48 protein-coding genes, 1 tRNA gene, 3 rRNA genes and 2 pseudogenes (1 of these 54 running past the window's edge) are annotated in these 53,297 nt (G+C 56.9%); 31 read left to right on the top strand and 23 right to left on the bottom strand.

Annotated elements, in window-relative coordinates; all coding sequences use genetic code 11:
* From PFH44_RS01190 to rrf (PFH44_RS01175), 4 genes are all read left to right on the top strand, one after another.
* Nucleotides 1-130 (top strand): 23S ribosomal RNA (locus PFH44_RS01190); the annotation flags it as partial.
* A gap of 97 nt (nt 131-227) precedes the next feature.
* A 5S ribosomal RNA gene (gene rrf, locus PFH44_RS01185) occupies nt 228-343 on the top strand.
* 130 nt (nt 344-473) lie between these two features.
* Nucleotides 474-549: transfer RNA gene (locus tag PFH44_RS01180), tRNA-Thr, on the top strand.
* A gap of 35 nt (nt 550-584) precedes the next feature.
* Nucleotides 585-700: ribosomal RNA gene (gene rrf / locus PFH44_RS01175) — 5S ribosomal RNA — on the top strand.
* 246 nt (nt 701-946) lie between these two features.
* Here the strand turns inward: rrf (PFH44_RS01175) and PFH44_RS01170 are convergent.
* Complete coding sequence (locus tag PFH44_RS01170) at nt 947-1,168, bottom strand: lipoprotein (protein ID WP_041147475.1); 222 nt, start codon at nt 1,166-1,168, stop codon at nt 947-949.
* Between the two features lie 110 nt (nt 1,169-1,278).
* Here PFH44_RS01170 and PFH44_RS01165 point away from each other — a divergent pair, with 110 nt between their 5' ends.
* Complete coding sequence (locus tag PFH44_RS01165; RefSeq protein ID WP_264673784.1) at nt 1,279-1,410, top strand: hypothetical protein; 132 nt, start codon at nt 1,279-1,281, stop codon at nt 1,408-1,410.
* Nucleotides 1,411-1,470: 60 nt separating this feature from the next.
* On the opposite strand, the pseudogene PFH44_RS01160 reads toward PFH44_RS01165, so the two are convergent.
* The 13 genes and pseudogenes from PFH44_RS01160 to acuI all read right to left on the bottom strand — a co-directional run.
* Nucleotides 1,471-2,301 (bottom strand): annotated as a pseudogene (locus PFH44_RS01160) (efflux RND transporter permease subunit); the annotation flags it as partial.
* Between the two features lie 55 nt (nt 2,302-2,356).
* A pseudogene (locus tag PFH44_RS01155) lies at nt 2,357-2,737 on the bottom strand (efflux transporter periplasmic adaptor subunit); the annotation flags it as partial.
* Nucleotides 2,738-2,851: 114 nt separating this feature from the next.
* The gene (gene fis, locus PFH44_RS01150) at nt 2,852-3,148 is read right to left on the bottom strand and encodes a DNA-binding transcriptional regulator Fis (protein ID WP_003855228.1); all 297 of its coding nucleotides are present in this window, start codon (nt 3,146-3,148) and stop codon (nt 2,852-2,854) included.
* Between the two features lie 25 nt (nt 3,149-3,173).
* Nucleotides 3,174-4,139: a tRNA dihydrouridine synthase DusB gene (gene dusB, locus PFH44_RS01145; protein WP_041147471.1), complete on the bottom strand. Its 966-nt coding sequence runs from the start codon at nt 4,137-4,139 to the stop codon at nt 3,174-3,176.
* A 358-nt stretch (nt 4,140-4,497) separates the two neighbouring features.
* Nucleotides 4,498-5,379 carry a 50S ribosomal protein L11 methyltransferase gene (gene prmA / locus PFH44_RS01140; RefSeq protein WP_041147470.1) on the bottom strand — a complete coding sequence of 294 codons (882 nt, stop codon included), beginning with the start codon at nt 5,377-5,379 and terminating at the stop codon, nt 4,498-4,500.
* Nucleotides 5,380-5,390: 11 nt separating this feature from the next.
* Complete coding sequence (gene panF, locus PFH44_RS01135; protein ID WP_045856501.1) at nt 5,391-6,842, bottom strand: sodium/pantothenate symporter; 1,452 nt, start codon at nt 6,840-6,842, stop codon at nt 5,391-5,393.
* Complete coding sequence (locus PFH44_RS01130) at nt 6,832-7,074, bottom strand: YhdT family protein (RefSeq protein ID WP_041147468.1); 243 nt, start codon at nt 7,072-7,074, stop codon at nt 6,832-6,834. The genes panF and PFH44_RS01130 overlap by 11 nt, the downstream gene beginning before the upstream one ends.
* A 110-nt stretch (nt 7,075-7,184) precedes the next feature.
* The gene (accC, locus tag PFH44_RS01125) at nt 7,185-8,534 is read right to left on the bottom strand and encodes an acetyl-CoA carboxylase biotin carboxylase subunit (RefSeq protein ID WP_041147467.1); all 1,350 of its coding nucleotides are present in this window, start codon (nt 8,532-8,534) and stop codon (nt 7,185-7,187) included.
* A gap of 10 nt (nt 8,535-8,544) precedes the next feature.
* Nucleotides 8,545-9,009 carry an acetyl-CoA carboxylase biotin carboxyl carrier protein gene (accB, locus tag PFH44_RS01120; RefSeq protein ID WP_041147466.1) on the bottom strand — a complete coding sequence of 155 codons (465 nt, stop codon included), beginning with the start codon at nt 9,007-9,009 and terminating at the stop codon, nt 8,545-8,547.
* 22 nt (nt 9,010-9,031) lie between these two features.
* Complete coding sequence (gene aroQ, locus PFH44_RS01115) at nt 9,032-9,484, bottom strand: type II 3-dehydroquinate dehydratase (protein WP_041147465.1); 453 nt, start codon at nt 9,482-9,484, stop codon at nt 9,032-9,034.
* Between the two features lie 233 nt (nt 9,485-9,717).
* Entirely contained in the window at nt 9,718-10,317 is a 600-nt protein-coding gene (msrQ, locus tag PFH44_RS01110) for a protein-methionine-sulfoxide reductase heme-binding subunit MsrQ (protein WP_045856504.1), read from the bottom strand.
* Nucleotides 10,317-11,318, bottom strand: a complete 1,002-nt coding sequence (msrP, locus tag PFH44_RS01105; protein ID WP_283824095.1) for a protein-methionine-sulfoxide reductase catalytic subunit MsrP — start codon at nt 11,316-11,318, stop codon at nt 10,317-10,319. Before msrP ends, msrQ begins: the two co-directional genes overlap by 1 nt.
* Nucleotides 11,319-11,395: 77 nt before the next feature.
* Entirely contained in the window at nt 11,396-12,370 is a 975-nt protein-coding gene (acuI, locus tag PFH44_RS01100; protein ID WP_045856507.1) for an acrylyl-CoA reductase (NADPH), read from the bottom strand.
* 219 nt (nt 12,371-12,589) lie between these two features.
* Between acuI and csrD the strand changes: the two genes are divergently transcribed.
* The 8 genes from csrD to tldD all read left to right on the top strand — a co-directional run bounded on the left by csrD (nt 12,590) and on the right by tldD (nt 25,059).
* Complete coding sequence (gene csrD / locus PFH44_RS01095) at nt 12,590-14,530, top strand: RNase E specificity factor CsrD (protein ID WP_283824094.1); 1,941 nt, start codon at nt 12,590-12,592, stop codon at nt 14,528-14,530.
* 304 nt (nt 14,531-14,834) lie between these two features.
* Complete coding sequence (mreB, locus tag PFH44_RS01090; protein WP_002918653.1) at nt 14,835-15,878, top strand: rod shape-determining protein MreB; 1,044 nt, start codon at nt 14,835-14,837, stop codon at nt 15,876-15,878.
* A gap of 69 nt (nt 15,879-15,947) precedes the next feature.
* A complete protein-coding gene (gene mreC / locus PFH44_RS01085) occupies nt 15,948-16,940 on the top strand; it encodes a rod shape-determining protein MreC (protein WP_041147460.1) in 993 nt (330 codons plus the stop codon).
* Nucleotides 16,940-17,428, top strand: a complete 489-nt coding sequence (gene mreD, locus PFH44_RS01080) for a rod shape-determining protein MreD (RefSeq protein WP_041147459.1) — start codon at nt 16,940-16,942, stop codon at nt 17,426-17,428. The genes mreC and mreD overlap by 1 nt, the downstream gene beginning before the upstream one ends.
* 7 nt (nt 17,429-17,435) lie before the next feature.
* Nucleotides 17,436-18,017 carry a Maf family protein gene (locus tag PFH44_RS01075; RefSeq protein WP_283824093.1) on the top strand — a complete coding sequence of 194 codons (582 nt, stop codon included), beginning with the start codon at nt 17,436-17,438 and terminating at the stop codon, nt 18,015-18,017.
* Between the two features lie 2 nt (nt 18,018-18,019).
* Nucleotides 18,020-19,489: a ribonuclease G gene (rng, locus tag PFH44_RS01070; RefSeq protein WP_041147457.1), complete on the top strand. Its 1,470-nt coding sequence runs from the start codon at nt 18,020-18,022 to the stop codon at nt 19,487-19,489.
* 123 nt (nt 19,490-19,612) lie between these two features.
* Nucleotides 19,613-23,413 carry an AsmA2 domain-containing protein YhdP gene (yhdP, locus tag PFH44_RS01065; protein ID WP_283824092.1) on the top strand — a complete coding sequence of 1,267 codons (3,801 nt, stop codon included), beginning with the start codon at nt 19,613-19,615 and terminating at the stop codon, nt 23,411-23,413.
* A 200-nt stretch (nt 23,414-23,613) separates the two neighbouring features.
* Nucleotides 23,614-25,059 (top strand): metalloprotease TldD, encoded by a 1,446-nt coding sequence (tldD, locus tag PFH44_RS01060; RefSeq protein ID WP_045856518.1) that lies wholly within the window; start codon nt 23,614-23,616, stop codon nt 25,057-25,059.
* 78 nt (nt 25,060-25,137) lie between these two features.
* On the opposite strand, the gene aaeR is transcribed toward tldD, so the two are convergent.
* Nucleotides 25,138-26,067: an HTH-type transcriptional activator AaeR gene (gene aaeR, locus PFH44_RS01055; RefSeq protein WP_045856520.1), complete on the bottom strand. Its 930-nt coding sequence runs from the start codon at nt 26,065-26,067 to the stop codon at nt 25,138-25,140.
* Nucleotides 26,068-26,198: 131 nt separating this feature from the next.
* On the opposite strand from aaeR, the gene aaeX reads away from it, so the two are divergent.
* From aaeX to PFH44_RS01035, 4 genes are all read left to right on the top strand, one after another.
* Nucleotides 26,199-26,402, top strand: a complete 204-nt coding sequence (gene aaeX, locus PFH44_RS01050) for a p-hydroxybenzoic acid efflux pump operon protein AaeX (RefSeq protein WP_004868260.1) — start codon at nt 26,199-26,201, stop codon at nt 26,400-26,402.
* A gap of 7 nt (nt 26,403-26,409) precedes the next feature.
* Nucleotides 26,410-27,342, top strand: a complete 933-nt coding sequence (aaeA, locus tag PFH44_RS01045; protein ID WP_045856523.1) for a p-hydroxybenzoic acid efflux pump subunit AaeA — start codon at nt 26,410-26,412, stop codon at nt 27,340-27,342.
* A 5-nt stretch (nt 27,343-27,347) separates the two neighbouring features.
* Nucleotides 27,348-29,315, top strand: a complete 1,968-nt coding sequence (gene aaeB, locus PFH44_RS01040; protein WP_045856525.1) for a p-hydroxybenzoic acid efflux pump subunit AaeB — start codon at nt 27,348-27,350, stop codon at nt 29,313-29,315.
* 157 nt (nt 29,316-29,472) lie between these two features.
* Nucleotides 29,473-29,748, top strand: coding sequence for a barstar family protein (locus PFH44_RS01035; protein WP_045856526.1), 276 nt, complete (start codon nt 29,473-29,475; stop codon nt 29,746-29,748).
* A 49-nt stretch (nt 29,749-29,797) separates the two neighbouring features.
* Here PFH44_RS01035 and yhcN-B read toward each other — a convergent pair whose 3' ends face one another.
* The 3 genes from yhcN-B to argR form a co-directional block, all read right to left on the bottom strand.
* Nucleotides 29,798-30,064, bottom strand: coding sequence for a DUF1471 family stress response protein YhcN-B (gene yhcN-B, locus PFH44_RS01030; RefSeq protein ID WP_045857851.1), 267 nt, complete (start codon nt 30,062-30,064; stop codon nt 29,798-29,800).
* A 104-nt stretch (nt 30,065-30,168) separates the two neighbouring features.
* Nucleotides 30,169-30,432, bottom strand: coding sequence for a peroxide/acid stress response protein YhcN (gene yhcN, locus PFH44_RS01025; protein WP_045856528.1), 264 nt, complete (start codon nt 30,430-30,432; stop codon nt 30,169-30,171).
* A 358-nt stretch (nt 30,433-30,790) separates the two neighbouring features.
* A complete protein-coding gene (argR, locus tag PFH44_RS01020) occupies nt 30,791-31,261 on the bottom strand; it encodes a transcriptional regulator ArgR (protein WP_041147448.1) in 471 nt (156 codons plus the stop codon).
* Between the two features lie 415 nt (nt 31,262-31,676).
* Here argR and mdh point away from each other — a divergent pair, with 415 nt between their 5' ends.
* Nucleotides 31,677-32,615, top strand: a complete 939-nt coding sequence (gene mdh, locus PFH44_RS01015; protein WP_041147447.1) for a malate dehydrogenase — start codon at nt 31,677-31,679, stop codon at nt 32,613-32,615.
* Between the two features lie 56 nt (nt 32,616-32,671).
* Here the strand turns inward: mdh and degS are convergent, their stop codons facing one another.
* The 3 genes from degS to zapG form a co-directional block, all read right to left on the bottom strand.
* Nucleotides 32,672-33,730, bottom strand: coding sequence for an outer membrane-stress sensor serine endopeptidase DegS (gene degS, locus PFH44_RS01010; RefSeq protein WP_041147441.1), 1,059 nt, complete (start codon nt 33,728-33,730; stop codon nt 32,672-32,674).
* A 114-nt stretch (nt 33,731-33,844) separates the two neighbouring features.
* A complete protein-coding gene (gene degQ / locus PFH44_RS01005) occupies nt 33,845-35,212 on the bottom strand; it encodes a serine endoprotease DegQ (protein ID WP_045856540.1) in 1,368 nt (455 codons plus the stop codon).
* A gap of 175 nt (nt 35,213-35,387) precedes the next feature.
* Nucleotides 35,388-35,786, bottom strand: coding sequence for a Z-ring associated protein ZapG (gene zapG / locus PFH44_RS01000; RefSeq protein ID WP_041147439.1), 399 nt, complete (start codon nt 35,784-35,786; stop codon nt 35,388-35,390).
* Nucleotides 35,787-35,976: 190 nt separating this feature from the next.
* On the opposite strand from zapG, the gene zapE reads away from it, so the two are divergent.
* The 11 genes from zapE to nanQ all read left to right on the top strand — a co-directional run bounded on the left by zapE (nt 35,977) and on the right by nanQ (nt 45,392).
* Nucleotides 35,977-37,104 carry a cell division protein ZapE gene (gene zapE, locus PFH44_RS00995; protein WP_283824091.1) on the top strand — a complete coding sequence of 376 codons (1,128 nt, stop codon included), beginning with the start codon at nt 35,977-35,979 and terminating at the stop codon, nt 37,102-37,104.
* A gap of 289 nt (nt 37,105-37,393) precedes the next feature.
* Complete coding sequence (gene rplM / locus PFH44_RS00990; RefSeq protein WP_004106200.1) at nt 37,394-37,822, top strand: 50S ribosomal protein L13; 429 nt, start codon at nt 37,394-37,396, stop codon at nt 37,820-37,822.
* Nucleotides 37,823-37,837: 15 nt separating this feature from the next.
* Nucleotides 37,838-38,230 (top strand): 30S ribosomal protein S9, encoded by a 393-nt coding sequence (gene rpsI, locus PFH44_RS00985; protein ID WP_000829815.1) that lies wholly within the window; start codon nt 37,838-37,840, stop codon nt 38,228-38,230.
* A gap of 311 nt (nt 38,231-38,541) precedes the next feature.
* A complete protein-coding gene (gene sspA / locus PFH44_RS00980) occupies nt 38,542-39,180 on the top strand; it encodes a stringent starvation protein SspA (RefSeq protein ID WP_041147437.1) in 639 nt (212 codons plus the stop codon).
* A gap of 3 nt (nt 39,181-39,183) precedes the next feature.
* A complete protein-coding gene (sspB, locus tag PFH44_RS00975) occupies nt 39,184-39,678 on the top strand; it encodes a ClpXP protease specificity-enhancing factor (protein WP_045856546.1) in 495 nt (164 codons plus the stop codon).
* 170 nt (nt 39,679-39,848) lie between these two features.
* Nucleotides 39,849-40,646: a transcriptional regulator NanR gene (gene nanR, locus PFH44_RS00970; protein ID WP_283824090.1), complete on the top strand. Its 798-nt coding sequence runs from the start codon at nt 39,849-39,851 to the stop codon at nt 40,644-40,646.
* Between the two features lie 131 nt (nt 40,647-40,777).
* On the top strand, nt 40,778-41,680 hold the full coding sequence (gene nanA / locus PFH44_RS00965; protein ID WP_283824089.1) for an N-acetylneuraminate lyase: 903 nt from the start codon (nt 40,778-40,780) through the stop codon (nt 41,678-41,680).
* 150 nt (nt 41,681-41,830) lie between these two features.
* Nucleotides 41,831-43,318, top strand: a complete 1,488-nt coding sequence (locus tag PFH44_RS00960) for an MFS transporter (protein ID WP_283824088.1) — start codon at nt 41,831-41,833, stop codon at nt 43,316-43,318.
* Between the two features lie 48 nt (nt 43,319-43,366).
* Nucleotides 43,367-44,056, top strand: a complete 690-nt coding sequence (locus PFH44_RS00955) for an N-acetylmannosamine-6-phosphate 2-epimerase (protein ID WP_283824087.1) — start codon at nt 43,367-43,369, stop codon at nt 44,054-44,056.
* Entirely contained in the window at nt 44,053-44,928 is an 876-nt protein-coding gene (gene nanK, locus PFH44_RS00950; RefSeq protein WP_283824086.1) for an N-acetylmannosamine kinase, read from the top strand. Before PFH44_RS00955 ends, nanK begins: the two co-directional genes overlap by 4 nt.
* Nucleotides 44,925-45,392, top strand: a complete 468-nt coding sequence (gene nanQ, locus PFH44_RS00945) for an N-acetylneuraminate anomerase (RefSeq protein ID WP_045856558.1) — start codon at nt 44,925-44,927, stop codon at nt 45,390-45,392. Before nanK ends, nanQ begins: the two co-directional genes overlap by 4 nt.
* A 72-nt stretch (nt 45,393-45,464) precedes the next feature.
* On the opposite strand, the gene PFH44_RS00940 is transcribed toward nanQ, so the two are convergent.
* Nucleotides 45,465-46,883 carry a glutamate synthase small subunit gene (locus PFH44_RS00940; RefSeq protein WP_045856560.1) on the bottom strand — a complete coding sequence of 473 codons (1,419 nt, stop codon included), beginning with the start codon at nt 46,881-46,883 and terminating at the stop codon, nt 45,465-45,467.
* Between the two features lie 9 nt (nt 46,884-46,892).
* Nucleotides 46,893-51,353, bottom strand: a complete 4,461-nt coding sequence (gltB, locus tag PFH44_RS00935) for a glutamate synthase large subunit (protein ID WP_072051834.1) — start codon at nt 51,351-51,353, stop codon at nt 46,893-46,895.
* Nucleotides 51,354-52,024: 671 nt separating this feature from the next.
* Here gltB and mnmL point away from each other — a divergent pair.
* Nucleotides 52,025-52,954, top strand: coding sequence for a tRNA modification radical SAM protein MnmL/YtqA (gene mnmL, locus PFH44_RS00930; RefSeq protein WP_152644013.1), 930 nt, complete (start codon nt 52,025-52,027; stop codon nt 52,952-52,954).
* Nucleotides 52,955-53,105: 151 nt separating this feature from the next.
* A protein-coding gene (gene arcB / locus PFH44_RS00925; RefSeq protein WP_283824084.1) for an aerobic respiration two-component sensor histidine kinase ArcB crosses the window boundary here: on the top strand, nt 53,106-53,297 show its 5' end (the start). Its footprint extends 2,148 nt past the window's final position; 192 of the gene's 2,340 nt are visible here — the first part of the coding sequence; it begins with the start codon at nt 53,106-53,108; its stop codon lies off the right edge, out of view.

The raw sequence follows: 53,297 nt of genomic DNA, 5'->3' as shown, positions 1-53,297 counted from the left end.
CTGAAGAGTTCTCCCTGACTCCTTGAGAGTCCTGAAGGAACGTTGAAGACGACGACGTTGATAGGTCGGGTGTGTAAGCGTAGCGATACGTTGAGCTAACCGATACTAATGAACCGTGAGGCTTAACCTTACAACGCCAAAGCTGTTTGGTGTGATGAATTTGAGAGATTTTCAGCTGATACAGATTAACTGACAGGCCGTAATGGCGTGTTGGTAAACAGAATTTGCCTGGCGGCAACAGCGCGGTGGTCCCACCTGACCCCATGCCGAACTCAGAAGTGAAACGCCGTAGCGCCGATGGTAGTGTGGGGTCTCCCCATGTGAGAGTAGGGAACTGCCAGGCATCAAATTAGCAGTATGGCACTGAATTTCGAGGCAATTTGCTATTCGACAGAGTAGCAGAACAAAAGCAAATGCTTTTGAACGTTGCGAAGCAACGGTCCGAAAATCATGTCCGGTACCAAATTAAGCGTGCTGATATGGCTCAGTTGGTAGAGCGCACCCTTGGTAAGGGTGAGGTCCCCAGTTCGACTCTGGGTATCAGCACCACTTTTTAAGTTAGAAACAGTATTTTAAAGAATTTGCCTGGCGACAACAGCGCGGTGGTCCCACCTGACCCCATGCCGAACTCAGAAGTGAAACGCCGTAGCGCCGATGGTAGTGTGGGGTCTCCCCATGTGAGAGTAGGGAATTGCCAGGCATCAAATAAAGCAGAAGGCCCAGTCGAAAGACTGGGCCTTTTTGCTTGTCTGCTATTTAATGACGCAGCTTAGCGATAAACGGCGGCCTAAGCTGCTGTAGAACGGTCTGGAATACCGGCGGGCGGATCGTAGCGCGGTTTTTATATCCTGCCATCCACGAAGAAGGGCCCGGTCTCGCGACCAGGCCCTTTTTTATATCCGTTCCTTCACTGGAGAGTGAACCCAACCCAGTGGAACGGTAATGGTTAACGGGTCAGCGCTACAATTCCCAGCGTTAATCCAGCCACTGCCGCCGCGCCGCCGGCAATTGCCCCAGCCGTTTCCCAGTTATCCTGAGTCGTGCCTTTCATGCAGGTGTTGGTATGAACTAGCCTGCCTTCAGAATCATAGACCGGCACGCAGGGAGAGTCATGCGCGCAGCCGGCGAGTAAAGTTGCCAGCAGCGTCACTAAAATAAATTTCTTCATGATATTACCTCTGAATAGTCCGTTTTACTGCATCGGGTGAGATACACGACGGAATAGCCTATTTTACCATCGCTGAAACAGAGGCCTGATAGAGGAAATCATCTCAATTTATGAGCTACGTAAATATCATGGAGATAAGCGGGGAATTGCGTAGAAAAGATGTAGAACAAAATAATGAAATAAAGGCAGGGGCTGCCGATCTTATCATTATGGAATATAGTGAATTTAATATAACCAATTGATTAATATTGATAATTATAATTAAGAAGGCGCCAGCGTGGCGCCTTTGAGGAGAAGATGAGCTACTTCCCGCGTCGGGTAAAGCGGCCCCTTACCACCACGAAGAATACCGGTACGAAGAAGATTGCCAGCAGCGTAGCGGTTAACATCCCGCCCATCACGCCGGTGCCCACCGCATTTTGCGCCCCGCTTCCGGCACCATGGCTAATAACTAAAGGCAGCACCCCGAGAATAAAGGCTAATGATGTCATGAGGATCGGACGCAGGCGCATACGCGATGCCTCAAGCGTTGCCTCGATAATTCCTTTACCTTCTATATCCATAAGATCTTTAGCAAACTCGACGAGCAGAATGGCATTTTTTGCCGATAGGCCAATCGTGGTTAATAAGCCGATCTGGAAATAGACATCATTATTGAGCCCGCGAAGCGATGCCGCCAGCAACGCGCCAATAACCCCTAAGGGCACGACCAGCATCATCGAGAAGGGAATTGACCAGCTCTCATAGAGCGCGGCGAGGCACAGGAAGACAACAATCAGGGAGATGGCGTAGAGCGCAGGCGCCGGGTTGCCGGAGAGACGTTCCTGATAGGGCATTCCCGTCCAGTCGTAGCCGATACCGGTTGGCAGCCTGCTGGCCAGCTGGTCAGGATGCTGCCTGACCATGCCCAGCAGCTGATTACGCGCCTGGGTTAGTGCGCTATGGCCGAGGTTGCCCTGATCGACAAGCTCAAAGTCAAAACCCATTGCGGTACCGAGTTAGATAATGGCCGGCAGATTGAACAGGAAGACCATGGCGTCTTTAATCTGGCTGAAGGCGACGGTGGTTCGTTTGATAATCGCCTCCACGCCGTTCTCTGCCCCGCTGCATTGTTCCCGCGGCTTAAGGCGGACCATTTCCTGTGACCAGATGGAAGTTCTGCGTATCCCTGCCAGGCTGCAGGCTCTAGTCGCTGCTGGATTCAGTGACGTCGACGTAAATGGGGTTGAGCTGCTGGACCGTGGCCAGCGCCTGATCGTACTCCTGACGGCTGATGTACTGCGTGCCGAGCAGAGGAAGGTAGCGCTTAACCGTGACGTGTGCGATGGCGGCTGCCGCCACGGCTTTAGCCTCGTCCCCTTTCGCGCTGCTGTAGGCTGCCTGATAGGTCGCCGGAGCAATTTCATAGAACGACTGGCCCGCCTTTATGGCGCTCCCCTCAGTAAAGCTGCGTTGCAGAACGATCCCGCTGATCTGAGGACGAACCTTCGCGACGCGAAATGCCGACATGCGGCCCGGCGGCTCCGTGGCGACGGATAGCGGTGCGCTGCTGACCACATGGACGGCGAGCTAGCTCAGAGGGGGCTGCGGTTTGCTGCGGGAAGGGGGGTAAACGCGAGGCAGTAAAAAGGCGCTTCCCCATGCCGAAGAGCGCCTTTTATTCAAGCAATTAACTGACTAGTATCAGTTCATGCCGTATTTCTTCAATTTTTTACGCAGCGTACCGCGGTTGATGCCCATCATCAGGGCAGCACGGGTCTGGTTACCGCGGGTGTATTGCATCACCATGTCCAACAGGGGCTGTTCTACTTCAGCCAGTACCAGCTCATACAGGTCACTAACGTCCTGACCGTTCAGTTGAGCAAAATAGTTCTTCAGTGCCTGTTTAACCGAGTCACGCAGGGGCTTTTGAGTTACCTGATCCTGAGAGTTAACGGTAGAAACGGTCAGTACGTCAGAATTTACGCGTTGTTCGAACATAGTTCTGTCAGCTCTTTATTTCTGTTTACGCAAAATTTTCGAAGTATGCCTCCAACGCCTCCAGCTGATCGCTGGCATCCTCTATGGCGTTGAATGTGCGCCGAAACTGGTCATTTGGAGCGTGCTCCTGGAGATACCAGGAAACGTGTTTACGCGCAATTCGGTACCCTTTTGCCTGACCGTAAAAGTCATGCAATTCCCGAACGTGAGCGCAAAGCAAGCGCTTAACCTCTGCCAACGGCAGGGGGGGCAGCAGCTCTCCAGTGTCCAGATAATGCTGGATTTCCCGAAAGATCCAGGGTCTTCCCTGAGCTGCGCGGCCTATCATAAGGGCATCAGCCCCCGTATAGTCGAGCACAGCTCTGGCTTTAAGCGGGTCAGTAATGTCACCATTCGCGATAATCGGAATGGAAACTTTCTGCTTAACTGCCCGAATACTGTCGTATTCAGCGTCTCCGTTAAACAAACAGGCGCGCGTGCGTCCGTGAATAGTCAGAGCCTGAATGCCACACTCTTCAGCCAGTTGGGCAATTTCTACACAGTTACGGTGTTCCGGCTCCCAACCGGTGCGAATCTTGAGCGTCACGGGAACGTCCACTGCCTTGACGACCGCCGTCAGGATTAACTTCACCTGCTCGGGATGCTGCAAGAGGGCTGAACCTGCGAGCTTGCGATTCACCTTTTTCGCCGGGCACCCCATATTAATATCAATAATTTGGGCACCGCTTTCCACGTTAATACGGGCGGCTGCGGCCATCTCTTCCGGTACGCTACCGGCGATTTGCACGGTACGAATACCGGGCTCATCAACGTGCACCATCCGTAAACGGGACTTGTCGCTCTCCCAAACCTGAGGGTTGGAGGACATCATCTCGGAAACGGTTAAACCTGCTCCCATCTCATAGCACAGCGTCCTGAATGGTCTGTCAGTAATGCCAGCCATAGGTGCTGCGATCAGGCGATTTCTAAGCTGGTAGTGTCCGATGCGCATGAGTTAAGAAATGACCATACTGTGACTGCAAGGCGGCGTATATTACGCATTTTTTGCACGAGATGAAAGGCCAAACTTTGAGCAATCCCCTGTCACAGATCAATGAATCCAGGGGTAACGAAAATGCCATGGATAAATTATCATATTAATCATAGAGTTAATGAGTTGTGGGTAATTTGTGCTCAATTATAAAATCGTAAAACTTATCTATTTTTCTTAGAAAAATGGGGCCATTGGCGGCATAAAACGCTGTTTTTGTAGCCAAAAAAGCGCTTCGTAATGCGATCTGGCTCCCATTTCTTGACGTCATTTGGCTGCTACTGGAAACAAAAATGCGGCCCGCAGGCCGCATTTGCGCTTACTTGCGCTGGCCGGTAATCCGGCACCACTCTTCTTTTTCAACCACCGGGTCGAGATTAAAGCGATCGGCGTAGGCTTCACAGACGCCGTCAGCCTGGCTGGCAAGGATCCCGGAGAGGCCCAGCAGACCGCCTGCAACGGGCAGGACGCTGATTAACGGAGCCAGCTCGCGTAACGGGCCGGCCAGAATGTTGGCGACCACAACGTCGGCGCTGAGAGCCTCTGGTTGATCCTGGGGTAAATAGAGCTCCAGACGATCCGAGACGCCGTTACGCTCGGCGTTATCGCGGCTGGCCTGAATCGCCTGCGGATCGATATCGATACCGATGGCCTTCGCCGCGCCGAGCTTCAGGGCTGCAATCGCCAGGATGCCGGAACCGCAGCCGAAATCTATAATTGTTTTACCCGCCAGATCCAGCCCATCGAGCCACTGCAGGCACAGGGAGGTCGTCGGGTGGGTACCGGTACCGAAGGCGAGGCCCGGATCGAGCATCACGTTCACCGCGTTGGCATCCGGCACTTCGCGCCAGCTTGGGCAAATCCACAGCCGCTCGCCGAAGCGCATCGGATGGAAGTTATCCATCCATTCGCGCTCCCAGTCTTTGTCTTCCAGCTGCTCGATTTTGTGCGCGAAGCCGGCGCCCAGAAGAGGATGCTGTTCAAGAATGGCAACGACTTCGTTCATGTCGCTCTCTGCGTCGAACAGGCCGGTCACGTCGGTGTCGCCCCACAGGCGGGTTTCCCCCGGCAGCGGTTCGAATACCGGCGTATCGTGGGTATCCTGGAAGGTGATAGAGACGGCACCGGCCTCCATCAGCGCATCGCTTAAATCTTCAGCGTGTGCGCCGGTAGTATTTAGTTTCAGTTGGATCCATGGCATGGCAAAACTCTTTATTTATCAGTAGTCATAATAGGGGCTGGTGGGACGGGCTGACCGAAACGGTTGCCAATCACAAAAGCCAGCAAGCTTAACAGCAGCGAGGGCACAATCGGATGAAAGCCCAGGTACTGAATATTAAATGTCGCCAGCACGGCGTACAGCACGCCGCCAACGATCATCGCGCTGAGGGCGCCGGTAGCGTTAGCGCGCTCCCAGTACAGGCCCATCACCAGCGGCCATAAGAACACCGCTTCCAGGCCGCCGAAGGCCAGCAGGTTGAGCCAGATGATCATCTCGGGCGGCCGCCAGGCTGCCAGCATCATCAGGATCCCTATGACCAGGGTGGTGGCGGTGGAGATCCTCTTCAGCTTTTGCTCATTATGCCTTTTAGCAGGCTGAGCGCTGAGCCAAAGATCCTTAATGATCGTAGCCGATGCCTGCAATAAGTGGGCGTTAACGTTCGACATGATCGCCGCCATTGGCGCCGCCAGGAACAGGCCCGCGGCCCACGGTGGCAGCACCTGGACCATCAGCGTTGGGATCACCTGATCGGGAACGGTGAGGTGCGGCAGAACCGCGCGGCCCAGCGCGCCCGCGAGGTGCATGCCAAACATCAGCAGCGCGACGACCACGGTACCGATGATGATCCCCCGGTGAACGGCTTTGCTGTCTTTATAAGAAATGCAGCGTACGGCGGTATGCGGCAGGCCGATAACGCCGAAGCAGACCAGCACCCAAAACGAGGTCATAAAGGTCGGGGTTAGAATGCCGTCTACGCCGTGGGGCGATACCAGCTGCGGATCTATCTTCTGTAAGGTATCAACGGCGTGATGCAGACCGCCCGCAGCGTGGACAACCCCGACCAGCAGCACGATAGTGCCGATCAGCATGACCATACCCTGCATGGTGTCATTGAGCACGCTGGCGCGAAAACCGCCGAACGCGGTGTACAGGGCAATAGTGATCCCGAAGATCAGCAGGCCGTTTTCATATTTGATTCCCGCCGCGGTCTCCAGCAGGCGCGCGCCGCCGATAAACTGCACGGCGATCGCCCCGACGAAGGCAACCAGCAGGCTGATGCTGGCGATCCAGACGACGGCGCGGCTTTGATAGCGGGCCTGCAGCATGTCGTTGAGGGTGATGGCGTTATAGCGTCGCGCCAGAATGGCGAATTTCTTTCCGAGGATCCCCAGCGAAAGCCAGATCGTCGGCACCTGGATCATCGCCAGCAGCACCCAGCCGAGGCCGTACTTATAGGCAGCCCCGGGACCGCCGATAAACGAACTGGCGCTGATGTAGGTGGCGGTGAGCGTCATGGCCAGCACGAAGCCGCCCATGGAACGGCTGCCGAGGAAATACTCGCTGAGAAAACTGCCGCTGCTGCGTTTGCGCATGGCGTAAAGCGACAGGCCGAAGACCACGAACAGATAGGCAACCAGGATGACGATGATTTCAAGCTGCATCGCTATCCTCCAGCGGAATGTCGCGGAATACGAAACGCACCATCGCCCAGCACAGCAGGATAAATATCAGAGGCACCAGCAGGCAGGCCATTTCGAACCAGTGCGGCAGCCCGGTTATGCCGATTGCGCTGTCCGGGAGATAGGCCGCAGCCAGCCAGGCGGCAAGATAGAGAAGGGTCAGCCACAGCGCCCAGCGCGCTTCTTTGTGGGCCTGAACAAACCGATTGTCCATTTTTTAGTCCCAGGAGGATGAAGAAAGCGGGGATTGTACCGCATGGAAAAGATGAGGGGAGAGAAAAAGAAAAAAGGCCGGATTATCCGGCCTTTTGCAGCAATGCAGGGTTATTTTTCCTGCATTCCGAGCTTTTTCTCCAGATAGTGGATATTGGTTCCACCATGCTGGAAGTGCTCGTCGTTCATGATGCGAATCTGCAGATCGACGTTAGTTTTGATGCCGTCGATGATCAGCTCCTGCAGCGCATTTTTCATGCGTGAAATGGCCACATCACGGTTTTCGCCGTAGCAGATAAGCTTGCCGATCATTGAGTCATAGTACGGCGGCACGGTGTAGCCGGCGTAGATATGAGACTCCCAGCGAACGCCAAAACCGCCCGGCGCGTGGAAGCGGGTAATTTTACCCGGGCTCGGCAGGAAGGTATTCGGGTCTTCGGCGTTAATACGGCATTCAACCGCATGGCCACGAACCTGAACTTCTTCTTGCTTGATGGACAGCGGCTGGCCTGCGGCAATCCGCAGCTGCTCTTTAATCAGGTCAACGCCGGTGATCATTTCTGTTACCGGGTGTTCAACCTGAATACGGGTGTTCATTTCAATGAAATAGAACTCGCCGTTTTCGAACAGGAACTCAAAGGTACCCGCCCCGCGATAGCCGATATCAACGCAGGCCTTGGAGCAGCGCTCGCCGATGTAGCGACGCAGTTCCGGAGTAATACCCGGCGCCGGCGCTTCTTCGACCACTTTCTGGTGACGACGCTGCATGGAGCAGTCGCGCTCGGCCAGATAGATAGCGTTGCCCTGGCCGTCAGCCAGGACCTGGATCTCGATATGACGAGGATTTTCCAGGTATTTCTCCATATACACCATGTCGTTGCTGAAAGCGGCTTTCGCTTCAGCTTTGGTCATGGAGATGGACTGCGCCAGCTCGGCATCGCTGCGCACGACGCGCATGCCGCGACCGCCGCCGCCGCCGGAGGCTTTGATGATTACCGGGTAGCCGATGCGTTTCGCATGGGCGCGGTTAGCGTCCATGTCGTCGCCCAGCGGGCCATCGGAGCCAGGAACGGTCGGTACGCCGGCTTTCTTCATGGCGGTAATCGCCGACACTTTGTCGCCCATCAGACGAATAGTGTCAGCCTTCGGGCCGATAAAGATAAAGCCGGAACGTTCAACCTGCTCAGCAAAGTTGGCGTTTTCCGAGAGGAAGCCATAGCCCGGGTGAATCGCCACCGCGCCGGTGATTTCAGCCGCGCTGATGATCGCCGGAATATTCAGGTAGCTCTTAATGGACGGAGCCGGGCCAATACAGACCGTCTCATCCGCTAACAATACGTGTTTTAAATCGCGATCCGCAGTGGAGTGCACAGCAACGGTCTTGATGCCCAGTTCTTTACAGGCACGCAGGATACGCAGTGCAATCTCGCCACGGTTGGCGATAACAATTTTATCCAGCATGTTCGCCTCGTTACTCGATGACTACCAGCGGCTCGTCAAATTCTACCGGTTGGCCGCTTTCGATCAGAATGGCTTTCACCACGCCGGCTTTGTCGGCTTCGATCTGGTTCATCATTTTCATTGCTTCGACGATGCACAGAGTGTCGCCCACGTTGACTTTCTGGCCGATTTCCACAAACGCTTTAGCGTCCGGGCTCGGGGTGCGGTAGAAAGTACCGACCATCGGGGAACGTACGATGTGACCACTGATTTCCGCTTTCGCCGGGGCTTCTGCCTGCGCGGCTGCCGGTGCTGCGGCAACAGGTGCCTGTGCCTGCATCATCGGAGCGGCATAAGCCTGCTGCATCACTGGATAACCGGTGTTCGGAGCTGAGCGGCTGATGCGCACAGACTCTTCACCTTCAGAAATTTCCAGTTCGTTGATGCCAGACTCTTCGACCAGCTCGATCAGTTTTTTAATCTTACGAATATCCATGAGTGGGTTCCGTACTCTTTGTTTAGTGTGATTGTGACAGGCGTTTTACCGCCGTCTGTAAAGCGTATGAATAACCGTCCGCCCCCAATCCACAGATAACGCCTGCGGCGATATCCGACAGATAAGAGTGATGACGGAATGGTTCGCGGGCATGCACGTTGCTCAGGTGGATCTCGATAAACGGGATACTCACCGCAAGTAGCGCGTCGCGGATTGCCACGCTGGTGTGCGTAAACGCGGCCGGATTAATCAGGATATAGTCGACAGCGTCTTTAGCCTGATGAATTCGGTCGATTAACGCGTATTCCGCGTTTGATTGCAGGTGATCCAGCGCCACGTTCAGAGCCGCAGCTTCTGATTCCAGACGGTTAACAATCTCAGAAAGCTTGAGGGTGCCGTACTTCTCAGGCTCGCGTGTACCAAGCATGTTAAGGTTGGGTCCATTCAAAAGCAAAATGCGAAACTTGTCAGCCATTGTGCGGCTATCTCCTGCCATTCTCGGGTAAAAAACAAAATATACCTTCGAAACGCGCTTGTCACCTTTTCAGGGCGTAAAAACCCCTCCAGGAAAACCAAAGTCGCACATTATAACGATTTCGTAGCATTTGGCAGCTAAATACTGGTCTTATCAGGGAAGATTATCAACCGCTATCGTTAAATGAGTCGCGGTTGATAAAAGATCTGCGGGAAACTGCACATATTCGGGGATTAGCGCCACCACTGACGGAACTTCTTGTAACGCCACGCCAAAAGCACAACCGCCAGCCCGGCATATATCAACGGCTGTGGGGATAATATCTTCACGGACCATAGATAGTGGATGGGCGCAAGGATCGCCACCAGATAGACGAAGTTATGCAACGTTTGCCAGCGACGGCCTAATTTTCGCTGCAGCGCCTGCGTCGAGGTGACCGCCAGCGCCAGCAGGGTAAGCCAGCTGATAAACCCCAGCGTCAGATAGGGCCGGCTCACCAGCTCAGAACCCAGCAGCGCCAGATTGTTAATCCCGAGTTCCAGCAGCGTGTAGCTGGTCAGGTGCAGCGTCGCCCAGGCAAAGCACCACAGTCCCAGCAGGCGCCTGGTACGAATCAACAGCGGTTGTTTAGCGTAGCGCGCCAGCGGCGATACAAGCAAGGTTGCCAGCAGAAATTTAAGAGCCATCCTACCGGTAAAGTGTTGAATATCTTTTGCCGGGTCGGCGCTGAAATACCCCTGCTGCGCGGCCCAGAATAGCCAGAGAAAGGGAAGAAACCCGGCCAGATGGAGCATAACCTTAAGCCAGGTAATCTGTTTTACGTTCAGGCGCACTAGTAGTTCTCCCGCAAATTCAGGCCCCGGTAGAGCGAAGCCACTTCGTCAGCATAGCCGTTGAACAGCAGCGTCGGCTGGCGCTTGACGTCCAGCACGCCTCCGGAACCGATAAAGCGTTCCGTTGCCTGCGACCAGCGGGGATGATCGACGTGTGGATTGACGTTGGCGTAAAAGCCGTATTCATCCGGTCCCGCCAGATTCCAGGTGGTCGGCGGCCGGTCGCGGGTGAGTTCGATACTGACAATCGATTTAATCCCTTTAAAACCATATTTCCACGGCACCGTCAGCCGTATCGGCGCGCCGTTTTGCGGCGGCAGCGCCTTGCCGTAGACGCCCACGCTCAGCAGGGTCAGGGGATGCATCGCCTCATCCAGGCGCAGGCCTTCGACATAAGGATAGGCCAGGCCGCCGCCGATGAAGCGATCCTTCTGCCCCGGCATCTGGTCGGGGGCATAGATGGTTTTAAACGCCACGTAGCGGGCGCTGCTGGTGGGCTCAACCAGCGCCAGCAGCTTATGCAGCGGGAAGCCAACCCACGGCACCACCATCGACCAGGCTTCGACGCAGCGCATCCGGTAAATACGCTCTTCGAGCGGAAAGCGGGTGGTCAGATCGTGATGATCGAGCGTCAGCGGTTTAGCGACCTCTCCGCCGATGGTCAGCGTCCACGGATCGGTGCGCAGGCTGCCGGCGTTGGCCGCGGGATCGGCTTTATCCAGACCGAACTCATAGAAGTTGTTGTAGCCGGATACCTTATCCTCCGGCGTGAGCGGCAGCGCGTTTTGCCATTCGGCGGGTTTGTCGAAAGTCAGCGCTTTGCCGGCCGGCGCGGGAGGGCGGTCGTGGCCTTTGAACCAGTCGAGAAGATCGGCTTTTGCCGTGGGGGAAAGGGAAAGTGCCGTTGCGGTAATCCCCAGCGTTTTCAAAACCTGGCGACGCTGCAGCATAAAAACGGATTCTGCCGTGACGTCGGCTTCCGTTAGCTTTTTGTGTTTCATGACATCCTCCGGCATGCTTTTTCCTAAGCATGACGGAGGCGGAGAGTTATCGCGAATATGTCACGAAAAATTGCATATTAGGCGATTTTCACCAGCGTCCGGCCCTGGATTTGGTTAGCCATAATCTTATCGGCAAAGGCCGGCGCTTCGGCGAGCGTAATTTCCGTGGCGCTTTGCGCGTAGAACGACTCAGGCAGATCGCCAACCAGCCGCTGCCAGGCTTGAGCCCGGCGCGCGGGTGGAGTCATTACCGAATCAACGCCCTGCAGGCGGACGTTACGCAAAATAAACGGCATCACCGTCGTCGGCAGAGCAAAGCCGCCGGCCAGGCCGCAGGCGGCTACGCAGCCGCCGTAGTTCATCTGTGCCAGCACCTTCGCCAGCACCTTATCGCCGACGGTATCGACCGCACCGGCCCACAGCTGTTTCTCCAGCGGACGGGTTTCGGCAAACTCCTCGCGCCCAACGATCCGCTGCGCACCCAGCGCTTTCAGATAATCATGGGTGCTTTCGCGACCAGAAACGGCGACTACCTGGTAACCCAGGCGATGCAGCAGGGCGACCGCGGTGCTACCGACGCCGCCGCTGGCGCCGGTGACGACAACCTCGCCGTCCTGGGGACGAATGCCGGCATCTTCCAGCGCCATCACGCACAGCATGGCGGTGAAGCCGGCGGTACCGATGGCCATCGCTTTACGGCCGTCCAATCCTTCAGGCATCGCAACCAGCCAGTCGCCCTTCACGCGCGCCTGCTCGGCCAGGCCGCCCCAGTGATTTTCGCCAACACCCCATCCGGTGAGAAGCACCTGCTGGCCTGCATGGAAACGCGGATCTTCGCTGGTATGGACGATACCGGCAAAATCGATGCCAGGAATCATCGGAAAGTTGCGGATGATTTTTCCGCTGCCGGTGATCGCCAGCGCGTCTTTATAGTTGAGGCTGGACCACTGAATATCGACGGTCACATCGCCCTGCGGTAGCCGGCTGGCGTCGATGGTTTGCACCGAAGAGATTGTTTTGCCATCCTGCTGTTCTAATATTAAAGCCTGCATATGCGGGTCCTTATTGGTACAAAGATTGGAAAAATTTTTCTGCAGACTATACTCGCTATCGGCATTATTACGCCGATACAGCGCAATAAATTGCCAGATACGTCAGCTTTGATAGTATGCCTCGCACTTTAAAAAGTTAGTGCTTACTTTGGGGAAAGCGCCAGTACCGGAGTCCGAATATTCATCGGGCAGTCATTCACACGCGGAGTTAACACAGGGATGCGATTAACGACGAAATTCTCAGCATTTGTCACGCTGCTTACCAGCCTGACTATCTTTGTCACGCTTATGGGCGCGTCGCTGAGTTTTTATAACGGTATTCAGCAAAAAGTGGAGAATCGCGTCCAGGCCGTAGCGACGGTGCTGGATAACCGCCTGATCTCTTCATCCTTTGCCCGGCTTGAACCGCAGATGGATGAGCTGATGACGCCGGTCGACGTTGTGCAGGTTGATTTTCTCCTTCACGGCAAATCGGTGTACAGCCACTCGCGTAGCGACAGCTACCGCCCGCTGGGGAGTAATAACCAGTTTCGGGAGGTCACGGTCCCGTCGCTAAAGCACCCTGGCATGACCCTGCATCTGGTCTATATGGACCCGATGGTTAACTACTTCCGCTCGCTGCATATGACCGCACCGCTTTCCATCGCCATTGGCTTTATGGTGCTGATGGTCTTTTTTTCCGTTCGCTGGATCCGTCGTCAGCTGTCCGGGCAGGAGCTGCTGGAGCTGCGGGCGACGAGGATCCTTCACGGCGAGCGCGGGCCTCAGGTGCGCGGCTCGGTGCACGAGTGGCCGGTGAGCACCAGCAGCGCGCTGGATATGCTGCTGTCCGAGCTGCAGTTTGCCAGCGATCAGCGAAGCCGTATGGATACGCTTATTCGCTCCTATGCCGCTCAGGACACCAAAACCGGCCTCAATAACCGCCTGTTCTTCGATAACCAGCTCGCCACGCTGCTGGAAGATCAGGAAAAGGTCGGCTCGTACGGCATTGTGATGATGATCCGCCTGCCGGAGTTCGATTTGCTGCGCGATAACTGGGGGCGCGCCGCAGCGGAGGAGCATTACTTCACGCTCATCAACCTGCTTTCTACTTTTATTATGCGCTATCCCGGCGCGCTGCTGGCGCGTTATCACCGCAGCGATTTTGCCGTCCTGCTGCCGCACCGCACCCTGAAGGAGGCGGACAGCATCGCCGGGCTGCTGCTGAAGGCGATGGACGCGCTGCCGCCCACGCGCATTCTTGACCGCGATGACATGATGCATATCGGTATTTGCGCCTTCCGCAGTGGACAGACCACGGCTCAGGTGATGGAGCGCGCGGAAGCGGCAACGCGCAACGCGGTTCTGCAGGGGAGCAATAGCTGGGCGGTTTATGACGATTCGCTGCCGGAGAAAGGACGCGGCAACGTGCGCTGGCGTACCCTGATTGAACAGATGCTAAGCCGCGGCGGACCGCGGCTCTATCAGAAGCCCGCGGTGAATCGCGACGGTCGCGTCCATCACCGTGAGCTGATGTCCCGCCTCTATGACGGTACGGAAGAGGTGATTGCGGCGGAATATATGCCGATGGTGCAGCAGTTTGGTCTGGCGGAAGAGTATGACCGCCTGCAGATCACGCGGCTGCTGCCATTTTTAGGCTTCTGGCCGGACGAAAACCTCGCTTTACAGGTGACGGTAGAGTCGCTGATCCGTCCTCGATTCCAGCGCTGGCTGCGCGATACTTTGATGCAGTGTGAAAAATCGCAACGTCAGCGCATTATTTTTGAACTTGCAGAGGCAGATGTTTGTCAATATATCGGCCGCCTGCAGCCGGTTATGCGGCTGATTAACGCTTTAGGTATTCGAGTCGCCGTGGTTCAGGCCGGATTAACGCTGGTTGGAACCAGCTGGATCAAGCAGTTGGACGTTGAAGTCATCAAGCTACACCAGGGACTGTCGCGTAATATTGAAAAACGCAGTGAGAACCAACTGCTGGTTCAGAGCCTGGTGGAGGCCTGCAAGGGTATGCCGGTCCGGGTTTTTGCAACCGGAGTACGCAGTCGTAGCGAGTGGCAGGTCCTGTCTCAATGCGGTGTTACCGGTGGCCAGGGGGAATTTTTTGCCGCCTCACAGCCACTTGACACAAATGTGAAAAAATATTCGCAAAGATACTCGGTTTGATCTGCCGTTTAGCGTGATTTCACGTAGAATAACGCGCGCCATAGTGAAGGGGGTGTGCTTGTCTACCTGCCGGATTATCGCAATGTAAATGCCAGTAAATGACCTTTGACAGGTTGCAAATTGAAGCGTGGAGCGCTGCTGAAGTTTTCAGCACTGAACGGAGCCGGAAAATTTGTAACGAAGGAAATGAACTGCACTAATTTTCACCGTAGCAGATGATTTTTGCGCCTTGTCGCTGCTGCGTGTGGTTGGTAAAGTAAGCGGATTTTGTTTTCCGCCCCAGCTTTCAGGATTATCCCTTAGTATGTTAAAAAAATTTCGTGGCATGTTTTCCAATGACCTGTCCATTGACCTGGGTACCGCGAATACCCTTATCTATGTAAAAGGACAAGGCATCGTATTGAATGAGCCTTCCGTTGTGGCCATTCGTCAGGATCGTGCCGGATCGCCGAAAAGCGTCGCCGCTGTCGGTCATGAAGCGAAGCAGATGCTCGGGCGTACACCGGGCAACATCGCGGCGATTCGCCCGATGAAAGACGGCGTTATCGCCGACTTCTTTGTTACCGAAAAAATGCTGCAACACTTCATCAAACAGGTGCATAGCAACAGCTTCATGCGTCCGAGCCCGCGCGTTCTGGTGTGTGTACCGGTTGGTGCAACCCAGGTTGAACGTCGTGCCATCCGTGAATCCGCTCAGGGCGCTGGCGCCCGTGAAGTCTTCCTGATCGAAGAGCCGATGGCGGCTGCGATCGGTGCTGGCCTGCCGGTTTCTGAAGCAACCGGTTCGATGGTTGTGGATATCGGCGGCGGTACCACGGAAGTGGCGGTTATCTCCCTGAACGGCGTGGTTTACTCCTCTTCCGTGCGTATCGGCGGTGACCGTTTCGATGAAGCCGTGATTAATTACGTGCGTCGTAACTACGGCTCCCTGATCGGTGAAGCGACGGCAGAACGTATCAAGCATGAAATCGGCTCCGCTTATCCGGGCGATGAAGTGCGTGAAATCGAAGTGCGCGGTCGTAACCTGGCTGAAGGCGTTCCACGCGGCTTCACCCTGAACTCGAACGAAATTCTCGAAGCGCTGCAGGAGCCGCTGACCGGCATCGTTAGCGCGGTGATGGTTGCTCTCGAGCAGTGCCCGCCAGAGCTGGCTTCTGATATCTCCGAGCGCGGTATGGTCCTGACCGGCGGCGGCGCGCTGCTGCGTAACCTCGACCGCCTGCTGATGGAAGAGACAGGTATTCCTGTCGTAGTTGCAGAAGATCCACTGACTTGCGTCGCGCGTGGCGGCGGTAAAGCGCTGGAAATGATCGATATGCACGGCGGCGACTTGTTTAGCGAAGAGTAGTCAGCCGAAGGTCTGGGGTGGCTCAAGGGTTGCCCCTGGTCTTAACTGACACGAGAATACGCATAGCCTATGAAGCCAATTTTTAGCCGTGGCCCGTCGCTACAGATTCGCCTTATTCTGGCGGTTCTGGTGGCGCTTGGCGTGATTATCGCCGACAGCCGCCTGGGTACGTTCAGCCAGATTCGAACGTACATGGATACAGCCGTCAGTCCTTTCTACTTTATTTCTAACGGTCCTCGGGAATTGCTGGATAGCGTATCGCAAACGCTGGCCACCCGCGATCAGCTCGAACTGGAAAACCGCGCGCTGCGTCAGGAACTGCTGCTGAAAAACAGCGACCTGCTGATGCTGGGCCAGTACAAGCAGGAGAACGCGCGTCTGCGTGAACTGCTGGGCTCCCCGCTGCGGCAGGATGAGCAAAAAATGGTGACTCAGGTCATCTCAACGGTTAACGATCCCTACAGCGATCAGGTGGTTATCGATAAAGGCAGCGTCAGCGGCGTTTACGAAGGCCAGCCGGTTATCAGCGATAAGGGCGTTGTCGGTCAGGTTGTTGCCGTCGCGAAGATGACCAGCCGCGTGCTGCTTATCTGCGACGCCACCCATGCGCTGCCGATTCAGGTACTGCGCAACGATATCCGCGTCATTGCCGCCGGTAATGGCTGCACTGACGATCTGCAGCTGGAGCATCTGCCGGCGAATACCGATATTCGCGTCGGCGACGTGCTGGTGACTTCAGGTCTTGGCGGCCGTTTCCCGGAAGGGTATCCGGTGGGCGTGGTCTCTTCGGTCAAGCTGGATACCCAGCGCGCGTATACCGTTATTCAGGCTCGCCCGACCGCGGGCCTGCAGCGTTTGCGCTATCTGCTGCTGCTGTGGGGGGCCGATCGTAACGGCTCCAACCCGATGACCCCGGAAGAGGTTCATCGCGTCGCAAATGAACGTCTGATGCAGATGATGCCGCAGGTTCTGCCCGCGCCGGATTCCGTCGGGCCACAAATGCCGGCTCCCGCAACCGGCCTGACGCCACCCGCGAAACCTCTGCCTGCAGGGGGGCAATAGTGGCAAGCTACCGTAGCCAGGGACGCTGGGTTATCTGGCTCTCGTTTCTTATTGCACTCTTGCTACAGATCATGCCCTGGCCGGCTGACATCAGCGTCTTCCGGCCAAACTGGGTACTGCTTATCCTGCTGTACTGGATCCTCGCGTTACCGCATCGGGTGAACGTCGGCACCGGCTTCGTGATGGGTGCCGTTCTCGATCTCATCAGCGGCTCGACGCTGGGCGTTCGCGCGCTATCGTTAAGCATCATCGCTTATCTGGTCGCTCTGAAATATCAGCTGTTCCGCAATCTGGCGCTCTGGCAGCAGGCGCTGGTGGTGATGATGCTCTCACTTGCGGTGGACATCGTTGTTTTCTGGGCAGAGTTTTTAGTGATCAACGTCTCTTTCCGTCCGGAAGTGTTCTGGAGTAGTGTAGTAAACGGCGTGCTCTGGCCATGGCTATTCCTGCTGATGCGTAAAGTGCGTCAGCAATTTGCGGTGCAATAAGGTTGATATGACAACTCTGTATCTTGCTTCAGGTTCTCCACGTCGACAGGAGCTGTTGACTCAGATGGGGCTCTCCTTCGAGCGCGTGGTTCCCGGTATTGAGGAACGACGCCAGCCGCAGGAGAGCGCTCAGCATTACGTCACTCGCCTGGCGCGTGAAAAAGCGCAGGCCGGCGTTGCGCTGGCATCGCGCGATCTGCCGGTGCTGGGGGCGGATACCATTGTCATCCTTAACGGCGAGGTGCTGGAAAAGCCGCGCGATGCCGCGCATGCCGCAGAGATGCTGCGCATGCTTTCCGGGAAAACGCATCAGGTGATGACCGCGGTTGCCCTGGCGGATAAGCAGCAGGCGCTGGACTGTCTGGTGGTAACGGAGGTGACCTTCCGCCTGCTGAGCGAGAAGGATATCGCCGGCTACGTCGCCAGCGGCGAACCTTTAGATAAAGCAGGTGCATACGGTATTCAAGGGCTGGGTGGCTGTTTTGTCAGGAAGATTAATGGCAGCTATCACGCCGTAGTCGGCTTACCGCTGGTAGAAACGTATGAGTTGCTGAGTAACTTTAACTCACTGCGTGAAGAAAAGGGATAAAGATGACGGCTGAATTATTAGTGAACGTAACGCCATCGGAAACGCGCGTCGCGTATATCGATGGCGGTATTCTGCAGGAAATTCACATTGAGCGCGAAGCGCGGCGCGGGATCGTAGGCAATATCTACAAAGGTCGTGTTAGTCGAGTGCTGCCGGGGATGCAGGCGGCTTTTGTAGATATTGGCCTGGATAAGGCCGCGTTTCTGCACGCTTCAGACATCATGCCGCACACCGAGTGCGTCGCCGGGGAAGAGCAAAAGCAGTTCACCGTGCGCGATATCTCCGAGCTGGTCCGCCAGGGCCAGGACCTGATGGTGCAGGTGGTGAAAGATCCCCTCGGCACCAAGGGCGCCCGCCTGACCACCGATATCACCATTCCTTCCCGCTATCTGGTGTTTATGCCGGGAGCCTCGCACGTTGGGGTTTCCCAGCGTATTGAGAGCGAAGCGGAGCGCGAGCGGCTGAAGAAGGTTGTCGCCGACTACTGCGATGAGCAGGGCGGATTTATCATCCGTACGGCGGCGGAGGGCGTACACGAGCAGGAAATGGCCGCCGATGCTGCCTACCTCAAGCGCGTCTGGACGAAGGTCATGGAGCGTAAGAAGCGCCAGCAGACCCGCTATCAGATGTACGGCGAGCTGGCGCTGGCACAGCGCGTGCTGCGCGATTTTGCCGACGCCCATCTTGACCGCATTCGCGTCGACTCCCGCCTGACCTACGAATCGCTGCTGGAGTTCACCGCCGAATATATGCCGGAGATGACCAGCAAGCTTGAGCACTACAGCGGCCGCCAGCCGATCTTCGATCTCTTTGACGTGGAGAACGAAATTCAGCGCGCGCTGGAGCGTAAAGTGGAGCTGAAGTCCGGCGGCTATCTGGTTATCGATCAGACCGAAGCGATGACCACCGTCGACATCAACACCGGGGCCTTCGTCGGCCACCGCAATCTTGACGATACCATCTTCAATACCAACATTGAGGCGACCCAGGCGATTGCCCGCCAGCTGCGGCTGCGCAACCTCGGCGGGATTATTATCATTGATTTCATTGATATGAATAATGAAGATCACCGCCGCCGGGTGCTGCATTCGCTGGAGCAGGCGCTGAATAAGGATCGGGTCAAAACCAGCATCAACGGCTTCTCCCAGCTTGGGCTGGTGGAGATGACCCGTAAGCGCACCCGCGAAAGCGTGGAGCACGTGCTGTGTAAGGACTGCCCGACCTGCCACGGTCGCGGCACGGTAAAATCGGTTGAAACGGTGTGTTATGAAATCATGCGCGAGATCGTCCGCGTACATCATGCCTACGACTCCGACCGTTTCCTGGTCTATGCTTCTCCTGCCGTCGCGGAAACCCTGAAAGGGGAAGAGTCCCACGCGCTGGCGGAAGTCGAAATCTTTGTCGGTAAACAGGTCAAAGTGCAAATTGAACCGCTCTATAATCAAGAGCAGTTTGATGTGGTAATGATGTAATCATCTGGTTTGCCCTCGTTCGGCCTGTCGACCGCGGTGATGCGCCGGCCGGGCGGAACCCGTGAACGCAGCGCTGAGGGGCGGATGAAGGATGAGGTGTAATAGTTTGACAAGGAGAGATGCGTGAGGCGACTGCCCGGGATATTACTGCTCACCGTGGCAACACTGATTGTTGTCATCGCACTGCTGGTGAGCGGTCTGCGTCTCGTGCTGCCGCAGCTGGACGCATGGCGCCCCCAGCTGCTGGAGAAAATCTCCGCGATCTCCGGCTCTCCGGTCGAGGCTTCCCGGCTGAGCGCCAGCTGGGAGAATTTTGGCCCCACGCTGGACGTCCGCGATGTGAAAGCCGGCCTCAAAGACGGCGGCGAGCTGTCGGTTAAACGCGTCACCCTCGCGCTGGACGTCTGGCAAAGCCTGCTCCACATGCGCTGGCAGTTTCGCGATCTCACCTTCTGGCAGCTCAAAATCCACACCAACACCCCGATCCAGACCAACGACGGCGGCGAGAGCCTGAAAACCGACCACATCGGCGATCTGTTCCTGCGTCAGTTCGATCACTTTATTCTCCGCGACAGCCACCTGAGCTTCGTGACCCTCTCCGGCCAGCGCGCCGAGCTGGCCGTTCCGCAGCTCACCTGGCTGAACGGTAAAAATCGCCATCGCGCGGAAGGCGAGCTGAGCCTTTCCAGCCTCAACGGCCAGCACGGGGTGATGAAGGTGCGGATGGATCTGCGCGATGAAAACGGTCTGCTGAACAAGGGCCGCGTCTGGCTGCAGGCGGATGATATTGACGTTAAGCCGTGGCTGGGCCGCTGGATGCAGGACAATATCGCCCTGCAGAGCGCGCGTTTTAGCCTTGAAGGCTGGATGACTATCGACAAAGGCGATATCGCCAGCGGCGACGTATGGTTGAAAAAAGGCGGCGCCAGCTGGCAGGGCGATAATCAGCCCCATCGGCTGGCGGTGGACAACCTGACGGCGCACATCTCCCGCGATAAGCAGAGCTGGGGCTTCCGTATCCCCGATACGCGGATCTCTATTGACGGCAAGGCGTGGCCTCGCGGCGCGCTGGCGATGGCGTGGATCCCGGCACAGGACGTTGGTGGGGACGGCCATTCGCGCAGCGACGAGCTGCGCATCCGCGCCAGCAACCTCGAGCTGAACGGCCTGACCGGGCTGCAGCCTTTTGCCGATAAGCTGGCGCCCGCGCTCGGCGAAATCTGGCGCACCACCCGGCCAAACGGCAAAATCAATCTTCTGGCGCTGGATATCCCGCTGCAGGCGGCGGAAAAATCGCGCTTCCAGGCCAGCTGGAGCGATTTTTCGTGGAAGCAGTGGAAGCTGCTGCCCGGCGCGGAGCACTTCTCCGGCAGCGTCGCCGGAAGCGTAGAGAACGGCTCCCTGCACGCCAGCATGACGCAGGCGAAAATGCCCTATGAAACGGTATTTCGCGCGCCGCTGGAAATCGCGCAGGGCGACGCGACCCTTAGCTGGGTAAAGAATGAAAAGGGCTTTATGCTCGACGGGCGCAATATTGACGTACAGGCGACAGGCGTGCGCGCCCGGGGCGGCTTCCGCTATTTACAGCCGCAGGGCGATGAACCCTGGCTGGGCATTCTGGCAGGGATCAGCACCAATGACGGCGGCCAGGCGTGGCGCTATTTCCCGGAAAACCTGATGGGCAAAGAGCTGGTGGATTACCTCAGCGGCGCGATTCAAGGCGGCCAGTCCACCGATGCGACGCTGGTTTACGGCGGCAACCCGCACCTGTTCCCCTATCTGCACAACGAAGGCCAGTTCGAGGTTTCCGTACCGCTGACCAACGCCACCTTCGCTTTCCAGCCGGACTGGCCGGCGCTGACCGGTCTGGACATCAACCTCGACTTTATCAACAACGGGCTGTGGATGAAGGCCGATAAGGTCATGCTGGGCAAGGTGACCGCCAGCAACCTTGATGCGGCGATCCCTGACTATTCGCGGGAAAAGCTGCTGATCGACGCCGATATCAACGGTGCGGGCAAAGAGGTGGGCCCTTACTTCAAAGAGACGCCGCTCAAAGAGACGCTGGGCGCCGCGCTGGACGAGCTGCAGCTGGATGGTGGTGTGAGCGCTCGCTTACATCTCGACATTCCGCTGGACGGTGAGCTGACGACCGCCAAAGGCGACGTGAACCTCAACAATAACAGCCTGTTTATCAAGCCTATCGACGCGACGCTGAACAACCTGAGCGGTAAATTCAGCTTTGTTAACGGCAATCTGCAAAGCGAAGACATGAGCGCCAGCTGGTTTAATCAGCCGCTGAATCTTAATTTCTCCACCACCGAGGGGCAGAAAGCCTTCCTGGTCGATGTGGGCATGAACGCCAGCTGGCAGCCTTCGCGGACCGGCCTGCTGCCGAAAGCTATCGATGAGGCGGTAAGCGGCAGCGTGCCGTGGGACGGTAAGGTGGCGATTGAGCTGCCGTATCGCGGCAGCGCAAGCTATAAGGTCGATATTAACGGCGACCTGAAAAATGTGAGCAGTCGCTTACCTGCACCCGTAGACAAGCCGGCCGGCGAAGCGCTGCCGGTGAAAATTAACGTCGCAGGCGGGCTCAGCAGCTTTGATTTGACCGGCTCCATCGGCGCGAAAAACCATATCAACAGCCGCTGGCTGCTGAACCGCAAGCTGACGCTGGATCGGGCGATTTTAACCTCCGACAGCAAGGCCGTTTCTCAGCTCCCGGAGCAGGCTGGCGTAGAGCTCAACATGCCGCCGATGGACGGTGCGCAGTGGCTGGCCCTGTTCCAGGGCGGTGCGGCCAATGAAGTCAGCAGCAATATCATCTTCCCCGAGCGGGTGACCCTGCGGACGCCGTCGCTGACCTTTGCCGGGCAAAGCTGGAATAACGTCAGCCTTGTCTCCCGTCCGGAGGCCGGTGGTTCGAAGGTTGAAGCGCAGGGCCGGGAAATTAACGCTTCCCTGACCATGCGCCAAAACGCCCCGTGGCTGGCGGCCATTCGCTACCTCTATTACAACCCGACCGCCGCGCAGAAGAGCGATGCGGCGCCGGGCGGCAGCAATCCTTTTGCCGATAGCCGAATCGATTTCCGCGGCTGGCCGGATCTCCAGCTGCGCTGCGCGGAGTGCTGGCTGTGGGGGCAAAAATACGGGCGTATCGACGGTGACTTCGCGATTAGCGGCGATACGCTAACTCTCGCCAACGGGCTGGTGGACACCGGTTTCGGCCGTCTGACCTCCGATGGCGTGTGGGTCAATGCGGCAAGCGGCGTACGCACCTCCTTGAAAGGTAAGCTTCACGGCAGTAAAACCGACGCTTTCTTCGGCTTCTTCGGCGTCTCAACGCCGGTGAAAGGCTCGTCGTTTGACATCGACTACGATCTGCACTGGCGCGCGCCGCCGTGGAAGCCGGACGTGGCTTCGCTCAACGGGGTGCTGAAAAGTCGTCTTGGCAAGGGCGAGTTTACCGACCTGAGCACCGGCCACGCCGGCCAGCTCCTGCGTCTGCTGAGCGTGGATGCGCTGCTGCGCAAGCTGCGTTTCGACTTCAGCGATACCTTCAGCGAAGGGTTCTGGTTTGATTCGATTCGCAGCACGGCATGGATTAAAGATGGCGTGCTCAATACCGATGATACGCTGGTTGACGGCCTTGAGGCGGATATCGCGATGACGGGCTCGGTGGACCTCGTGCGCCGCCAGCTGGACCTGCAGGCGGTGGTGGCGCCGGAGATCTCGGCGACCGTCGGCGTGGCAACGGCGTTCGTGATTAACCCGATCGTTGGCGCCGCAGTGTTTGCCGCCAGCAAGGTGCTGGGGCCGCTGTGGAATAAGGTGTCTATTTTGCGCTATCGCATCACCGGTCCAATCGATCAGCCGCAAATCAATGAAGTGCTGCGCCAGGCGCGCAGCGACAAAAAGCAATGATTTGACGATTGCGGGGAATTATCGCACTCTCAATATATAGCGTTCTATACCCGTTATATTTCAAACAGCAGATGCGTTGGCTACGCCTGTTCACCCCGGAGCTAAGCTGCCGGGGTTGGTCAGCTGTCGTCTTTCTGCAACCTGAACGATTATGGGTACCAATTTCCGCCTGACGGGCGGCAACAAACGAGTAGCAAACGATGAGTCTGAACCTGGTAAGTGAACAATTACTGTCGGCAAACGGCCTGAGCCATCAGGACCTTTTTGCCATTCTTGGCCAGCTGGCCGAGCGCCGTCTTGATTACGGCGATCTCTATTTTCAGTCGAGCTATCACGAATCCTGGGTTCTGGAAGACAGCATCATCAAAGATGGTTCGTATAATATCGACCAGGGCGTCGGCGTTCGCGCGGTAAGCGGCGAAAAGACCGGCTTCGCCTATGCTGACCAGATCAGCCTGCTGGCGCTGGAGCAAAGCGCGCAGGCGGCGCGTACCATCGTGCGCGACAGCGGCGACGGTAAGGTTCGCACTCTTGGCGCGGTGGAATATAGCCCGCTGTATGCCAGCATCGATCCGCTGCAAAGCATGAGCCGTGAAGAGAAGCTGGACATTCTGCGTCGCGTAGACAAAACGGCGCGGGCCGCCGATAAGCGCGTGCAGGAGGTTTCTGCCAGCCTCAGCGGCGTGTATGAACTGATTCTGGTTGCGGCGACCGACGGTACGCTGGCGGCGGACGTCCGACCGCTGGTCCGCCTTTCCGTCAGCGTGCTGGTGGAAGATGATGGCAAACGCGAGCGCGGCTCCAGCGGCGGCGGCGGACGTTTCGGCTACGACTATTTTCTCGCCAGCGAAGAGGGCGAAGTTCGTGCTGACGCCTGGGCAAGAGAGGCCGTGCGCATGGCGCTGGTTAATCTCTCCGCGGTGGCGGCCCCGGCCGGCATGCTGCCGGTGGTATTAGGCGCGGGCTGGCCTGGAGTACTGCTGCATGAAGCGGTAGGCCACGGCCTGGAAGGCGACTTTAACCGTCGCGGGACGTCGGTGTTCAGCGGCCATATGGGCGAGCTGGTGGCGTCAGAACTCTGTACCGTGGTCGATGACGGCACCATTGCCGATCGCCGTGGTTCGCTGGCTGTCGATGACGAGGGCACGCCGGGTCAATATAACGTGTTGATCGAGAACGGTATCCTCAAAGGCTATATGCAGGACAAGCTCAACGCCCGCCTGATGGGCGTCGCGCCTACCGGCAACGGCCGTCGCGAATCCTACGCGCATCTGCCGATGCCGCGTATGACCAACACCTACATGCTGGCGGGTAAATCGACGCCGCAGGAGATTATCGAATCGGTTGATTACGGTATCTTTGCGCCAAACTTCGGCGGCGGTCAGGTGGATATCACCTCCGGCAAGTTTGTCTTCTCCACCTCTGAAGCCTATCTGATTGAAAAAGGTAAGGTGACTAAGGCGGTGAAAGGGGCGACGCTTATCGGCTCCGGGATCGAAGCCATGCAGCAGATTTCCATGGTGGGGAACGATCTGAAGCTTGATAGCGGCGTTGGCGTTTGCGGTAAAGAGGGCCAGAGCGTGCCGGTTGGCGTCGGCCAGCCGACGCTGAAGGTCGATAAGCTCACCGTCGGCGGCACAGCCTGATTCTTCTCAAGACGCCTTCGCATTGGTCGAAGGCGTAACCCTTCCTGTACTTATCCCGCCGCGCGTTATCGCCAGCGGCTAGTGGTCGAGCCCGCGGCCGTGCATCCCCTGATAAATTTTCGCCACCTCGACAAAATATTCGGTCAGGTAGTTAATGCACACCTGGACCTTCAGCGGCAGCTTGTCCTTTTCTGTATACAGCGCGTACACCGGGCGGGGATCCGACTGATAGCTTGGCAGCAGGATCTCGAGCTCCCCGCGGTTGATCTCTTCGATCGCCCACATCAGCGGAACGTAAGCGACGCCGACGCCGGCGGTCAGCCAGCGCACCAGGGTCATCGGATCGTTGGTGACGAAGCGCCCCTGCGGGATCAGCTTCGTCGAGATCCCTTCCGGCGCGATGATTTCGAATTCGTTATCCGGACGCACGCTGTATTCAAGCCAGGAGTGGCTGGCGAGATCCGCCGGCTTTTCCGGAGTTCCCGCCTGCTGCAGGTAGCTCTTTGCCGCGCAGAGCAGCATCGGCATCGACCCCAGACGACGCGAAAAGAGGCTGGAATCCTGCAGCGCGCCGACGCGAATAACCACGTCCAGGCCGTCGGCGATCAGGTCCGGTGCCGGGATCCCGGTGACCAGATTGACCGACAGCCCGGGGTACTCTTTGAGCATGCCTGCGGTAATGTGGGCAAGGACATTCTGTGCCATAGTTGAAGAGCAGCCGACGCGCAGGGTGCCGATTGGCGTGTTGTTAAACGCGTAAAGCTGCTCATGGACGTCCTGGACTTCATGCAGCATTCGGCGGCAGCCCTGATAATAAATCTTTCCGGCTTCGGTTAAGGCAAGGCTGCGGGTGCTGCGGTTAAGCAGCTTTACCTGCAGCTCATCTTCCAGCCTGGATACGGTTTGGCTGATTGAAGAAACGCTCATCTGGAGCTGGCGGGCCGCGGCGGTAAATGAACCCAGTTCAACCACTTTGGCAAAAACGGACATGCGTTTTAGTCGTTCCATTGTTCACTCTGACTTAAAAGTGATTTAGATCACATAATATAGATCATGCTGCAATTGTTACGTTACTATATTGTTAGCTACATAATAAATGCTTCACGCTTACCACCTGCACGCTTCTTATCAAGGTCATCATGAGTCTGTTTCCTGTCATCGTGATTTTCGGCTTGTCGTTTCCGCCGATCTTCTTTGAGCTGTTAATATCGCTGGCCATTTTCTGGCTGGTGCACCGACTGCTGGTTCCCACCGGCATCTATGACTTCGTCTGGCACCCTGCACTGTTTAATACCGCGTTATATTGCTGCCTTTTTTATCTGATATCGCGTTTGTTCGTTTGAGGTTGATGTGAAAACACTAACAAGAAATATCTTCCGTACCGCAATCACTGTGATACTGGTTATCCTGGCATTTGTCGCAATTTTTCGCGCGTGGGTCTACTACACCGCATCGCCGTGGACCCGCGATGCGCGCTTTAGCGCCGACATCGTGGCCATTGCACCCGACGTCTCGGGGCTGATTTCGCAGGTTAATATCAAGGATAACCAGCTGGTTAAGCAAGGCCAGGTATTATTCGTGATTGACCAACCGCGTTACGAGAAGGCGCTGGCAGAGGCCGAGGCCGACGTCTCCTATTACCAAACTCTGGCGCAGGAAAAGCGCGTTGAAGCCGGCCGTCGTAACCGGCTCGGCGTTCAGGCAATGTCCCGGGAGGAGATAGACCAGGCCAATAACGTCCTGCAGACGGTGGAACACCAGCTGGCGAAATCGGTGGCCAGCCGCGATCTGGCAAAGCTCGACCTTCAGCGGACGGTTATTCGCGCGCCGGCCGACGGCTGGGTGACCAACCTCAACGTCTACGGCGGGGAATTTATTACCCGCGGCTCTACGGCGGTGGCGCTGGTGAAGCAGAATACCTTCTACGTAATAGCCTATCTCGAAGAGACCAAGCTGGAAGGCGTACGTCCGGGCTTCCGGGCGGAGATCACCCCGCTGGGCAGCAGCCGCACGATCAAAGGGACGGTTGACAGTATTGCCGCCGGGGTGACGAACGCCAGCAGCAGCAGCGATGCAAAAGGCATGGCCTCCGTGGACTCGAACCTTGAGTGGGTGCGCCTGGCGCAGCGCGTGCCGGTGCGTATTCGTCTCGATAAGCAGCAGGGCAATATTTGGCCGGCGGGAACCACCGCAACGGTGGTGATCACCGGGAAAGAGGACCGCGACGTCCGCCAGGCGAATTTCTTCCAGAAACTGGCCCTGCGCCTGCGTGAGTTCGGTTAATAGTCATGGGGATCTTCACTATTGCCCCCCGGCACCTCCGCTTTGCCATTAAGCTGGCGTGCGCGGTGGTGCTGGCACTCTTTGTTGGCTTCCACTTTCAGCTGGAAACGCCCCGCTGGGCGGTGCTGACGGCGGCAATCGTAGCCGCGGGCCCGGCGTTTGCGGCCGGGGGAGAGCCCTATTCTGGCGCCATTCGCTATCGCGGGATGCTGCGTATCGTCGGCACCTTTATCGGCTGTATTGCGGCGCTGGCGATTATCATCCTGATGATCCGCGCCCCGCTGCTGATGATGCTGGTGTGCTGCCTGTGGGCCGGATTCTGCACCTGGATCTCTTCCCTGGTACGGGTTGAAAACTCCTACGCCTGGGGACTCGCGGGCTATACCGCGCTGATCATTGTTATCACCATTCATACCGATCCGATGCTGGCGCCGCAGTTTGCCGTCGAGCGCTGCAGCGAGATCGTGGTCGGTATCGTCAGCGCCATCGTGGCGGACCTGCTGTTTTCGCCGCGGTCGATCAAAAAAGAGATCGATCTCGAGCTGGATAACCTGCTGGTCGAACACTATCGCCTGATGCAGCTCTGCGTGGCGCATGGCGACAGCGAAGTGGTGGATAAAGCCTGGGGAGCGCTGGTTCGCCGGACCAGCGCGCTGGAAGGCATGCGTGGAAACCTGATTATGGAATCCTCGCGCTGGGCCAAGGTCAACCAGCGGCTGAAGGCGATTAATACTCTCTCCCTGACGCTGATCACCCAGGCCTGCGAGACCTACTTAATCCAGAATTCACGCCCGGAAATGGTGACGGATGATTACCGCGAGCTGTTCGCCGAGCCGGTTGAGAGCGTGCAGGACGTCCATCGCCAGCTGAAGAGAATGCGCCGCTTTCTGACCTGGAAAGGGGAGCATAATACGCCGGTCACGATCTATAGCTGGGTCGGCGCCGCGACGCGCTATCTGCTGTTAAAAAGGGGCGTGGTCGGCAATACCAAAATTAGCCGCATTGAAGATGAGGTGCTGCGGGGCGAAGTGGTCATCAAGGCCGAGTCGGCCGAGCGCCACCATGCGATGGTGAACTTCTGGCGCACCTCCATTTCCTGCATTCTCGGCACCTTGTTCTGGCTGTGGACCGGCTGGACCTCCGGCAGCGGGGCGATGGTGATGATCGCGGTGGTTACGGCGCTGGCGATGCGCCTGCCGAACCCGCGGATGGTGGCGCTGGACTTCCTCTACGGGATGCTGGCGGCGCTACCGCTGGGGGCGTTTTTCTTCCTCGTGATTATGCCCGCCACGCAGCAGAGCATGCTGCTGCTGTGCATTAGCCTGGCGGTGATGGCATTCTTCATCGGGATTGAAGTGCAGAAGCGGCGGCTGGGTTCAATGGGGGCGCTGGCCGGTACCATCAATATCCTGGTGCTGGATAACCCGATGCAGTTCCAGTTCAGCCAGTTTCTTGACAGCGCGTTAGGCCAGATAGTCGGCTGTTTCCTCGCGCTGATGGTTATCCTGCTAGTGCGGGATAATTCGCGGGCGCGCACCGGGCGCGTGCTGCTCAATCAGTTTGTCTCGGCGGCGGTGTCATCACTCACCACCAATACCGCCAGGCGCAAAGAGAACCATCTCCCGGCCCTCTATCAGCAGCTCTTCTTATTGCTGAACAAGTTCCCGGACGATATTGCCCGTTTCCGCCTCGCGCTGACGCTGATTATTGCTCACCAGCGCCTGCGCGATGCGCCGGTGCCGGTTAACGACGATCTGTCGGCATACCATCGCCAGCTGCGCCGCACGGCGGATCACGTTATCTCCGCAGGCAATGACGACAAGCGTCGACGCTACTTCTCCCGCTTGCTCGACGAGCTGGATATTTATCAGGAGAAGCTACGGCTCTGGGAAGCGTCGCCGCAGGTGACGGAGCCGGTCCGACGGCTGGTGGAGATGCTGCGTAAGTATCAGCATGTGCTGACAAATAGCTAAAGACTAAAAGCCGACGCCTGAAGCGTCGGTTTTTTTATCGCTATACTTATTCATCAACGGTACCCCTTCGATTGAGAAATATAAGGATGGTAAAGCGACCGTCCGGCGGTATGGTATTTAGCGGGGAATGGCGGCGGGTTTGAAGCGGGGGCGGGCGATGACGGTCTACACGTTTGATTTCGATGATATAGCGGAACAGCAGGATTTCTATCGCGAGTTTTCGCGCGTCTTTGAGCTGAATCGGGAGAGGGTCAACAACCTGGATTCGCTCTGGGAGGCGACCACCGGCGGCCTGCTGCCGCTACCGCTGGAGATTGAGTTTATTCACTTGAGCGATAAACAGCGACGGCGCTTTGGTGCGTTGATTCTGCTGTTTGATGAAGCGGAAGAAGAGCTGGAAGGGGAACTACGTTTTAATGCCAGACAGGCATAAAAAAGCCCCCGACAGGCGGGGGCAAGTCGTCGGATAAGACGACGAGGGTTTATTTGTACAACTCAGCCGTAGCGTGCCAGCTGTCGCCGGTACGGGCTTCAATAATACGGTAGCTGCTGGCGCCTTCTTTAGCGGCTTTCGCCGCCAGTTCCTGGCGCATATCCATCGGTGCGCTGCCTACCTGTGAGACGGAAACGGTGCCCATGGACTGTAGGTTTTGAGCCTGTTCGGCGTTGACCTGCTGTACGGCGGCGCTGGCGCCGAAGGAGAGTACGGAAGCCAGGCCCAGGGATGCGATGATCATTGCAGTTTTCATAATTTTTACTCCAACCATGTTGATTGCAGCGGCGGGAGGTTTGCGATGTACCTGGGCCGCTGGAGATATTCTGTATTCAGTTAATAACCGACTGTTGTTAATGCTTATTTATAAAGTTCTGCCGTTGCGTGCCAGTGGTCACCGGTGCGCGCTTCGATGATGCGATAGGAAGAAGCCCCTTCCTCCTGCGCTTTTTGGTTCAGCAGCGCGTGCATATCCATCGGGGAAGCACTTACCGCGCCGACGGAAACGGTGCCGATTGACTGACGGCCTTGGGCCTGATCGCTGTTGATTGAATCAGCGGCGAAAGCGCCAAAAGAGAGAACGGACAGGATACTGAGTGCAGCTACGGTTGTTTTGATTTTCATGATGTTCACCTCGTCGAATCTTATATTGAGGGCTCTTTGTTTCGTGACCCTCATCACAAAATTAAGTATACACTAATCACCAAAAATATTAATACCGTGCTAATTGTTTTGAGTGTAAATAATTACATAGAAATGTCTTTTTTATAACGTATAAGAATTAGAAATGTCATTTATTAGCCGCAGGTGCCAACTATTTCTAATCAAATCATATTGATAGACGCATTTGATATTTTGTGCGTTTTCGGTCCATTCATTCAGTAAAGGAATGTATAGGCGTGAAAAACCACACTAAATGTTAAAAAAATGCTGCATTTTTTGAAGGTCCCTCCGGCGGCAGCCAGAGGGTGAGGGAGAGGATTTAGAGTTCTTGCTCAAACAGGACCAGAATCGCGTCGTGCAGATCTTTGACGGTAAAGCCTCTGGCCGGGGTGGTAAAGATGGTGTCATCGCCGGCAATACTGCCGAGGATGCCTTCCGCTTTACCCAGGGAGTCGAGAAGACGCGCGATGAGCTGCGCCGCGCCTGGGCTGGTATGGATAACCACGACGGCGTCGTTATAGTCGATGTCCAGTACCAGGTTTTTCAGCGGGCTGGACGTCGTCGGAACGCCAAGCTCGGCAGGCAGACAGTAAACCATTTCCATTTTGGCATTGCGGGTGCGTACCGCGCCAAATTTTGTGAGCATGCGCGAGACTTTCGATTGATTGATATTATCGAAACCTTCTTCCTGCAGCGCCTGAACGATTTCACCTTGAGAGCTGAATTTTTCTTCTTTAAGCAGCAGTTTAAATGCTTTAACCAGTTCTTCTTGTTTTGCCGAACTTCGCATAAGTCACCCAGATTATGGTGGTAAAAACAACATCATTATGCATAATCATGAATTTTTATGCAAATAATCCGCAAGGGGATAAAGTAAATAATGTTATGAAGGGGGCATATTTTAGCAAATAACCCTGCTAAGGAACATGCCTTCATCACGGGGCGTAAATAGCTGTAAAAGTAAATTAAATGTTATGAGGTTGGTGTTGTTTTGCCGAACAGGCTGGGTGTATTGTAACCACTAGTCGGTCCGGTACTACGCTTTGCTGGATGGCCAGTCTCAGGGATGAAAATGCGAAGCGGATGCATCGCTGCGCACCAGAACGCATTCTTCAACCATACTTATTGTAATTGTTCATCTTGTGAATTAAGGTCCAGGCGACGGAGTAACGAAAGACTATATTAACCATAATAAGGAGTTTAGGATGAAAGTTGCAGTCCTCGGCGCCGCTGGTGGAATCGGCCAGGCGCTTGCCCTACTACTTAAGACCCAACTGCCTTCAGGTTCAGAACTCTCGTTGTACGACATTGCCCCGGTAACCCCGGGCGTGGCGGTTGATCTTAGCCATATCCCTACCGATGTAAAAATCAAAGGTTTCTCCGGTGAAGACGCAACCCCGGCGCTCGAAGGCGCTGATGTGGTGCTGATTTCCGCTGGCGTTGCGCGCAAGCCAGGAATGGATCGCTCCGATTTATTTAACGTTAACGCCGGTATCGTGAAAAATCTGGTTCAGCAGATTGCCAAAACCAGCCCGCAGGCCTGCATCGGTATTATTACCAACCCGGTGAACACGACGGTGGCCATTGCGGCAGAAGTGCTGAAAAAAGCCGGCGTTTACGATAAGAACAAGCTGTTTGGCGTCACCACGCTGGACATCATCCGCTCTAATACCTTTGTTGCTGAGCTGAAAGGTAAATCCTCATCTGATGTCGAAGTGCCGGTGATTGGCGGCCACTCTGGCGTCACTATCCTGCCGTTACTGTCACAGATTGCTGGCGTAAGCTTCAGCGAACAAGAGGTGGCAGACCTGACGAAACGTATTCAAAACGCCGGCACCGAAGTCGTTGAGGCCAAAGCCGGTGGCGGATCGGCAACCCTCTCTATGGGCCAGGCGGCCGCGCGTTTCGGCCTCTCGCTGGTCCGTGCGATGCAGGGCGAGAAGGGCGTGGTGGAATGCGCCTATGTTGAAGGCGATGGCCAGTACGCGCGCTTCTTCTCACAGCCGCTGCTGTTGGGCAAAAATGGTGTAGAAGAGCGCCGTTCGATTGGCACGCTCAGCGCGTTTGAACAACAGGCGCTGGAAGGCATGCTCGATACGCTGAAGAAAGATATCGCCTTGGGCGAAGATTTCGTTAATAAATAAGATTGAGATGTGAATAAAAAACCGGAGCAAACCCTGCTCCGGTTTTTTTATGGCAGCTAGTTGGTTGCCGGGTATTCCTGAACGGCGATATGCAGGGTGATTTTCTTATCTTCGCGCATGATCACCACCGGAATTTCTGAACCCGGGCGGATCTCAGCAACCTGATCCATGGTTTCGAGGGCGGAAACCGCGGGCTTGTCATTGACCGAGATGATCACGTCGTTGGCGCGGATCCCGGCCTGGGCCGCAGGCCCCTCGGGCGCAACGTCGTTCACGACGATCCCCTGCAGCTGATCGATCCCGCCGCCCTGCGCATGTAGCGGCGCGATCTCACGGCCGCTAATACCGATATAGCCGCGGATCACGCGGCCGTCGCGGATCAGCTTATCCATGATCTTAGTCGCTAGCTGGAAGGGGATAGCAAAACCGATCCCTTCCGGCGTTTCGCCGTCGTTGCTTTTATCAAATGAGAGCGTGTTAATGCCCATCAGCTCGCCCAGCGAATTAACCAGCGCGCCGCCGGAGTTGCCGTGGTTGATAGAGGCATCGGTTTGCAGGAAGTTTTGTCGGCCCGTCGGGTTAAGGCCGATACGACCGGTAGCGCTGATAATCCCCTGGGTAATGGTTTGCCCGAGGTTATACGGGTTACCAATCGCCAGAACCACATCGCCAATATGCGGCACGCGTTTCGGATTAATCGGAATAACCGGCAGGCCGCCGTTGGCGTTGATTTTTAATACCGCAAGATCGGTCAGGGTATCAGAACCGACCAGCAGGGCTTCAAAGACGCGGCCGTCCTGCAGCGCGATGATGATCTGGTCAGCGTCGTTAATAACGTGCTTATTGGTCAGAATATACCCGCGCTGGTCCATGATGACGCCGGAACCCAGGGTCAGCTGATTGTGGCTGGTGCCGTTGAGGGCACGGTTATAGACGTTAACCACCGCAGGCGCAGCCCGGCGAACGGCAGGATTATAGCTGGCGGGCGATTCGTCCGCGCTATCGTACTGGGTCGTCGTCGACAGATGCCATTGACGCAGCGAGGGCATTGCGGCCAGCAGCAGTCCCCCGACGATCAAACCAATGAGTACTGAACGTAAAAGCTTTCCAGGCATGATGCAGGTATCGTTAATGAATGGACAGGCGCAGCATAACACGACTTACCGGCGTCGTCTTTCACGTTACCGGGACGCAGGGCGCGTCCCGTTGCCCGATTCCGGACCCGCGCATTAGCGCAGCAGGAGATAGATGCTTTCGTTACCGCGCATCACGTTAAGCGCGATCACCGCCGGCTTACTCTCCAGCACCTTGCGCAGCTCGGCGATAGTGCTAATGCGCTCGCGGTTAAGGCCGATGATAATATCGTCCTTGTGCAGGCCGACCTGTGCCGCAGGGCTGGCCTTATCGACGCTATCAACCACCACGCCTTTGGTACCGTCCTTCATCTGGCCATCGCTCAGCGACGCGCCCTGCAGGGCGGGTATAATCAGCTCGGCGCTGGCGCTGGAAGAGGTGCTCTTATCCAGGGTGACCTCAACATTCACCGGCTTACCGTCGCGCAGAAGCCCCAGCTTCACTTTGGTTCCCGGCTCGGTGGTGGCGATACGCGAACGCAGCTCGGCAAAGCTGTTGAGCGGCTTGTCGTTCATGCTGACAATCACGTCCCCGGATTTAATCCCCGCTTTCGCTGAACCGGAGTTCGGCAGCACTTCGCTGACGAAAGCGCCGCGCTGAACGTCGATGTTCATCGCCTTAGCGATATCGGCGCTCATTTCAGTACCTTTAATTCCCAGCAGGCCGCGTTTGATTTCACCAAACTGAATCAGCTGCTGAGCGAGGGTTTTCGCCATGTTGCTGGGGATGGCAAAACCGATGCCGACGCTGCCGCCGCCCGGTGCCAGAATGGCCGTGTTGATACCAATCAGTTCGCCATTCAGGTTCAGCAGAGCGCCGCCGGAGTTACCGCGGTTAATAGAGGCATCGGTCTGAATGAAGTTCTCCAGCCCTTCCAGGTTCAGGCCGCTGCGCCCGAGGGCGGAGATGATGCCTGAGGTAGCGGTCTGCCCGAGGCCGAAGGGGTTGCCGACGGCGACGGCGAAATCACCCACGCGCAGCTTATCGGAATCGGCGATGGCGATTTGCGTCAGATGGGATGGTTTTAGCAGCTGCAGCAGGGCGATATCGCTTTGATCGTCGCTGCCGACCAGCTTCGCGTCAAACTCGCGGCCATCGTTGAGCTGGACGCTTATCTTTTGCGCCTGGCTGATGACGTGATTATTGGTCAGCACATAGCCTTTTTCGGCGTCGATGATAACGCCGGAGCCGAGCCCCTCAAAAGGCTGTGCCTGCTCCTGTGGCGCATTGTCGCCAAAGTATTTTTTCAGCTCTTCCGGCATGTTTTGCGCAGGAGAGGCGGTGCCTTCAACCTGGACGCTAACCACCGCAGGCAGCACTTTTTCCAGCATCGGCGCCAGGCTCGGCACTGCCCCCTGGCCCGGTACCTGCGTGGGTATCGACGCCGTAGCCGTAGGTACAACGGACAACGATAACCCGATGCTTAACGCTAACGCACTCAACAGCAAAGTCTGTTTCTTCATTAGATGCTGGCTCTCGTAACCTGAGGTGTGTGGAAAATCGTCCCGAATGGCCTGATGTTATTGAATTTTCGACCAGGTAACAACGTGGTCAATGTTTTAAATTGTAGCTGGGATGTAGGGGGGAAGACGGGCGCAAAGAGTGCGCCCGGAAAATATTTTTACGCTAACCGCAGGATTAGTCGCGTTTTGCACCACCGCGCAGCAGGCCGGATGCGCCTTCAGAATAGTCACGCGGCATCTGCACCGGCGCCTGATCGTTACCGGCTTCTGATTCAGCCAGGCGGTTGCGGAACGGATTAGCCTCCGCCATGGTATCCGGCAGCAGGCTGCTGGAGCTTTTTGCCATATGCTGGTACAGCTGGCGATAGTCATCGGCCATGTTATCCAGCAGTTCAGCGCTGCGCGCAAAATGGCTGACCAGCTCTTCACGATACTCTTCAAGCTCTGTTTTATTCTTTTCGAGTTCGAACTGCAGCGCCTGCTGTTGACGTAATTTGCGGTTGCCAAAACGCATGGCGACGGCACCGATGATGATACCGACAACTAGCCCAATTAGCGCATATTCCCAGGTCATGTACATCTCCCGTTGTTTTGTGGTTCCGTAGGGTGGCTATGAGGCTCTCCGCCTGCGCCCGATAGTGCCACTATAACCGCTAATTCCACAGAAGTGGAATCCTGGCGTATCATCGCGTAGTGTAGAACGGCCTTTTTTTCGACAATCGTGAGCTTTGACGTTACGATTTTCAAGGAATAACAATTAGATCATGCAAAGCCTGTCCCCAACATCGCGTTACCTTTTAGCTCTCAAAGAGGGCTCTCATCAGCCTGACGACGTCCAGCAAGAGGCGGTAAAACGCCTCGATACCATCTATCATGAACTGCAGGCAAAACCCGCCCCGACGCCGCAAAGCGGCGGCCTGCGGGCGAAATTTGGCAAACTGCTGGGCAAGCGTGAGCCAGCGCCTGAAACGGGCTCCGCCCGCGGTCTGTACATGTGGGGTGGCGTGGGGCGCGGTAAAACCTGGCTGATGGACCTCTTTTATCAGAGCCTGCCCGGCGAGCGTAAGCAGCGCCTGCACTTTCACCGCTTTATGCTGCGCGTTCATGAAGAGCTGATTGCCCTGCAGGGGCACAGCGACCCGCTGGAGATCCTTGCCGACCGCTTCAAGGCGGAAACCGATGTGCTGTGCTTTGATGAGTTTTTTGTTTCAGACATTACCGATGCCATGCTGCTGGGTGGGTTAATGAAGGCGCTGTTTGCACGCGGCATCACGCTGGTGGCGACCTCTAATATTCCCCCGGACGATCTGTACCGTAACGGCCTGCAGCGCGCCCGCTTCCTGCCGGCTATCGAGGCGATCAAGCAGCATTGCGATATCATGAACGTCGATGCGGGCATTGATTATCGTTTACGCACGCTCACCCAGGCCCACCTCTGGCTATCGCCGCTCAACGAGCAGACCCGGCAGCAGATGGATAAGCTGTGGCTGGCGTTGGCCGGCGCGAGGCGCGAGCAGACGCCGACGCTGGAGATTAACCACCGTCCTCTGCCCACGCTCGGCGTGGAGAACCAGACCCTGGCGGCATCGTTCACGACGCTGTGCGTCGATGCGAGGAGCCAGCATGACTATATTGCGCTGTCTCGCCTGTTCCATACCGTTATGCTATTTGATGTTCCGGTTATGACGACGCAGCTGGAGAGCGAGGCGCGGCGCTTCATTGCGCTGGTTGATGAATTCTACGAGCGCCACGTTAAGCTGGCGGTCAGCGCGGCGGTGCCGCTGCACGAAATTTACCAGGGCGAACGCCTGAAGTTCGAGTTCCAGCGCTGCCTGTCTCGCCTGCAGGAGATGCAGAGCGAGGAGTATTTAAAGCGTCCTCATATGCCGTAACGCGTCTTTCTCCCTCTCCCGGCGGGAGAGGGCTGACGCAGATGCGCGAGGGCCCGCTCCGCTGGCGAAAAAACCCAATCCAAATCACATAAAGGGGTCGATCTTTGTACGTGACTTCTCTATAATCTTGCGACCCCACGTTACGAGAAGGTTTTTTTCCCAAAACTTTCTATGTGCCGGCATAGGCTATTCGAAGGGGTAGGTTTGCTGGACAATGTCGTGTGAACCTCAACTGACTAAACGTTTGGGTGTTCACCAACGTGTAACTTATTATTTGGGTAAGCTTTTAATGAAAACTTTTACAGCTAAACCAGAAACCGTAAAACGCGACTGGTATGTTGTTGACGCGACCGGTAAAACTCTGGGCCGTCTGGCTTCCGAACTGGCTCTGCGCCTGCGCGGTAAGCATAAAGCGGAATACACTCCGCACGTTGATACTGGTGATTACATCATCGTTCTGAACGCAGAAAAAGTTGCTGTAACCGGCAACAAGCGCGAAGACAAAATGTATTACCACCACACCGGCCACATCGGTGGTATCAAAGAAGCGACCTTTGAAGAGATGATTGCTCGCCGTCCTGAGCGTGTGATTGAAATCGCGGTTAAAGGCATGCTGCCAAAAGGCCCGCTGGGTCGTGCTATGTACCGTAAACTGAAAGTTTACGCGGGTAACGAGCACAACCACGCGGCACAGCAACCGCAAGTTCTTGACATCTAATCGGGATTATAGGCAATGGCTGAAAATCAATACTACGGCACTGGTCGCCGCAAAAGTTCCGCAGCTCGCGTTTTCATCAAACCGGGCAACGGCAAAATCGTTATCAACCAACGTTCTCTGGAACAGTACTTCGGTCGTGAAACTGCCCGCATGGTAGTTCGTCAGCCGCTGGAACTGGTCGACATGGTTGAGAAACTGGATCTGTACATCACCGTTAAAGGTGGTGGTATCTCTGGTCAGGCTGGTGCGATCCGTCACGGTATCACCCGCGCTCTGATGGAGTATGATGAGTCCCTGCGTGGCGAACTGCGTAAAGCTGGTTTCGTTACTCGTGATGCTCGTCAGGTTGAACGTAAGAAAGTCGGTCTGCGTAAAGCACGTCGTCGTCCTCAGTTCTCCAAACGTTAATTGTTTTCTGCTCACGCAGAACAATTTGCGAAAAAACCCGCTTCGGCGGGTTTTTTTATGGATAAAACGGCCGCTTTCCATGGCGAAGTCACCCATTCTTACCACTTTTTCAGCATTTCCAGAATCCCCTCACCACAACGTCGTCAAGATCTGGTAAACTATCATCCAATTTTCTGCCCAAATGCTGGTGATTGTTCGTTTTTTGTTTCTTTCATAAACGAGAATCTCTTCCCGCGAATGGGGTTTTTACATCTGGCTAGCCATGCGTGGCTGGTAGCAGTACAAAATTCTGAATATACCTGGAGGTTTTCATGGCTGTCGCTGCCAACAAACGTTCGGTAATGACGCTGTTTTCTGGTCCTACTGACATCTATAGCCACCAAGTCCGCATCGTGCTGGCAGAAAAAGGTGTTAGTTTTGAGATAGAACACGTGGAGAAGGATAACCCACCTCAGGATCTGATTGACCTCAACCCAAATCAAAGCGTACCGACGCTGGTGGATCGTGAGCTCACTCTGTGGGAATCCCGCATCATTATGGAATATCTGGATGAGCGTTTCCCACATCCGCCGTTAATGCCGGTTTATCCGGTGGCGCGTGGTGAAAGCCGTCTGTACATGCAACGTATCGAAAAAGACTGGTATTCGCTGATGAATACCATTCAGACCGGCACCGCCGCACAGGCTGATAACGCGCGTAAGCAGCTGCGTGAAGAGCTGCAGGCGATTGCGCCAGTCTTCACCCAGAAGCCTTATTTCCTGAGCGACGAGTTCAGCCTGGTAGACTGCTACCTTGCACCGCTGCTGTGGCGTTTACCGGTACTCGGCGTCGAAGTGATTGGCGCGGGTGCGAAGGAGCTCAAGGGCTATATGACTCGCGTATTTGAACGTGACTCCTTCCTGGCTTCCTTAACTGAACCCGAGCGTGAAATGCGACTCGGTCGAGGCTAACCGATGGATGTATCGCAGCTAACGCCGCGTCGCCCGTATCTGCTACGGGCGTTCTATGAGTGGCTGCTGGATAACCAGCTGACTCCGCATCTGGTCGTCGATGTCACTTTGCCGGACGTTATGGTTCCGATGGAGTATGCGCGCGACGGACAAATCGTTCTTAACATTGCTCCGCGTGCCGTCGGGAATCTGGAGCTGGCTAACGATGAAGTGCGCTTCAACGCCCGCTTTGGCGGCGTTCCGCGCAATGTCTCCGTACCGCTGGCTGCCGTACTGGCTATCTACGCGCGTGAAAACGGCGCAGGGACCATGTTCGAGCCGGAAGCGGCTTACGATGAGGACGCCATCAGCCTGAATGATGACGAAGCATCGTCAAGCAACGAGAACGAAACGGTGATGTCAGTGATTGACGGCGATAAGCCGGATAATCACGAGGATGACCCTGATGACACGCCGCCGCCTCGCGGCGGGCGACCGGCGCTACGCGTCGTGAAGTAATTCTCCAGGCAGGGCCATCAGGCCCTGCTTTTTTATATCATCCTGCGCCTGAATCCAGCGGTCTCACTCATCGTCAGCTGCCGTTCTGCCCTGACCGCCGTTAACTTCACCCGCCAGATGTTCCTATGATATGATGAATCTGCTGTCACATTTGTCACTCTTCGCTACCTATGGACACTATGAAAGCATCGGATACGCACGCTGAAAGTACTGCTGATAACGTCGGACGCTCGCTGCGTAGCCGGCCGCTGACGCGTAAAAAACTGTCCGAGATGGTCGAAGAAGAGCTGGAGCAAATGATTCGCCGACGCGAGTTTGCCGAAGGCGATCAGCTCCCCTCAGAGCGGGAGCTGATGACATTTTTCAACGTCGGCCGCCCGTCGGTACGTGAAGCGCTGGCGGCGCTAAAGCGTAAAGGTCTGGTGCAGATTAGCAACGGAGAACGGGCCCGCGTTTCTCGGCCTTCTGCCGACACCATCATCGGAGAGCTCTCCGGTATGGCGAAAGATTTCCTCTCCCATCCCGGCGGAATCGCGCATTTCGAGCAGCTGCGTCTGTTTTTTGAATCCAGCCTGGTTCGCTACGCGGCTGAGCATGCCAGCGATGAACAGCTTGAAAAGCTGGTACAGGCTCTTGAGATCAACAGCCAGTCGCTGGATGACAATACGCTGTTTATCCGTTCAGACGTTGAGTTCCACCGCGTGCTGGCGGAAATTCCCGGCAATCCGATTTTCATGGCCATCCACGTTGCGCTCCTCGACTGGCTCATCGCCGCGCGCCCTAAGGTTCCTGAAGGGGAACTTCATGAGCATAATAATCTAAGCTATCAACAGCATATCGATATCGTTACCGCCATTCGCCGCCGCGATCCGGATGAAGCCGATCGCGCTCTGCAAACCCACCTCAACAGCGTCTCCGCCACCTGGCACGCCTTCGGCAAGAAAAAACAGCCGCGTAAATCCGTCTAAGGATCCTCAGGATCGTTTAGTGAAGCAGATCGCATAATAAGCGTTTGGTATGAGGCTGCTGCTTATTTGTTCTGGTATAACAGGTATAAAGGTACATAGTTAATCACAACAAATAACGCGACGAGGTCTCTATGGCGGTAAATTTACGTGGGGTAATGGCGGCACTGCTGACGCCGTTTGACGGGCAGCAAAAGCTGGATCAAGACAGCCTGCGGCGGCTGGTGCGTTTTAATCTCAATCAGGGGATAGACGGGCTCTACGTTGGCGGTTCTACCGGCGAGGCGTTCGTGCAGACCAGCGCTGAGCGCCAGCAGGTGCTGGAAATTGTGGCTGAAGAAGCGCAGGGGAAGATGACGCTGATTGCCCATGTCGGCTGCGTCAGCACAATGGAAAGCCAGCAGCTTGCGCAGGCTGCCGAAGGTTACGGCTACGACGCGGTATCTGCGGTGACGCCGTTCTACTATCCGTTCAGCTTTGAAGAACACTGTACTCACTATCAGGCGATTATTGATTCCGCTAATGGCCTGCCGATGGTGGTCTATAACATCCCGGTGCTCAGCGGCGTGAAGCTGACGCTCGATCAGATAGGCACCCTGGTGACGCTCCCGGGCGTGGGCGCGCTGAAGCAGACTTCCGGCGATCTCTACCAGATGGAGCAGATCCGCCGGTCGCATCCGGATTTGGTACTGTACAACGGCTTTGACGAAATCTTTGCCTCCGGGCTGCTGGCCGGCGCAGACGGCGGGATCGGCAGCACCTACAACATTATGGGCTGGCGCTATAAGGGGATCGTTAAAGCGCTTCAGGCCGGCGATATCGCGCAGGCGCAGAGGCTGCAGGCTGAATGTAATAAGGTCATCGACCTGCTGATCAAAACCGGCGTGTTCCGCGGGCTTAAAACCGTTCTTCACTATATGGACGTCGTTGCTGAACCGCTGTGCCGTAGGCCATTCGCGCCGGTGGATGAGAAATTCCTGCCGGAGCTGAAGGCGCTGGCGCAGCAGCTGCAGCAAGAGAGGCAGCATCTGGGTTGAGGATAGCCTCCGCGCTATGAGAGTGGAGCAACGCCCGGAGAGCGGCAGTAGCCCTTCCGTCCGGGTGACAACATTGATATGCCAGATGGGTGATAGCGGCATCTGACATGAGAAACCAAGCGTGGGTCTGACCCATCGCGGGAGAGTAAAATGAGCACAACGACCCAGAACATCCCGTGGTATCGCCATCTCAACCGGGCGCAGTGGCGGGCTTTCTCCGCCGCCTGGCTGGGGTATTTGCTTGATGGTTTTGATTTTGTATTAATCGCCCTGGTGTTGACGGAAATCCAGGGAGACTTCGGCCTGACCACCGTTGAGGCGGCGAGTCTTATCTCTGCGGCCTTCATCTCGCGCTGGTTTGGCGGGCTGATGCTCGGGGCGATGGGCGATCGCTATGGACGGCGGCTGGCGATGGTCAGCAGCATTATTCTTTTTTCGGTGGGCACCCTGGCCTGCGGATTTTCGTCGGGCTACACCACCCTGTTTATCGCCCGGCTGGTGATCGGCATGGGGATGGCGGGGGAGTATGGTTCCAGCGCTACCTACGTTATTGAAAGCTGGCCCCAAAAGCTACGCAATAAGGCCAGCGGATTCTTGATCTCCGGCTTCTCAGTAGGGGCGGTCGTTGCTGCACAGGTCTATAGCCTGGTGGTTCCCGTTTGGGGATGGCGAGCGCTATTTTTCATCGGTATCGTACCGATTGTTTTTGCGCTGTGGCTGCGAAAAAACATTCCGGAAGCGGAAGACTGGCAGCAGAAGCATGCCGGAAAAACGCCGGTGCTCACGATGGTCGATATTCTGTACTGCGGAAAACACCGGGTGATAAATATTTTCCTGACCCTCGCTGCGGCAACGGCGCTGTGGTTCTGCTTCGCGGGTGAACTGCAAAATGCCGGAATAGTGGTGGTCCTGGGGCTGCTGTGCGCGGCTATATTTATCAGCTTTATGGTGCAAAGTAGCGGCAACCGCTGGCCGACCGGCGTGACGCTGATGGTCGTTGTGCTGTTTGCCTTCCTGTATTCATGGCCCATTCAGGCGCTTCTGCCAACCTATCTCAAGACGGATCTGGCTTACGATCATACTACCGTCGCGCAGGTGCTGTTCTTTAGCGGCTTTGGCGCCGCGGTTGGCTGCTGCGTCGGCGGCTTTCTCGGCGACTGGCTGGGCACGCGAAAAGCCTATGTTTACAGCCTGCTTGCGTCACAGCTCCTCATTATTCCCGTCTTTGCTATCGGTGGCACAAACGTCTGGGTCCTTGGCCTGCTACTGTTTTTCCAGCAGATGCTGGGGCAGGGGATCTCCGGGATCCTGCCAAAGCTGATTGGCGGCTACTTCGATACCGACAAGCGTGCGGCCGGATTAGGTTTTACCTACAACGTGGGGGCGCTGGGCGGAGCGATTGCCCCGGTGCTTGGCGCCCTGATCGCGCAGCGAATGGATCTCGGCACGACCCTGGGATCGCTTTCCTTCGGCCTGACCTTCGTCGTGATCCTGCTTATTGGCCTGGATATGCCCTCCCGCGTTCAGCGCTGGATCCGTCCCGAAGCCTTGCGGACCCACGACGCGATTGACGGTCTGCCGTTCAGCGGCGCCGCGCCGTCGGGTGCGCGCAAACGTGGCCTAATGAAAATCCGCTAACCTGTGCCCGGCGGCATGCCGGGCGATTGTCTTTGCCAGGGAGTCATCATGTCTTTGCTTGAACTACTCGATACCCGCATCAGCGCCAACGGTGGATTAATCGTTTCCTGTCAGCCGGTCCCCGGCAGCCCGCTGGATACGCCGCCCATCGTTGCCGCCATGGCGCTCGCCGCTGAACGAGCCGGGGCGGTGGCGTTACGTATTGAAGGCGTGGAGAACCTCCGCGCGACCCGGGCTGCGGTGACGATACCGATTATCGGCATCCTCAAACGCGACCTGACGGATTCGGCGGTGCGCATCACGCCGTTTCTCGAGGACGTGGACGCCCTGGCGCAGGCTGGGGCGGATATCATCGCCATCGACGGCACCGATCGCCCGCGGCCGGTGCCGGTAGCGGCGCTGCTGGCGAAGATCCATCAGCGCAATAAGCTGGCGATGACCGACTGCTCATCTCCTGAAGATGGCCTCTCCTGCCGGCGGCTGGGGGCGGAGATTATTGGTACCACGCTGTCGGGCTACACCGGCGGGGAAACGCCGCAGGCGCCGGATCTCGCGCTGGTGCGCGCCCTGCACGCGGCGGGCTGTCGGGTGATTGCGGAAGGGCGCTACAACACGCCGGAGCTGGCGGGGGAGGCAATGCGTAACGGCGCGTGGGCGGTTACCGTTGGCTCGGCGATTACCCGTCTGGAGCATATCTGTGAATGGTATAACGCGGCGCTGAAAAAGGCGGCACCATGAGCACGCTGGCGATAGATATCGGCGGGACGAAGCTGGCTGCGGGGCTGGTGGGCGATGAGCTTGCGCTGCTGGATCGCCGTGAAATGCCCACTCCGGCCAGCCGAACGGCGGCGGCGCTAGCCGCTGCGTTAGAAGAGCTCGTTGCCCCGCTGGCCGCGCGCGCAGAGCGTTTTGCCGTGGCCTCAACCGGTATCATCCGGCGCGGAACCTTAACCGCCATCAACCCGGCTAATCTTGGCGGCCTGGCGTATTTTCCTCTGGTCGACTGCCTGTCCACGCTCACCGGGCTACCCGGCATCGCGCTCAACGATGCTCAGGCGGCGGCTTGGGCGGAGTATCAGGCGCTGCCGGAGAAAGTGGGTGAGATGCTCTTTTTAACCGTGTCGACGGGGGTCGGCGGCGGAGTGGTTAGCCGCGGCAGGCTGCATATCGGAAGCGGCGGCCTGGCCGGGCATTGTGGCCATACACTGGCGGATCCCCACGGCCCGCGCTGCGGCTGCGGGCGTACAGGCTGCGTGGAAGCGGTCGCGTCAGGGCGCGGTATTGCGGCAGCCGCAGAGGGCGAGCTGAGCGGGCTGGACGCGAAAGCTATCTTTAGCCGTGCGGCACAGGGAAACCCGCAGGCGGAGCGGCTTATCCGGCGCTCGGCGCAAGCGCTGGCGCGGCTGATTGCCGACCTGAAAGCCGTGACCGACTGTCAGCTCGTGGTGGTTGGCGGCAGCGTGGGTCTTGCCGGCGGCTATCTGCCTCTGGTTAACGACTATCTGTTACAGGAACCCGCGGTCTATCATGTCCCGCTGCGGGAAGCTTACTACCGGCACGATGCGGGCCTGCTGGGCGCGGCATTATGGGGACAGGGAGATAAGCAATGATTTTGGGCAATGTTCACCAGCCATTCGCTGCCGGCCTTCCGCCGGCGCTGGCGCAGGCAATTCTTCTGGCGCAGGCTCACGACCTGCAAAGCATCGCGCCGGGGCGCTACGAGCTGCAGGGTGACAGCGTATTTATGAACGTGATGCGGTTCAGTACCGGGGGGCCGGCAGAGAAAAAGGCGGAGCTGCATACGCGGTTTATTGATATTCAGATCCTGCTGGCGGGGGAAGAGCGGATATTTTTCGGCGTAGCGGGAGCCGCTCGCGAGTGCGAAGACGCGCACGACGAGGATGATTATCAGCTGTGTCGAAGTATTGACGGCGAACAGGTATTGACCCTGCAGGCCGGTATGTTTGCGGTATTTATGCCCGATGAACCGCATAAACCGGGCTGCGCGGTGACGCAGGCGGCTGAGATCAAAAAGGTGGTGATCAAAGTTAGCGCCAGCCTGCTGGCGAAATAGAAAAAGCCCGATGGCAACAAACCATCGGGCTTTTTTTGGCGACCCGGATAAGCGGCTATCCGGGCCCTGGCGTTACACTTCCAGGTAGTTGAGGATCCCGTCAGCCGCTTTGCGACCTTCGGCAATCGCCGTCACCACCAGGTCAGAACCGCGCACGATATCGCCGCCGGCGAAGATCTTCGGGTTGCTGGTCTGGAACGCGTTTTCGTTACCTTCAGGGGCAATAATACGACCCTGTGAGTCGAGCTCAACGCTGTGTTTCGCCAGCCATTCCATGCTGTGCGGACGGAAGCCAAACGCCATAACTACCGCATCGACCGGAATGACGTGCTCGGAACCGGCAACGATTTCGGCCCGACGGCGGCCCTTCGCATCCGGCTGGCCCATCTCGGTGCGCGCCATCTTCACGCCGCACACTTTACCGTTGGCATTCACCTCAACGCCCAGCGGCTGAACGTTGAACTGGAACTCCACGCCCTCTTCACGCGCGTTTTTGACTTCGCGTTTCGAGCCCGGCATGTTCTCTTCGTCACGGCGGTAGGCGCAGATAACGTGAGTAGCGCCCTGGCGGATAGAGGTACGCACGCAGTCCATTGCGGTGTCGCCACCGCCGAGAACCACGACGCGCTTGCCTTCCATGCTGACGTACGGCTCGTCCGGCGTTTCGCCAAAGCCCATCGTCTGCTTGGTGTTGGCGATCAGGAACGGCAGCGCATCATACACGCCGTTCGCATCTTCGTTTTCCAGCCCGCCGCGCATCGACTGATAGGTACCGACGCCGAGGAACACGGCATCGTACTCTTTCAGCAGCTCGTCGAGCTGAACGTCGCGGCCCACTTCAACGTTGAGTTTGAACTCAATCCCCATGCCGGTGAAAATTTCCCGGCGGCGGGTCATGACCTCTTTTTCCAGCTTAAATGCCGGAATGCCGAAGGTCAGCAGGCCGCCGATTTCCGGATGGCGGTCGAACACCACCGCCTTCACGCCGTTGCGGGTCAGGACGTCAGCACAGGCGAGGCCCGCCGGGCCCGCGCCAATGATGGCGACCGTTTTGCCGACCGGCTTGACGCCGGAAAGGTCGGGACGCCAGCCCATCTCGAACGCTTTATCGTTGATGTAGCGCTCGATATTGCCGATGGTCACGGCGCCAAACTCATCGTTCAGCGTACAGGAACCTTCACACAGACGGTCCTGCGGGCACACGCGGCCGCACACTTCCGGCAGGGTGTTGGTTTGATGCGACAGCTCAGCCGCTTCAAAAATACGACCTTCATTGGCCAGCTTCAGCCAGTTAGGGATGTAGTTGTGAACCGGGCACTTCCATTCGCAGTACGGGTTGCCGCAGGAGAGGCAGCGGTCTGCCTGCGCCTTAGCCTGGCCCTCTGAAAACGGCTCGTAAATCTCAACAAATTCAATTTTGCGGATCTTCAGCGGCTTCTTTGGCGGATCAACGCGCTGTAAGTCGATAAACTGGTATACGTTCTGGCTCATCTGAATTCCTTACTGCGCCTGCACACGCAGCTCTGCTGCGCTACGACTACGGTGACCCAACAGTGCTTTAACATCGCTGGACTTTGGTTTAACCAGCGCGAATTTCGCCGAGAAGGCCGGCCAGTTGGCCAGGATCTCTTCCCCGCGCGACGAGCCGGTCAGCTGCACGTGTTCGGTAATCAAACCGCGCAGATGCTCCTCGTGGATAGCCAGAGAGTCAACGTCCAGCACTTCCACCAGCTCCGGGTTCACGCGTTTACGGAAGTCGCCGGCTTCATCCAGCACGTAGGCGAAGCCGCCGGTCATCCCTGCGCCAAAGTTGACGCCGGTTTTACCGATCACGCAGACGATGCCGCCGGTCATATATTCGCAGCCGTTATCGCCAATGCCTTCAACGACGGTGATGGCACCGGAGTTACGCACCGCAAAACGTTCACCTGCGCGACCCGCCGCGTACAGACGACCGCCGGTCGCGCCGTACAGGCAGGTATTGCCGATGATGCTCGCCTCGTGGCTGCGGAAGGCGGAGCCCACCGGAGGACGAATGGCGAGCAGGCCGCCGGCCATACCTTTACCGACGTAGTCGTTCGCATCACCGGTCAGGTGCAGCTCCACGCCGCCGGCATTCCACACGCCGAAGCTCTGGCCCGCGGTACCGCTGAAATGGGCGGTAATCGGGTCGGCAGCCAGCCCCTGGTCGCCGTGAGTCTGGGCAATATAGCCGGACAGCGAGGCGCCAACGGAGCGGTCGGTGTTGCGGATATCAAACCAGAACGTTTTGCTCTGCTTGCCGTCAACGAACGGTTTTGCCTGCTGCAGCAGCTGCGCGTTCAGCACGCCGTTATCAAACGGCGGGTTGTTCTCGGTGCAGTACAGCGCTTTGCCCGCATGCGGCTCGGCGGTTTCCAGCAGTTTTGACAGATCCAGCTTCTGCTGCTTCGCGGTAAAGCCGTCCAGCACCTTCAGCAGATCGGTGCGACCGATCAGATCCACCAGACGCTTCACGCCCAGCTGAGCCATCAGCTCGCGGGTTTCGCGGGCGATGAATTCAAAGTAGTTGGTCACTTTGAACGGCAGGCCGTGGTAGTGGTTCTTACGCAGTTTGTCATCCTGGGTTGCTACGCCGGTTGCGCAGTTGTTCAGGTGGCAAATACGCAGGTATTTACAGCCCAGCGCTACCATCGGACCGGTGCCGAAGCCGAAGCTTTCCGCGCCGAGGATCGCCGCTTTGATGATATCGAGGCCGGTTTTCAGGCCGCCGTCCACCTGCAGGCGAATCTTATGCCGCAGGCCGTTGGCTACCAGCGCCTGCTGGGTTTCTACCAGACCGAGCTCCCACGGACATCCCGCATATTTCACCGAGGAGAGCGGGCTGGCGCCGGTGCCGCCGTCATAGCCGGCGATAGTGATAAGGTCGGCATAGGCTTTCGCCACGCCGGTGGCAATGGTGCCAACGCCCGGTTCGGAGACCAGCTTCACTGAAATCATCGCTTTCGGATTGACCTGTTTCAGGTCAAAAATCAGCTGCGCCAGATCTTCGATCGAGTAAATATCGTGATGCGGCGGCGGTGAAATCAGCGTCACGCCCGGTACCGAGTAGCGCAGTTTGGCAATGTACGGAGTGACTTTATCACCCGGCAGCTGGCCACCTTCGCCCGGTTTGGCGCCCTGAGCGACTTTAATCTGAATAACGTCGGCGTTAACCAGGTAAGCCGGGGTGACGCCGAAGCGGCCAGAGGCAACCTGCTTGATGCGCGACACTTTGTTGGTGCCGTAGCGCGCCGGGTCTTCGCCGCCTTCGCCGGAGTTGGAGAAGCCGCCGATGCCGTTCATCGCTTCCGCCAGCGATTCATGCGCTTCCGGGCTTAATGCGCCGATAGACATGGCCGCGGTATCAAAGCGTTTGTACAGCTCTTTTGCCGACTCAACTTGGGCGATATCGATCGCTTCGTCGCCAGGATTCAGCGCCAGCAGATCGCGCAGCGTAGCGGCCGGGCGCTCGTTGACCAGCTGAGAATACTGCTGGTAATCGCGGTATTCACCGCTCTGAACCGCCTGCTGCAGGGTGCGTACGACGTCCGGGTTATAGGCGTGATATTCGCCGCCGTGAACGTATTTCAGCAGACCGCCCTGGTCCAGCGGTTTGCGGACCAGCCAGGCGCGTTTCGACAGATTCAGCAGGTCCTGCTGGAAGTCGTCGAAGCCTGCGCCGCCGATGCGGCTGACTACGCCGAGGAAGCAGAGGTCGGAAACGTCGCGATGCAGGCCAACGGCTTCAAACAGCTTCGAGCAGCGATAGGACGCGATGGTCGAAATACCCATCTTCGACATGATCTTGTAGAGACCTTTGTTGATGCCGTTCCGGTAGTTCAGCATCACCGTGCGGTAGTCTTTTTCGATGGCTTTGCTATCCACCAGTCTTGCCAGGGTTTCATAGGCCAGATACGGATAGATAGCCGTTGCGCCGAAGCCCAGCAGGACCGCGAAGTGGTGCGGGTCGCGGGCGCTGGCGGTTTCAACAATGATGTTGGCATCGCAGCGCAGGCTCTTATCGACCAGGCGAGTCTGGATAGCACCGACCGCCATAGGCGCCGGTACCGGCAGGCGGTCTTTAGCAATGTTGCGATCCGACAGCACCAGCAGCACGGTACCGTTGCGTACCATCTGCTCCGCTTTGTCGCACAGCGCCTTCACCGTCTCGGCCAGGGTTGTTTCCGCGGCGTTGAAGGTGATGTCCAGGGTATCGGCGCGATAGTGCTCCTCTTCCATGGTGGTCAGCTGTTTGAAATCAGAGTACAGCAGGATCGGCGATTTGAAGCTCAGGCGGTGCGCCTGGCCTTCCGCTTCGCAGAAGACGTTCATTTCGCGGCCAATGCTGGTGGCCAGAGACATCACGTGCGCTTCACGCAGCGGGTCGATCGGCGGGTTGGTCACCTGCGCGAACTGCTGGCGGAAGTAATCGTAAATAATCCGCGGCTGGCTGGAGAGCACGGCAAACGGCGTGTCGTCGCCCATGGAGCCGACGGCTTCCTGACCGTTCTCGCCCAGCACGCGCAGCACGGAGTCCAGCTCTTCAGCGCTGTAGTTAAACTGTTTCTGATAGCTGGCGAGCGTATCGTCATCCAGCTGGCGGCTGCCAACGTCTTCGTCAGGCAGGTCTTCGAACGGCACCAGGCGACGAACGTTTTTCTCCATCCACTCTTTGTAAGGGTGGCGGCTTTTCAGGTCGTCGTCGGTTTCTGCTGAGTGCAGAATGCGGCCGCCGCGGGTATCGATAACCATCAGTTCGCCTGGACCGACGCGGCCTTTTTCAACCACTTCGTCAGGCTGGTAATCCCAGATGCCCACTTCGGAGGCGCAGGTAATCAGCTTGTCTTTGGTGATGACGTAGCGTGCCGGACGCAGACCGTTACGGTCGAGGTTACAGGCAGCGTAGCGCCCATCGGACATGACGATGCCCGCCGGGCCGTCCCACGGCTCCATGTGCATGGAGTTAAAGTCGAAGAACGCGCGCAGCTCCGGATCCATATCCGGGTTGTTCTGCCAGGCCGGCGGAACGAGCAGGCGCATGGCGCGAACGATATCCATCCCGCCTGCCAGCAGCAGTTCCAGCATGTTATCCATCGAGCTGGAGTCCGAGCCCGTTTCGTTGACGAACGGTGCGGCATCGTGCAGATCGGGGATCAGCGGGGTCTGGAACTTATAGGTACGCGCGCGCGCCCACTGGCGGTTGCCGGTGATGGTGTTGATTTCGCCGTTGTGCGCCAGGTAGCGGAACGGCTGCGCCAGCGGCCAGCGCGGCACGGTGTTGGTGGAGAAGCGCTGGTGGAACAGGCAGATTGCCGACTCCAGACGCAGGTCCGCAAGGTCCAGGTAGAAGCGCGGCAAATCCGCCGGCATACACAGGCCTTTATAGATGTTCACCAGGTTCGACAGGCTGCAAACGTAAAAATCTTTATCATCCTGCAGGCGTTTTTCAAGGCGACGACGCGCGATGAACAGGCGACGTTCCATATCACGCGGGCGCCAGCCTGCCGGTGCGTTAACAAAAATTTGTTCAATACGGGGCAGCGAGGAGAGGGCGATTTCACCGAGAACCCCTTCGTTAGTTGGCACTTCGCGCCAGCCGACGATAGACAGGGTTTCACGTTGCAGTTCTTCTTCAACGATGCGGCGTGAGGCAGCAGCCAGTTCAGGATCTTTATTAAGGAACAGCATCCCAACGGCGTAATTTTTGGCTAAACGCCAGCCGCGTTCTTCCGCAACGATACGGAAGAAACGATCGGGTTTTTGCAGCAGCAAGCCACAACCGTCGCCGGTTTTACCGTCGGCGAGGATCGCGCCGCGGTGCTGCATTCGGGCCAGTGCGTGTATAGCGGTACGCACTACCTTGTGGCTAGGTTCGCCTTCTATGTGGGCGATCAGGCCGAAACCACAGTTATCCCTCTCAAGGGATTTATCGTACAACATATCAGTGAACCTCCCCAGGCTCTACGGGACACCCTCCGATACCGATTGCGCACGGGCACAGAAAGAGCATGGCGACGGGGTTTGCACCTCGCATTCGCCCTCTTTAAATCCTTTTCGCATCGGTACGCAAGTTTGAGGACTTGCTGTAAGAGGGAATCTCAATTACTGCATAAATATGATGAGCAGAGAGCTCATCCAGAAAGCTTCCAGCGGATTCCCAACTTATCGGGAATCCACACTTACGTCAAATGGCAATCTTATTTATACAAAAATGTGCTATGAGGTGTTTAATGATATGATTATTAAAGATATTAACGGGTTTTTAACGCTATTGAAACGTACCGGGAAGCGTAATCTAGTGTGATCTGTCTCACTATATCGATAGCGTAACATTATCGATCTGTGCTGAAGTGTCTTTTTATTGCAGAACATTTAGCTGCTTATTATCTCTGAAGCCAGAAATAACACTGTTTTTAACCCTGGCGAAGATAATGGCAAACCAGAGGTTAAGTATAAGGAAAAGTCATCATAGAAATCGTGAATGAAATTGCAGTTATATTGAGTGGTTATGCAATGAGGTGTGCGGTCACCTGACGATTGATCCAGGTCATCGCCGTAGGTGACTAAAAATGGCAGGCTTGGCCCCTTTCTTCAGGCCGGTCTATCAGATTATGCAGTTACAAAAATTAGTCAATATGTTTGGCGGGGATCTTATGCGCCGCTATGGCGAAAAGGTTCATAAACTGACGCTGCATGGCGGATTTAGCTGCCCAAATCGCGATGGCACCATCGGCAGAGGGGGCTGTACGTTCTGCAATGTCGCCTCTTTTGCCGACGAAGAGCAGCAGCACCGCTCGATTGCCGAGCAGCTGGCGCTTCAGGCGCAGCGGGTGAACCGCGCGAAGCGCTATCTGGCCTATTTTCAGGCCTACACCAGCACCTTTGCTGAAGTGCAGGTGCTGCGCGGGATGTACCAGCAGGCGGTGAGCCAGGCCAATATTGTCGGGCTCTGCGTTGGCACCCGTCCGGACTGCGTCCCCGAAGCGGTGCTGGACCTGCTGACGGAGTACCGCGAGCAGGGCTACGAAGTCTGGCTGGAGCTGGGGCTGCAAACGGCGCACGATAAAACGCTGCATCGCATTAACCGCGGCCATGATTTTGCCTGCTATCAGCGCACGACCCGGCTGGCGAGAGCGCGCGGGCTGAAGGTGTGCGCGCATTTGATTGTCGGGCTGCCGGGCGAAGGGCCGGGCCACTGCCTGCAAACGCTGGAGCAGGTGGTCGGGACCGGCGTGGACGGCATCAAGCTGCATCCGCTGCATATCGTCACCGGCAGCACGATGGCGAAAGCCTGGCAGGCCGGGCGCCTTAACGGCATTGAGCTGGATGACTATACCGTCACCGCCGGAGAGATGATTCGCCATACGCCGCCGGAGGTGATTTATCACCGAATCTCGGCCAGCGCCCGCCGTCCCACCCTGCTGGCACCGCTGTGGTGCGAAAATCGCTGGACCGGGATGGTTGAACTGGACCGCTACCTGAACCAGCACGGCGTTCAGGGTTCGGCCCTGGGACGCGCGTGGAGCCCGACCGCCGCATAGTCCGTGAATAGCGCGGCGTCGCGGATAGTTCAGCAGCGGCCCGCTCTGCGGCGGCCTGAAGTATGAAGAGGATCGGCATTTTTCGCACAACTTACGGCGCCTTGCTCAGAATTGGGTATTATTGTGCACAGTTGTGGCGAAGGAATCCCTTATGAAGCAAATCCGTATGCTGGCGCAGTACTATGTTGACCTGATGATGAAGCTGGGTCTGGTGCGTTTTTCCATGCTGTTAGCCCTGGCCCTGGTGGTGCTGGCGATTGTGGTGCAGATGGCCGTTACGATGGTGCTGCACGGCCAGGTTGAAAGCATCGATGTGATCCGCTCTATCTTCTTTGGCCTGCTG

The organism is Klebsiella sp. Ech2A (genome assembly GCF_030078455.1).
Lineage (GTDB): Bacteria > Pseudomonadota > Gammaproteobacteria > Enterobacterales > Enterobacteriaceae > Klebsiella > Klebsiella terrigena.
Note: the sequence above shows the minus strand (reverse complement) of the source record. Positions and strands in the feature narration are given on the sequence as shown.

Bases quoted from the DNA above. Each gene is read 5' to 3' on its own strand.
- aaeX (WP_004868260.1), top strand. From the start codon at position 26,199: ATGAGTCTGTTTCCTGTCATCGTGATTTTCGGCTTGTCGTTTCCGCCG.
- msrP (WP_283824095.1), bottom strand. From the start codon at position 11,318: ATGAAACACAAAAAGCTAACGGAAGCCGACGTCACGGCAGAATCCGTT.
- mreB (WP_002918653.1), top strand. From the start codon at position 14,835: ATGTTAAAAAAATTTCGTGGCATGTTTTCCAATGACCTGTCCATTGAC.
- PFH44_RS01035 (WP_045856526.1), top strand. From the start codon at position 29,473: ATGACGGTCTACACGTTTGATTTCGATGATATAGCGGAACAGCAGGAT.
- sspA (WP_041147437.1), top strand. From the start codon at position 38,542: ATGGCTGTCGCTGCCAACAAACGTTCGGTAATGACGCTGTTTTCTGGT.
- prmA (WP_041147470.1), bottom strand. From the start codon at position 5,379: ATGCCATGGATCCAACTGAAACTAAATACTACCGGCGCACACGCTGAA.
- mdh (WP_041147447.1), top strand. From the start codon at position 31,677: ATGAAAGTTGCAGTCCTCGGCGCCGCTGGTGGAATCGGCCAGGCGCTT.
- rpsI (WP_000829815.1), top strand. From the start codon at position 37,838: ATGGCTGAAAATCAATACTACGGCACTGGTCGCCGCAAAAGTTCCGCA.
- yhcN-B (WP_045857851.1), bottom strand. From the start codon at position 30,064: ATGAAAACTGCAATGATCATCGCATCCCTGGGCCTGGCTTCCGTACTC.
- aroQ (WP_041147465.1), bottom strand. From the start codon at position 9,484: ATGGCTGACAAGTTTCGCATTTTGCTTTTGAATGGACCCAACCTTAAC.
- PFH44_RS01075 (WP_283824093.1), top strand. From the start codon at position 17,436: ATGACAACTCTGTATCTTGCTTCAGGTTCTCCACGTCGACAGGAGCTG.
- PFH44_RS01130 (WP_041147468.1), bottom strand. From the start codon at position 7,074: ATGGACAATCGGTTTGTTCAGGCCCACAAAGAAGCGCGCTGGGCGCTG.
- rng (WP_041147457.1), top strand. From the start codon at position 18,020: ATGACGGCTGAATTATTAGTGAACGTAACGCCATCGGAAACGCGCGTC.
- tldD (WP_045856518.1), top strand. From the start codon at position 23,614: ATGAGTCTGAACCTGGTAAGTGAACAATTACTGTCGGCAAACGGCCTG.
- mnmL (WP_152644013.1), top strand. From the start codon at position 52,025: ATGCAGTTACAAAAATTAGTCAATATGTTTGGCGGGGATCTTATGCGC.
- PFH44_RS01170 (WP_041147475.1), bottom strand. From the start codon at position 1,168: ATGAAGAAATTTATTTTAGTGACGCTGCTGGCAACTTTACTCGCCGGC.
- fis (WP_003855228.1), bottom strand. From the start codon at position 3,148: ATGTTCGAACAACGCGTAAATTCTGACGTACTGACCGTTTCTACCGTT.
- panF (WP_045856501.1), bottom strand. From the start codon at position 6,842: ATGCAGCTTGAAATCATCGTCATCCTGGTTGCCTATCTGTTCGTGGTC.
- accC (WP_041147467.1), bottom strand. From the start codon at position 8,534: ATGCTGGATAAAATTGTTATCGCCAACCGTGGCGAGATTGCACTGCGT.
- argR (WP_041147448.1), bottom strand. From the start codon at position 31,261: ATGCGAAGTTCGGCAAAACAAGAAGAACTGGTTAAAGCATTTAAACTG.
- degQ (WP_045856540.1), bottom strand. From the start codon at position 35,212: ATGAAGAAACAGACTTTGCTGTTGAGTGCGTTAGCGTTAAGCATCGGG.
- sspB (WP_045856546.1), top strand. From the start codon at position 39,184: ATGGATGTATCGCAGCTAACGCCGCGTCGCCCGTATCTGCTACGGGCG.
- PFH44_RS00955 (WP_283824087.1), top strand. From the start codon at position 43,367: ATGTCTTTGCTTGAACTACTCGATACCCGCATCAGCGCCAACGGTGGA.
- dusB (WP_041147471.1), bottom strand. From the start codon at position 4,139: ATGCGCATCGGACACTACCAGCTTAGAAATCGCCTGATCGCAGCACCT.
- nanR (WP_283824090.1), top strand. From the start codon at position 39,849: ATGGACACTATGAAAGCATCGGATACGCACGCTGAAAGTACTGCTGAT.
- nanQ (WP_045856558.1), top strand. From the start codon at position 44,925: ATGATTTTGGGCAATGTTCACCAGCCATTCGCTGCCGGCCTTCCGCCG.
- PFH44_RS01165 (WP_264673784.1), top strand. From the start codon at position 1,279: ATGAGCTACGTAAATATCATGGAGATAAGCGGGGAATTGCGTAGAAAA.
- nanK (WP_283824086.1), top strand. From the start codon at position 44,053: ATGAGCACGCTGGCGATAGATATCGGCGGGACGAAGCTGGCTGCGGGG.
- accB (WP_041147466.1), bottom strand. From the start codon at position 9,009: ATGGATATTCGTAAGATTAAAAAACTGATCGAGCTGGTCGAAGAGTCT.
- zapE (WP_283824091.1), top strand. From the start codon at position 35,977: ATGCAAAGCCTGTCCCCAACATCGCGTTACCTTTTAGCTCTCAAAGAG.
- zapG (WP_041147439.1), bottom strand. From the start codon at position 35,786: ATGACCTGGGAATATGCGCTAATTGGGCTAGTTGTCGGTATCATCATC.
- csrD (WP_283824094.1), top strand. From the start codon at position 12,590: ATGCGATTAACGACGAAATTCTCAGCATTTGTCACGCTGCTTACCAGC.
- gltB (WP_072051834.1), bottom strand. From the start codon at position 51,353: ATGTTGTACGATAAATCCCTTGAGAGGGATAACTGTGGTTTCGGCCTG.
- acuI (WP_045856507.1), bottom strand. From the start codon at position 12,370: ATGCAGGCTTTAATATTAGAACAGCAGGATGGCAAAACAATCTCTTCG.
- rplM (WP_004106200.1), top strand. From the start codon at position 37,394: ATGAAAACTTTTACAGCTAAACCAGAAACCGTAAAACGCGACTGGTAT.
- mreC (WP_041147460.1), top strand. From the start codon at position 15,948: ATGAAGCCAATTTTTAGCCGTGGCCCGTCGCTACAGATTCGCCTTATT.
- yhcN (WP_045856528.1), bottom strand. From the start codon at position 30,432: ATGAAAATCAAAACAACCGTAGCTGCACTCAGTATCCTGTCCGTTCTC.
- nanA (WP_283824089.1), top strand. From the start codon at position 40,778: ATGGCGGTAAATTTACGTGGGGTAATGGCGGCACTGCTGACGCCGTTT.
- aaeB (WP_045856525.1), top strand. From the start codon at position 27,348: ATGGGGATCTTCACTATTGCCCCCCGGCACCTCCGCTTTGCCATTAAG.
- PFH44_RS00940 (WP_045856560.1), bottom strand. From the start codon at position 46,883: ATGAGCCAGAACGTATACCAGTTTATCGACTTACAGCGCGTTGATCCG.
- degS (WP_041147441.1), bottom strand. From the start codon at position 33,730: ATGCCTGGAAAGCTTTTACGTTCAGTACTCATTGGTTTGATCGTCGGG.
- aaeR (WP_045856520.1), bottom strand. From the start codon at position 26,067: ATGGAACGACTAAAACGCATGTCCGTTTTTGCCAAAGTGGTTGAACTG.
- PFH44_RS00960 (WP_283824088.1), top strand. From the start codon at position 41,831: ATGAGCACAACGACCCAGAACATCCCGTGGTATCGCCATCTCAACCGG.